This is a genomic window from Limisphaerales bacterium (genome assembly GCA_014382585.1).
Classification (GTDB): domain Bacteria; phylum Verrucomicrobiota; class Verrucomicrobiia; order Limisphaerales; family UBA1100; genus JACNJL01.
In genome coordinates this window covers 57,672-106,536 of sequence record JACNJL010000064.1, presented here as the reverse complement: position 1 = coordinate 106,536, position 48,865 = coordinate 57,672, and the positions used below count along the sequence as shown (strand labels likewise).

44 protein-coding genes and 1 tRNA gene (1 of these 45 running past the window's edge) are annotated in these 48,865 nt (G+C 57.4%); 25 read left to right on the top strand and 20 right to left on the bottom strand.

The genetic code is table 11. The features are described 5' to 3' along the window. Positions 1 to 202 (bottom strand): hypothetical protein (locus tag H8E27_15280; GenBank protein ID MBC8326981.1); only part of this gene is annotated, 202 nt, incomplete at its 3' end. 259 nt (positions 203 to 461) lie between these two features. Here H8E27_15280 and ggt point away from each other — a divergent pair. Together ggt and H8E27_15270 are read left to right on the top strand one after the other, a co-directional pair. Then, on the top strand, positions 462 to 2,117 hold the full coding sequence (gene ggt / locus H8E27_15275) for a gamma-glutamyltransferase (GenBank protein MBC8326980.1): 1,656 nt from the start codon (positions 462 to 464) through the stop codon (positions 2,115 to 2,117). Between the two features lie 87 nt (positions 2,118 to 2,204). Beyond that, the gene (locus tag H8E27_15270; protein MBC8326979.1) at positions 2,205 to 3,443 is read left to right on the top strand and encodes a hypothetical protein; all 1,239 of its coding nucleotides are present in this window, start codon (positions 2,205 to 2,207) and stop codon (positions 3,441 to 3,443) included. A gap of 53 nt (positions 3,444 to 3,496) precedes the next feature. Here the strand turns inward: H8E27_15270 and H8E27_15265 are convergent, their stop codons facing one another. The 5 genes from H8E27_15265 to H8E27_15245 all read right to left on the bottom strand — a co-directional run bounded on the left by H8E27_15265 (position 3,497) and on the right by H8E27_15245 (position 8,919). After that, complete coding sequence (locus H8E27_15265; GenBank protein ID MBC8326978.1) at positions 3,497 to 4,501, bottom strand: ATP-grasp domain-containing protein; 1,005 nt, start codon at positions 4,499 to 4,501, stop codon at positions 3,497 to 3,499. A 53-nt stretch (positions 4,502 to 4,554) separates the two neighbouring features. Continuing rightward, entirely contained in the window at positions 4,555 to 5,616 is a 1,062-nt protein-coding gene (locus H8E27_15260) for a putative zinc-binding metallopeptidase (GenBank protein MBC8326977.1), read from the bottom strand. An 87-nt stretch (positions 5,617 to 5,703) separates the two neighbouring features. Beyond that, positions 5,704 to 6,747: a tetratricopeptide repeat protein gene (locus H8E27_15255; GenBank protein ID MBC8326976.1), complete on the bottom strand. Its 1,044-nt coding sequence runs from the start codon at positions 6,745 to 6,747 to the stop codon at positions 5,704 to 5,706. A gap of 86 nt (positions 6,748 to 6,833) precedes the next feature. Beyond that, complete coding sequence (locus tag H8E27_15250) at positions 6,834 to 8,156, bottom strand: PQQ-like beta-propeller repeat protein (protein MBC8326975.1); 1,323 nt, start codon at positions 8,154 to 8,156, stop codon at positions 6,834 to 6,836. 40 nt (positions 8,157 to 8,196) lie between these two features. Continuing rightward, complete coding sequence (locus H8E27_15245) at positions 8,197 to 8,919, bottom strand: hypothetical protein (GenBank protein ID MBC8326974.1); 723 nt, start codon at positions 8,917 to 8,919, stop codon at positions 8,197 to 8,199. Between the two features lie 102 nt (positions 8,920 to 9,021). On the opposite strand from H8E27_15245, the gene H8E27_15240 reads away from it, so the two are divergent. From H8E27_15240 to H8E27_15220, 5 genes are all read left to right on the top strand, one after another. Beyond that, positions 9,022 to 10,221 (top strand): 3-dehydroquinate synthase, encoded by a 1,200-nt coding sequence (locus H8E27_15240; protein ID MBC8326973.1) that lies wholly within the window; start codon positions 9,022 to 9,024, stop codon positions 10,219 to 10,221. A gap of 35 nt (positions 10,222 to 10,256) precedes the next feature. After that, positions 10,257 to 10,526 carry a hypothetical protein gene (locus tag H8E27_15235; protein ID MBC8326972.1) on the top strand — a complete coding sequence of 90 codons (270 nt, stop codon included), beginning with the start codon at positions 10,257 to 10,259 and terminating at the stop codon, positions 10,524 to 10,526. Continuing rightward, a complete protein-coding gene (locus H8E27_15230; GenBank protein MBC8326971.1) occupies positions 10,526 to 10,759 on the top strand; it encodes a type II toxin-antitoxin system HicA family toxin in 234 nt (77 codons plus the stop codon). The genes H8E27_15235 and H8E27_15230 overlap by 1 nt, the downstream gene beginning before the upstream one ends. Further along, positions 10,756 to 12,129 (top strand): alkaline phosphatase family protein, encoded by a 1,374-nt coding sequence (locus H8E27_15225; protein ID MBC8326970.1) that lies wholly within the window; start codon positions 10,756 to 10,758, stop codon positions 12,127 to 12,129. The genes H8E27_15230 and H8E27_15225 overlap by 4 nt, the downstream gene beginning before the upstream one ends. A gap of 343 nt (positions 12,130 to 12,472) precedes the next feature. After that, the gene (locus H8E27_15220; GenBank protein MBC8326969.1) at positions 12,473 to 13,330 is read left to right on the top strand and encodes a sel1 repeat family protein; all 858 of its coding nucleotides are present in this window, start codon (positions 12,473 to 12,475) and stop codon (positions 13,328 to 13,330) included. A gap of 14 nt (positions 13,331 to 13,344) precedes the next feature. Here H8E27_15220 and H8E27_15215 read toward each other — a convergent pair whose 3' ends face one another. Further along, complete coding sequence (locus H8E27_15215) at positions 13,345 to 14,853, bottom strand: FHA domain-containing protein (GenBank protein MBC8326968.1); 1,509 nt, start codon at positions 14,851 to 14,853, stop codon at positions 13,345 to 13,347. 28 nt (positions 14,854 to 14,881) lie between these two features. Here H8E27_15215 and H8E27_15210 point away from each other — a divergent pair, with 28 nt between their 5' ends. Beyond that, positions 14,882 to 16,345: a protein kinase gene (locus H8E27_15210; protein MBC8326967.1), complete on the top strand. Its 1,464-nt coding sequence runs from the start codon at positions 14,882 to 14,884 to the stop codon at positions 16,343 to 16,345. Positions 16,346 to 16,870: 525 nt separating this feature from the next. On the opposite strand, the gene H8E27_15205 is transcribed toward H8E27_15210, so the two are convergent. From H8E27_15205 to H8E27_15190, 4 genes are all read right to left on the bottom strand, one after another. After that, a tRNA-Val gene (locus tag H8E27_15205) sits at positions 16,871 to 16,945 on the bottom strand. A gap of 41 nt (positions 16,946 to 16,986) precedes the next feature. Further along, positions 16,987 to 18,615 carry an L-aspartate oxidase gene (gene nadB / locus H8E27_15200; GenBank protein MBC8326966.1) on the bottom strand — a complete coding sequence of 543 codons (1,629 nt, stop codon included), beginning with the start codon at positions 18,613 to 18,615 and terminating at the stop codon, positions 16,987 to 16,989. Positions 18,616 to 18,634: 19 nt separating this feature from the next. Next, the gene (locus tag H8E27_15195; GenBank protein MBC8326965.1) at positions 18,635 to 19,441 is read right to left on the bottom strand and encodes a pantoate--beta-alanine ligase; all 807 of its coding nucleotides are present in this window, start codon (positions 19,439 to 19,441) and stop codon (positions 18,635 to 18,637) included. A 78-nt stretch (positions 19,442 to 19,519) separates the two neighbouring features. Beyond that, complete coding sequence (locus H8E27_15190) at positions 19,520 to 19,867, bottom strand: glutaredoxin (protein ID MBC8326964.1); 348 nt, start codon at positions 19,865 to 19,867, stop codon at positions 19,520 to 19,522. Between the two features lie 188 nt (positions 19,868 to 20,055). Here H8E27_15190 and H8E27_15185 point away from each other — a divergent pair, with 188 nt between their 5' ends. Further along, a complete protein-coding gene (locus tag H8E27_15185; GenBank protein ID MBC8326963.1) occupies positions 20,056 to 21,177 on the top strand; it encodes a glycerate kinase in 1,122 nt (373 codons plus the stop codon). Positions 21,178 to 21,235: 58 nt separating this feature from the next. Here H8E27_15185 and H8E27_15180 read toward each other — a convergent pair whose 3' ends face one another. Then, a complete protein-coding gene (locus H8E27_15180) occupies positions 21,236 to 22,765 on the bottom strand; it encodes a PDZ domain-containing protein (GenBank protein MBC8326962.1) in 1,530 nt (509 codons plus the stop codon). A 163-nt stretch (positions 22,766 to 22,928) separates the two neighbouring features. Continuing rightward, positions 22,929 to 25,133 carry a hypothetical protein gene (locus H8E27_15175; GenBank protein ID MBC8326961.1) on the bottom strand — a complete coding sequence of 735 codons (2,205 nt, stop codon included), beginning with the start codon at positions 25,131 to 25,133 and terminating at the stop codon, positions 22,929 to 22,931. A 155-nt stretch (positions 25,134 to 25,288) separates the two neighbouring features. Between H8E27_15175 and H8E27_15170 the strand changes: the two genes are divergently transcribed. Continuing rightward, the gene (locus H8E27_15170) at positions 25,289 to 27,481 is read left to right on the top strand and encodes an LPS-assembly protein LptD (protein ID MBC8326960.1); all 2,193 of its coding nucleotides are present in this window, start codon (positions 25,289 to 25,291) and stop codon (positions 27,479 to 27,481) included. Between the two features lie 9 nt (positions 27,482 to 27,490). On the opposite strand, the gene H8E27_15165 is transcribed toward H8E27_15170, so the two are convergent. Continuing rightward, positions 27,491 to 28,399 (bottom strand): endonuclease/exonuclease/phosphatase family protein, encoded by a 909-nt coding sequence (locus H8E27_15165; GenBank protein ID MBC8326959.1) that lies wholly within the window; start codon positions 28,397 to 28,399, stop codon positions 27,491 to 27,493. Positions 28,400 to 28,477: 78 nt separating this feature from the next. On the opposite strand from H8E27_15165, the gene H8E27_15160 reads away from it, so the two are divergent. From H8E27_15160 to H8E27_15135, 6 genes are all read left to right on the top strand, one after another. Beyond that, positions 28,478 to 29,269, top strand: coding sequence for a GTP cyclohydrolase I FolE2 (locus H8E27_15160; GenBank protein MBC8326958.1), 792 nt, complete (start codon positions 28,478 to 28,480; stop codon positions 29,267 to 29,269). A 116-nt stretch (positions 29,270 to 29,385) separates the two neighbouring features. Beyond that, complete coding sequence (locus tag H8E27_15155) at positions 29,386 to 30,096, top strand: transcriptional regulator (GenBank protein MBC8326957.1); 711 nt, start codon at positions 29,386 to 29,388, stop codon at positions 30,094 to 30,096. Between the two features lie 3 nt (positions 30,097 to 30,099). Further along, positions 30,100 to 30,267 (top strand): 50S ribosomal protein L33, encoded by a 168-nt coding sequence (rpmG, locus tag H8E27_15150; GenBank protein MBC8326956.1) that lies wholly within the window; start codon positions 30,100 to 30,102, stop codon positions 30,265 to 30,267. Between the two features lie 4 nt (positions 30,268 to 30,271). Beyond that, positions 30,272 to 30,517: a 30S ribosomal protein S18 gene (gene rpsR, locus H8E27_15145; GenBank protein ID MBC8326955.1), complete on the top strand. Its 246-nt coding sequence runs from the start codon at positions 30,272 to 30,274 to the stop codon at positions 30,515 to 30,517. Positions 30,518 to 30,579: 62 nt separating this feature from the next. Continuing rightward, positions 30,580 to 31,305 (top strand): ZIP family metal transporter, encoded by a 726-nt coding sequence (locus H8E27_15140; protein ID MBC8326954.1) that lies wholly within the window; start codon positions 30,580 to 30,582, stop codon positions 31,303 to 31,305. Beyond that, positions 31,305 to 31,745: a transcriptional repressor gene (locus H8E27_15135; GenBank protein MBC8326953.1), complete on the top strand. Its 441-nt coding sequence runs from the start codon at positions 31,305 to 31,307 to the stop codon at positions 31,743 to 31,745. Before H8E27_15140 ends, H8E27_15135 begins: the two co-directional genes overlap by 1 nt. Here H8E27_15135 and H8E27_15130 read toward each other — a convergent pair. Next, on the bottom strand, positions 31,733 to 32,629 hold the full coding sequence (locus H8E27_15130) for a 50S ribosomal protein L11 methyltransferase (GenBank protein MBC8326952.1): 897 nt from the start codon (positions 32,627 to 32,629) through the stop codon (positions 31,733 to 31,735). The genes H8E27_15135 and H8E27_15130 overlap by 13 nt on opposite strands. Continuing rightward, entirely contained in the window at positions 32,630 to 33,370 is a 741-nt protein-coding gene (rph, locus tag H8E27_15125; GenBank protein ID MBC8326951.1) for a ribonuclease PH, read from the bottom strand. It abuts the gene before it with no gap. An 87-nt stretch (positions 33,371 to 33,457) separates the two neighbouring features. Between rph and H8E27_15120 the strand changes: the two genes are divergently transcribed. The 4 genes from H8E27_15120 to tsaB are packed head-to-tail and all read left to right on the top strand — an operon-like array spanning position 33,458 to position 36,281. Then, positions 33,458 to 34,354, top strand: a complete 897-nt coding sequence (locus H8E27_15120; protein ID MBC8326950.1) for a CPBP family intramembrane metalloprotease — start codon at positions 33,458 to 33,460, stop codon at positions 34,352 to 34,354. Then, positions 34,351 to 35,265 (top strand): thiamine-monophosphate kinase, encoded by a 915-nt coding sequence (locus H8E27_15115; protein ID MBC8326949.1) that lies wholly within the window; start codon positions 34,351 to 34,353, stop codon positions 35,263 to 35,265. Before H8E27_15120 ends, H8E27_15115 begins: the two co-directional genes overlap by 4 nt. Beyond that, positions 35,243 to 35,674, top strand: coding sequence for a tRNA (adenosine(37)-N6)-threonylcarbamoyltransferase complex ATPase subunit type 1 TsaE (tsaE, locus tag H8E27_15110; protein ID MBC8326948.1), 432 nt, complete (start codon positions 35,243 to 35,245; stop codon positions 35,672 to 35,674). Before H8E27_15115 ends, tsaE begins: the two co-directional genes overlap by 23 nt. Then, complete coding sequence (gene tsaB, locus H8E27_15105) at positions 35,655 to 36,281, top strand: tRNA (adenosine(37)-N6)-threonylcarbamoyltransferase complex dimerization subunit type 1 TsaB (GenBank protein MBC8326947.1); 627 nt, start codon at positions 35,655 to 35,657, stop codon at positions 36,279 to 36,281. Before tsaE ends, tsaB begins: the two co-directional genes overlap by 20 nt. A 58-nt stretch (positions 36,282 to 36,339) precedes the next feature. Here tsaB and H8E27_15100 read toward each other — a convergent pair whose 3' ends face one another. From H8E27_15100 to H8E27_15085, 4 genes are read right to left on the bottom strand one after another with little or no spacing between them, the layout of a single operon-like run. Next, positions 36,340 to 37,272, bottom strand: coding sequence for a WD40 repeat domain-containing protein (locus H8E27_15100; GenBank protein ID MBC8326946.1), 933 nt, complete (start codon positions 37,270 to 37,272; stop codon positions 36,340 to 36,342). Further along, positions 37,269 to 38,585 (bottom strand): DUF1501 domain-containing protein, encoded by a 1,317-nt coding sequence (locus H8E27_15095; GenBank protein ID MBC8326945.1) that lies wholly within the window; start codon positions 38,583 to 38,585, stop codon positions 37,269 to 37,271. Before H8E27_15095 ends, H8E27_15100 begins: the two co-directional genes overlap by 4 nt. Beyond that, a complete protein-coding gene (locus tag H8E27_15090) occupies positions 38,585 to 40,759 on the bottom strand; it encodes a DUF1553 domain-containing protein (protein ID MBC8326944.1) in 2,175 nt (724 codons plus the stop codon). The genes H8E27_15095 and H8E27_15090 overlap by 1 nt, the downstream gene beginning before the upstream one ends. Next, on the bottom strand, positions 40,756 to 41,796 hold the full coding sequence (locus H8E27_15085; protein ID MBC8326943.1) for a hypothetical protein: 1,041 nt from the start codon (positions 41,794 to 41,796) through the stop codon (positions 40,756 to 40,758). Before H8E27_15085 ends, H8E27_15090 begins: the two co-directional genes overlap by 4 nt. Before the next feature lie 136 nt (positions 41,797 to 41,932). Between H8E27_15085 and alr the strand changes: the two genes are divergently transcribed. The 5 genes from alr to H8E27_15060 form a co-directional block, all read left to right on the top strand. Further along, complete coding sequence (alr, locus tag H8E27_15080) at positions 41,933 to 43,039, top strand: alanine racemase (protein ID MBC8326942.1); 1,107 nt, start codon at positions 41,933 to 41,935, stop codon at positions 43,037 to 43,039. A gap of 15 nt (positions 43,040 to 43,054) precedes the next feature. After that, the gene (locus tag H8E27_15075) at positions 43,055 to 43,999 is read left to right on the top strand and encodes a DUF368 domain-containing protein (protein MBC8326941.1); all 945 of its coding nucleotides are present in this window, start codon (positions 43,055 to 43,057) and stop codon (positions 43,997 to 43,999) included. Between the two features lie 107 nt (positions 44,000 to 44,106). After that, entirely contained in the window at positions 44,107 to 45,345 is a 1,239-nt protein-coding gene (locus H8E27_15070) for a Na+ dependent nucleoside transporter domain protein (protein MBC8326940.1), read from the top strand. Positions 45,346 to 45,435: 90 nt separating this feature from the next. After that, positions 45,436 to 48,444, top strand: coding sequence for a c-type cytochrome (locus H8E27_15065; GenBank protein ID MBC8326939.1), 3,009 nt, complete (start codon positions 45,436 to 45,438; stop codon positions 48,442 to 48,444). A 53-nt stretch (positions 48,445 to 48,497) separates the two neighbouring features. Continuing rightward, positions 48,498 to 48,865, top strand: the start of a protein-coding gene (locus H8E27_15060; GenBank protein ID MBC8326938.1) for an LL-diaminopimelate aminotransferase. 871 nt of this gene lie beyond the right edge of the window; 368 of the gene's 1,239 nt are visible here — the first part of the coding sequence; the start codon lies at positions 48,498 to 48,500; its stop codon lies off the right edge, out of view.

Genomic DNA, 48,865 nt, shown 5'->3' with positions numbered 1-48,865 from the left:
CGCCCATCATGCCGCCATTCATTCCGCCCATGCCTCCCATCATTCCGCCCATGCCTCCCATCATTCCGCCACGGCCGCCATTCATTCCGCCCATCATGCCACCGCCCATACCGCCATTCATTCCGCCGCCCATGTTTCCGAAGCGTTGGGCAGAAACAGAAAGAACGGTCACCAGCATTGTGGTGAGTAAAGCGATCTTCATAGTAGAATTGTTGCGGTTCATACCGTCGGTAAAATCTAGTTCGGATTTTCAAAATCCACAAGGCTTTTGCCCCATTAATTGCACTTTAATTATTTCGAGTTTCCCTCCCAGCTCATAAGTTATTCACAGCATCCGGCGTGCCAGCGCTTCTTGATCAGACGGTATTTTCCCCAAATTGTTTCAATTATGACAAAAAACGACAAAAAAACTGGCGTTTCGTCGGCTTGTGTTGTGGAACCGTTTCATTTATATTCGGCAAATGAGGCCGATTCTTGCGTTTTTTTTGTGCAATTTCTACTTTTTTGCTATTCCTGCAGAGCGTGGAGCGGTGGCTACGGTGGATCCATTAGCAACGGATGCGGCGGTGCGGGTGATGAAAAATGGCGGAAATGCCATTGATGCGGCGGTGGCGGCGGGGCTGACTTTGGGGGTGGTAAATGGGTATAACTCGGGCATTGGCGGAGGTTGCTTTATTGTGGCGCGACTGGCGGACGGGCGGGTGATTACGATAAATGGCCGGGAGACGGCTCCGGCGCGGGCGCATCGGGATATGTATTTGCTCGAGGGCAAGGCGGATACGGAGCTGAGTCAGTTGGGCGCGTTGGCGAGTGGGGTGCCCGGGGCGTTGGCGGCGTATGCGCGGCTGGCGAAGGCGCACGGGAAGTTGCCGTTGCGGGTTCATTTGGAAACAGCGGCCGATGTCGCCGAAAAGGGCTTTGCAATTCCGATGGCGTACGCGGGGCGCATTCGGGCGACAGCGAAGGGATTGAAAAAATTTCCCGCGAGCGGGGCGTTGTTATTTAACGCGGACGGGTCGCCTAAGGCGGCAGGAGATTTGCTGAAGCAACCGGACTTGGCGCGGACGTATCGCGCGATTGCAAGCAATGGGACGGAGTGGTTTTACGGCGGGCCTTTTGCGCGGCGGACGGAGGTGTGGATGAAACAAAACGGCGGCATCATGTCGGCCAAGGATTTTGCGAATTACAAAACCACTTCGCCGCCGCCGGTGCGGACGACTTATCGCGGTCACACAATTTTGGGTATGCAACCACCCAGCTCGGGAGGGGTGCACGTGGCGCAAATTCTCAACATCCTCGAGCAATTCGATCTTGGCAAAATGGATTCGGAGTCGGCCGATTTTTATCACGTCATCGCTGAGGCAATGAAGTTGGCGTTTGCCGACCGCGCGCATTGGCTGGGCGATCCGGCCTTCGCCAAGGTGCCACGCGGGTTAGTGGACAAGGCATACGCGAAGCAACTTGCCGCGCGCATCTGCATGAACCGCGCCACTCCGGTGAAAACGCACGGCACGCCGCCGCGATCCACAGATCATTTGTACGGAAAACACACCACGCATTTTTCCTGCGCGGATGGAGACGGCAATTGGGTAGCCGTCACCGCCACGGTGAACACCAGCTTTGGCAGCAAGGTGATTATCCCCGGCACGGGGGTGATCATGAATAATGAGATGGACGATTTCTCCATCGCACCCGGCGTGCCCAACGCGTTTGGATTGCTGGGCGCGGAAGCCAACGCCGTGGCGCCGGGCAAACGGCCGCTCTCGAGTATGAGCCCCACGATTGTTTTGAAGAACGGCAAACCCATCCTCGCCGTGGGCGCCGCGGGCGGACCGACAATCATCACCCAAACGCTGTTGGCCATTATTCACACGATTGATTTCAATCGGCCCTTGAAGGAAGCACTGGCGCAGCCGCATTTTCATCATCAATGGGCCCCCGATCAAATTCGCATTGAACAAAAGGCAGGCGAGAGAGTGTTGGCCGAATTGCGGAGGCGCGGGCACGCACTGAAAGTTTATAACCGGATGGGAGCCACGCAGGCGGTGAGTTTGCGCGATGGCAAGTTCGAGGCGGCGCATGACCCGCGCCTCAGGGGCAAAGCGGTGGCATACTAAGCTGGAAATTTTGCGTAATTAATAACGAGCACTCCATTGCTCTCCATATAAGTTGACCTGTTTCCACCTTTGCCCCATTTTTTGTAAATGAAACACGCCTTATTCATAAGCTGCATCCTAATTGTAGGCCTTGTAGGCTGCGGCAAGAAGGGCTCCGGCTCACTCTCGGAAGAATCCAAATCGCTTACCAAAGTAGAGCTGCCTGAAATCCCGCCGCCTGGGGTAACACGCGGGCCAAAAATCACGTTAGCCGAGGCCAGAACGGTCGCCAAAAAATTGCAAGCGGCCGTGGAGGCGAATGATACTGAAATGGCCTTGCAAGTAATTGATTTCGACAACCTAATTCGCCACGGTTTACCGAACCACCTGAATGGCACGCAACAGGAAAAACAAATTGTCGCGGGCGCTCGGGCCAACTTTGATGAAGCGATTCTGCGTGGCTTGAACGCGAGTGATTACCAGTTCCTTAACGCTTCAGAGACACCAGATGGTGCGCAGTCTATCATGCGGGTCCTCTCGAAAGACGGTGGCCTCAATTATCACCGCCTTGTGCTGGGGCGCAATACGCAGAATAAACCGTGTGTGGTAGATTTGTTTGTGTACCTGTCAGGAGAACCACTCAGCCATACCTTTGGCCGCCTAATTACACAATCAATGCCCAGCACGAACTCGCCGAACGCCAAGGCCAGGCAAGCCGCCAAGCAATTCCAAGATATGTCGATGGCCGTGCGAAGTGGCAACCCAACTCAAGCCCTCGCCATTTATGACAGCATGCAACCAAAATGGCAGCAGCAGAAAACAATAATGCAAACGCGGATTATGGCGGCCAGCCAAGTTGCTGTCAGCAACGCACGAAAAGGGCTGCCGATGGGTGATGGCTACCGCAAAGCCGTGCAGGATTTTCAGCACGCCTTTCCAAATGCAGAAAATTTGGCACTGACCCTGATTGATTTCCATCATTTGAATAAAGATTTCAAACAAGCGCGCGCTGCCGTGGATCAGCTCGATAAACAGATTGGGGGGGATCCATTCCTGAATTTATTGCGAGGCAACATTGCCTTGGCCCAAGGCAAGAAACAAGCCGCCAAGGACTTCTACATTCAACTCATCAAAGACATGCCGAAAAATGTGACCCCGTACACCTCTCTTATTGGGCTAGCTATGGCAGACAAAGATTTCAAAGAGGTCACTCGTTTGCTAATAAGTGCGGAGGAAAACACGGACATACGGTTTGACCCTGACTTCAATGGAGCGAATGACTACAAAGAATACATTGCCTCGCCGGAAAATGAGAAATGGAAGGCCTACAAAAGAGGAGAAAAATAGACTGAGAAGTTGTGCGTCTAATTTAGATGGAAGCCTGTTGTTTTATTAGCAGTTTAAGCCGCCAGAGTGATAATTTTCTCAATGAGTTTAGGATAGTCAATCCCTGCCTTCTTCGCTGACATCGCGAAGTCCTCATCGCGAGCGAGCATCGGGTTGGGGTTGGCCTCGATAAAAATAAATTCCCCTTCCGGCGTCAGCCGCAGGTCCAACCGCGTGTAGCCGTTGAGGTTGAGCGCGCGATAAATATTTTTGCACTCCACCTCTAACCGCCTTTGATCAGCAGCAGGAAGCGGAGGTAGGAAACGACTGCGAATACCCCACCGCTCGCGGTAAGCCTCATCCCACTTCACGCGATAGCTGGCGAAGCGCGCTTGCGGCGGCACGTCGCGGCCCCACACCATCTCGCGCGCGGGCAGGCATTGGAGGCGGTCGTTGCCGATGACGCCCACGTAAATTTCGCGGCCCTCAATGTACTCCTCCACCAACGCCTCTTGCCGAAAACGTTCGTGCACAAAGCACACGCGGTTCACCAACTCGGCCTCATTATTCACCACGCTTTTGAGGCTAATGCCTTGGCTCGCCTCCTCGCGGGCGGGCTTCACGATGAGCGGAAATCGCATCCCTTCCGCCAACCGAATGAGCCGACCCGGCTGCTGCACCATAAAGCGCGGCACGCGCACCTCGTGATAGCTCAGTATTTTTTTGGAGATCGCCTTGTCCTTGCACAGCGTGATGCCGGTGGAGCCGCAACCGGTGACGGGTAGTCCTTGCAATTCCAAAAACGAAGTGATTCGGTTTTCGTTCCCCAATGAATTGGCGAATTGCTCCACCATATTAAAAATCACATCCGGCTGGTAACGCTCGATCATATCGCGCACCAGCCCGGTGTCGTCATGCACGCCGAGCATCGCGAAGGGATACCCCAGCGCCCGCAATGCACTGAGCACGTGCCGCTCGGTTTTCCAGTCTTCCGATTTCAGATCTTCGGTGTAATCGTCATCAATGCCCGTCGGTTCGCCCACGTCGAACAGCACCAGCACCTTCGGCTTTTTGGCCATTACCTTGCCCATTGATCCCCTCCTCCCCGTTTGTGAAATAGCGCCGTTGAAAATCAGCGCGTCTGTTTGAACCGTCCGGTAAACCGGTGGTTCATTACGAGCGATGTTATATACGAAACCAACTGCGAAGGCAATTCTGAATCATGCGGATTAGCTGCTAACTCCAGCTCCTCCGCGCGATCGGCAAGGTCACTGAGCAGTTCGTTCACGCGATATTTCGGTTCACGCGTCCATTGACTTACCGCCCCCACGATGTTCCGCCGCCCCTGCCGCATCAACCGCGCCGCGGTGATGTGCCCGTTTCTTTCCACCGGCATCGCCACAAACAACTGCCGCAAATCCGCATCATAAAAATCCGGAAACGTCTCCGCATACGCCTTTTGTTTGCGTCGATAATAGGTCCGCAACTTCAGCCGCAAACTACTTTCCGTCGCCGCGCGGTACGCCTCCAAATGCACCGGATCCTTCCCGGCCAACGACTCCATCAGTTCTTCCACATACTCCAGCTTGCGCAACGCCGGCCAGTCCGCGTACTTTCGCCGCCAACGATTCCCCGGCGCGAGCCACACTGCGAACGTCTCCGCCCAATCCTCGTCCGGATGCATCTGCGCGTAGCCGCCATCCAAGTGCACCACGTACGACCGGCTATACCCCCGTGGCCGATATGTCTCCGGATACTCCTGCGAAGCCAACCCGAAATGCTGCTGCCATTTCTTCTTACGTTGCAACTTGTACGCGTACGAATACGCGTGACCCGCCTCGTGCCGGAGCAACTTCATGCATTCATTGCGCGTGCCACCTTCCACCTCCAGCACCATCTTACGCTCCAGCTTTCGCAGCCGGTCATCAAATAAATAAAACGGAATAAAAATCGCCGCGCAGCCCTCAGGACAAAACCATTCATCACCGATATGACACGGCGGCATCAGCGCCAATCCCTTCGCCTCCAGCTCGCGGTACAGTTGCTCGATGCAATCGGCCACCACTCCGTCTATGTGCAGCCCGAGACCGCTGATGCGACGCTCCAACAATGCCTCATCATCAAGGCTGCGCCAGTTGGGTTGTGCGGTCATCACCATGGTGGAAGGCGATGGTTTTAGAGCCAGCACAGCCACTGGCCAAGTGTAAAATGATTGCCCCCTCAATTGCGACACGAGGTCTCACCTCGCTGCGAACCGCCAAATCACTCGTTGGTTATTCCGTCACTCCTTAAGCGCGTCCAGTTTACCATTCACGAGCTTCGTTTTTGGATGGTTTGGACCCAGTTTCTTGAAGAAAATTGCATAGGCTTTCTCCCAATACTCCTTGGCCTTGGCCAAATCCTTCTCGGTTCTGTAGACCGAAGCCATGTTGTGGTAGCTGATGGCCACAGAGGGATGCTCCGGACCCAGTTGTTTGAGCCGGATCGCCAGGGCTTTCTGGTGATGCTCCATTGCCTTGTCGTCCTCCCCTTTCTTATGGTGCACAAATCCGATGTTGTTGTAGCTGGAGGCCACCCGAGGATGCTCCGGACCCAGTTGTTTGAGATTAATCGCCAGAGCTTTCTGGTAATGCGCCAGTGCCTTGTCGTCCTCGCCCTTGATATCGTGCACCACCCCGATGTTGTTGTAGCTGGTGGCCACATCAGGATGCTCCGGCCCCAGTTGATCGAGATAAATCGCCAGGGCTTTCTGGTAATGCGCCAGTGCCTTGTTGTCCTCGCCCATCTCGCGGTGCACCTCCCCGATGTTGTTGTAGCTGCCGGCCACAAGAGGATGCTCCGGCCCCATTTGTTTGAGAAAAATCGCCAGTGCTTTCTGGTAATGCGCCAGCGCCTTGTCGTCCTCGCCTTTCTTGCGGTGCACCATCCCGATGTTGTTGTAGCTGGTGGCCACATCAGGATGCTCCGACCCCAGTTGTTTGAGATCAATCGCCAGTGCTTTCTGGTAATGCTCCAGCGCCTTGTCGGATTGGCCGGCATTATTCAGGGCGAATCCTAGCTCATTGTGCAGGTAGGTTAATTGCACCCAGTTAGGCGCGGGCTTGGCTTCTTCAGCGGCGAGTTCATAGGTGTACAACCGCACCGCCCCTCGATAATCGCCTGCCTCACGGGCCTTTTTGGCCGTCTCCATCCCGGGCGTCAACGTGGCCTTAGTCGGTGCCACTTTCGGTTTGGCTGGCTGCTCCGGTGCTGTCTTCCCGCAGCCCATCAGCAAGGCAATGGACAACGGGGCAAGGAAGCAGATGAGTTTGGTCGGGTTGAACATCACACCCAAATCTTAACAAGCCGGTGAGTTGGCTGTCTATTTTAAAGCCAGCGGGAGTTTATAATGGACCCGCCCAGAAACCCGATTTATTCGGCCAGTGAATAGCATCGGATCACGCGGTCATTACGCAGGTAGATGCTCTTGTTTGCGAAGGCGGGGTGACTCCAGACCAGCTGACGGCCACGTGCGGTGTTGGTGGGGGCGATGAGGTTGGCACGGCTGATCTCCTCGTAGCCCTTCGGGCTGAGCTTGGCGATAATGAGGTCACCCTTTTCGTTGTGAATGAAAAACCGATCCTGATGCTTGACGATAAAGGCATTGGCCCAGCGGCCCTCGCCCTTGGTGACAGGGGCAAAGGTTTCCCAAACGCGCACGCCGGTGGCGACCTTAATGCAGCGGAATTGGCCGTAGCTGCACACGCCGTAGATATGGCCGTCCTCGATGAAGGGCGTGCACATGATGGCGTGGAGCTGCTGGGTAACGCGCTCGCTGCGGCCAGTAGCCCGCCATTCCACTTTCGCGCGTGGGGCGTCCTTGGCAAGGCGCATCATCAGCGGGCCGTTGTAAAATGAAGTGATGAACAGTAGATCGCCGTGCAGGCGCGGGGTGGGGATGGAAAGGCCGGAACGCACACTGAAAGGTTCGGTCCAGTGGAGCTTGCCGGTCTCGGGATCAATGGAATTAAGCGCGCGCGGATGCCAGATGATGAGCTGCCGCTGGCCGCCGGCTTTGAAAATCATCGGCGGGCAATAGCCCAGATCCGGTCCGGGCAGCACGCGCCACAATACTTTGCCGGTCATTTTGTTAAACGCAATGGTGGTGCCTTCTTCGCCGCCGCCAAGGCAAATGAGTTTATCGCCATCCACCAATGGATGCGCGGCGAACCCCCACACGGGCGTCTTTGTGCCAAAGTCTTTTTTGAAATCGACCTGCCAGAGCACCTTGCCGTTCTCCGTGCTGAGGCAAAAAAGATTTCCCATCGCGCCCAGCGTGTAAACGCGGTTGCCATCAACGGTGGGCGTACAGCGCGGCCCGGCCGGATAGCTAATCGCGTAGGGACAATCGTACTCGTGTTTCCACAAGAGCTTGCCGTCGGCTTCGTTCAAGCACAGCACGCGTTCAGTGCCCGCTAATTGGCCGCGGGCAAAAGGATTAGCCGGATTCTTCGTCCCTTTTGATAACTGCCGATCCAGCACATACACGCGCCCCTTGGCCACTGCCGGCCCGGCGTAGCCGCCCCCGATGTCCGCCTTCCAACGTAGCTTGGGCACGCCATCGAATTTTTGAATAATCCGCTCCTCGCGCCAAACTCCATCGCGCTGCGGGCCAAGCCATTGCGGCCAGTCGTCGGCAATTACGCTGAATACAGTTATGGAAAGGAGAGAAAGAAAACATCCACGAATTTGCATGGCTGCAGAATGCCGCGCGCAAGCCTACCGCGCAATGGAATTAAGGCGTACCACCAGGAGCGGGGGGCGTCGTCGTTGTCCCGGGCGCAGGCGCGGGGGGCGTGACGAGGTTGCCGGCGATTTTGAATTCGAGGAACTCGGCTTTGTCGGCGGTGTTATCGAGCACCAACGCTTTGAACGCCCAGCGGACGCCGGGTTCCAAGGTGGCGATTTGGTCGGACACGGTGCCGACGTTTTGGCCGGCCGCATCGAGCACATTGAACGCCACAGACACGTCGGTGAGCGCGTTGGGGCTGATGTTCTCCACTTCGCCGGTGACGGCTTTGGTGCCCTGATCGGTATCGGTGGCAAGAGCGAAAGAATGCAGCGTCAAATCCCCGTGCGTAATCGCCGTCGCGGCGGTGGGTGCGTTAGTAGAGACAACGGGCGGCGCATTGGTGGCGCCGATGGCGGCCTCGGCGGCTTTACGCCGGGCCTCATCGAGATCCATTACTTTGCCTTCCCACTCGAGGGCGAGGTTTGAGGATTGCTCATTCAAGAGCGCCACTTCGCGACCCACGGAAAGGTACCGCGGCGACCCCTTGGGCAGCAGCAATTGTTGCGACCGAATGACATTCAGTTTTTCGTTCAGTGCATGCATTGTGGCGTTGAGATCGGTGAGTGCTTTTTCCTGCAACTCCACCTCCGTCAACACCCGCGGCGAGCCACAGGCGACTAACAAACCCACCACGCCCAAAACCCCCAATGAATCCCAAAGCCTCATCCGCGCAGCGTATCGGATGCGCGGAAAAAATTCAAGCCGCGATCCGGTCACTTCCGATGCACGGCCTTGTCATGACGGCCCGTTTCCGGTAGCATTTCGCGCATGACCCCCCGGATTGAACGCGACGTGACGGTGAGTTGGCGGCATCAGGTTTTGTTTACGCAAAATATCTTTGATGCGGAAAACGTGGTGCTGCGCGATACGCTGTCGGACGAGCCGGGGGCCGGGCCGCGTAAGGTGTTGCTGGTGCTCGACGAAGCGCTGGCTAAGGCGCGGCCGACCTTGGTAAAGGAGATCCAAAGTTATTTCAAAGCGCACGCCGATGTGCTGAACCTGGTCAGCGCGCCTTTCGTGATGGAGGGCGGCGAGCGCACGAAGAATTCATATTTCCACGTCAGCGAAGTGCAATCGCAGATAGATCGTTTCCACATTGACCGCCATTCGTATTTGATCTGCGTGGGCGGTGGGGCGTTGCTGGATATGGTGGGCTTGGCGGCGGCCACGGCGCATCGTGGCATCCGGCACGTGCGGATTCCCACCACCACCCTCAGCCAAAACGATTCCGGCGTGGGCGTGAAGAACGGCATCAATGCCTTTGGCAAAAAGAATTTCATCGGCACCTTCGCCCCGCCCTTCGCGGTGATTAATGATTTCCAAATGCTCGCCACCCTCACCGCGCGCGACAAACGCAACGGCTACGTGGAGGCCGTGAAGGTCGCCTGCATTCGCGATGCAACGTTTTTTGATTTGATCGAAACCGACGCCGACGCGCTGGCCGGCTTTGAGCCCGCCGCGATGCAACGCCTCATCCATCGCTGCGCCGAGCTACATATGAACCACATCGCGACCAGCGGTGACCCATTCGAAATGGGCTCGGCGCGTCCGCTGGATTTCGGCCATTGGGCGGCACACAAACTGGAACAAATTTCCGAATACCGCCTGCGCCACGGCGAGGCGGTGGCGATCGGTATCGCGCTTGATTGCATTTACGCACGCGACTGCGGCCATCTCAATGCCACCGCGTGCGATCGGATTCTGCGTTTGTTGGAGCGATTAGGGTTTTCTTTGTGGAGCCAGGATTTGACGCACGAAACCGAGGACGGTCAACTGGTGGTGCTTAAAGGCCTTGAAGAATTCCGAGAACATCTCGGCGGCCAACTCACCGTCACGCTGCTGCGCGCCATCGGCGAAGGCTTCGAGGTGCACGAAATGAACACCCCAAAAGTCCTCGCCGCCATCCACGAACTCCGCGCCCGCCACGAAGCGGATGGTGACCAAAAAATAATTCCCGCGAATGGCTGAATTGCAATTCAATCAAAATTACGAAACACTCCGCTATGCGAATTGATTATCAGGCGCAAATCTGGCGGGAAGGCGGCCACTGCATTGCCCACGCCCAGCCGCTCGATGTGGCCAGTGCAGGCGACACTCCGGAAGCCGCGCGCGAAGCCTTGGACGAAGCGGTGCAGTTATTCCTCGCCACCGCCGCCGATCACGGCACGCTTAATGTTGTGCTGGAGGAAGCCGGATATACTTTTGCCGAAGGCCAATGGTCCATGCCGGATTGGGTGTCCAGCGAAACCGCCACCGCGTTGGTGGAAGCCTAATGCCGCGGCTCCTGCCAGTTCATTGGCGCACGCTGGATAAAATTTTTGTGGCGGCGGGATTTCGTTTTGTGCGGCAGGAGGGAAGCCATCGATCTTATGTAAAAAAAGGCGTGGCGCGGCCGGTGGTGATTCCTGCGTATCGCGAGGTGCCGGTGTTTATCATTCGCAACAACCTCAAAACGGCGAGCCTTTCCCGTGACGAATATTTCAAACTTTTAGCGAAATCAAAATGAACCGCATCGCCGTCATCAACGTGGTGGGTTTGTGCGACCGGCATATTGGGGCTTGGACGCCGAATATCCTTGCGTACCGCAACGCGGGCGCGCGGGCATTTATTGAGCCAGCATTTCCGGCGGTGACTTGCACGGCGCAGAGTGATTATCTGACCGGCGAAACTTCCACCACGCACGGCATCGTGGGCAATGGCTGGTACGATCGCGATTTGGCGGAGGTGCAGTTCTGGAAGCAATCCAACCACCTCGTGCAGGCGCCCAAGGTGTGGGACGCATTGCGGGCGAAACACGATGGTTTCACCTGCGCGAAAGTTTTTTGGTGGTACAATATGTACTCCGGCGCGGACTGGAGCCTTACGCCGCGGCCGATGTACCCGGCGGATGGCCGGAAGGTGTTCGATATTTACACGGAGCCCTTCGACATCCGCGAAGACATCAAACGCGATTTGGGCGAGTTTCCCTTTCCCGGGTTCTGGGGCCCGGCGGCGGGGGTGGATACGCCGCAGGGCACGGCCGATTGCGTGAGTCGTTGGATTGCAGAATCGGCAAAATGGATCGAACGCAAGCATTCGCCCACGCTGTCATTAGTTTACCTCCCGCATTTGGATTACAACCTCCAACGCCTCGGCCCCGAGGACAAAGCGATTAAGCCTGACTTGCAAGCCATCGATGCGATCGTGGGCGGGCTGTTGGGATTTTATGCTAAACGCGGCGTACAAGTGATGCTGCTTTCCGAATACGGCATCACGCAAGTGGACAAAGCCATCCACCTCAACCGACTGTTCCGCAAGCAAGGTTGGTTGACAATCAAAGAAGAATTGGGGCGCGAATTACTCGATGCCGGCGCAAGCCAAGTCTTCGCCGTTGCCGATCATCAAGTGGCGCATATTTATATCAAGGACACCGCGCTCACCGACGAGGTGAAAAAAATTTTGGAAAACACGCCCGGCGTGCAGGCGGTGCTCAACGATGAATCCCATCGCCGCGCAGGCGACCTCATCGCGGTAGCCGAGGAGAATGCGTGGTTCACTTATTACTACTGGATGGATGACCAGCGAGCGCCGGACTTCGCGCGCACAGTGGATATCCACCGAAAACCAGGCTATGATCCGGTAGAACTTTTCATCGACCCGCAGTTGGCCTTTCCCAAACTGCGCATCGCGCGGCGGTTGCTACAAAAGAAGCTGGGGTTTCGGATGTTAATGGACGTCATCCCGCTGGACGCCTCACTGGTCAAAGGCTCGCACGGGTGCAAACCGGCAAGCCGCGCCGACTGGCCAGTAGCGATTGTGCCCGGAGACGATTGGCTGGAAAGCGATGCACTGAAAAGCACTGAAGTGTTCGAGCTCATCCAACGTGCGGTGAGATGAACAAGTTGGCCTCCGAATTGCTGAGTAAATGCAGCAGATAGAGCAAACGGTCGCCTAATAAAACCGTATTTTAACTTGAAAAAAGCACAAAATTGAGGTAAGTAAACTCATAGACATCGCCGCCATGAAGCCAAGAATATATACCAATTTTGTAACTCGTGCGCTGTTGAGCGTGGGGGTATTGAGCGGATTACACCTGATGCTCGCCCAACCCGGCGCACCGGCAACCGGAGGAATTCCGGGCGCCACAACTTCGCCCATTCCTGGCGCGGCAGGGGCGGGAGGCGGCGCACCCATTCCAGGTGTAGGCGGCGCAGCTGGCGCCGGTGGTACGCTTCCGGGCATGGCAGTCACGCCCCAACCCGGCGCGGGCGGCGTGGGGTTACCCACAGGCTTACCCGGCGGGTCAGGCACGGTGACAATTCCCACTTCGCCAACCATTAATCCCGCCACTGGCATCCCCACTGCGGGAGCAGGTGGCGCAGGAATTCCGGGCGGCACAATCCCCGGTACTGGCCTACCCGGTACTGGCCTACCCGGTGCGGGCATCCCCGGCGGCGGCCCTCTTCCTGGCTCTGGAATACCCGGCGGCGGTGCCCCCACAGGCCCTGCCGGCCCTACCAGCGGTGGGGGCGGTGTGTCGACCAACCAAGTTCCACAAACAGTGATCAATGCTGCGATCATGGCCGAAGCCATGCGTGTGTTCTTGGAGGAGGCAAAATTAATCCAAGCCGAGGCGAACGGCAATTTCACTGATGCTGTCAAGCTCGATAAATGGGATAAGAAAGATCGTCAAATGCGGCAGCAACATAATTTAGCTGTGCTGTACACGCTGGGCGTAGGGGTGCCGCTTGATTTTCGATCGGCCTTCAAATGGTTTAAAATCGCGGCTGACGAAGGCCTGCCTGAAGCCCAACTTAACGTAGCTATTGCTCTGCAGAGTGGTATGGGAATCCAAAAAGATTTTGTGGGCGCCTACAAATATTACACCTTGGCCGCCGCCCGCGGTTTGCCTTCAGCCGCTAAAGCGAGGGACAACCTCGCTCAATATCTCACACAGTTTCAAATACGCGCCGGCCAGCGAATGGCGCATGGCTTCAAGCTGCGATACGATGCAAAGCAACAATACGTGAAGGATCGCAAACAAGCGGAACGGGAACTTTATGAAGCGCTGGGTCGTAAGCCGCCGGAATCCAATTAACCACTCACGTGCAGTCAAGAGCCCGGGCGACTCCCCAAAGCCAGCGCGGTCAGTTGGCCAATTGCCATCAATGCCTGGAGATCCGCCACGCTGAATTCCGCCTCAGATTCCGTATTTTCTACGCACAAAACGCCCAGCTCCTGCCCGGCACAAACGAGTGGCACATATAAACCGGCATGAGTTGAAAGCCGCCGAATTGATTCTTTTTTACTCACCTGCACCCAAGCGTAACCGGTGCGCCCTTCCAGCACGCGATGCGCAAGCGTGTCGCTCATCACCGGATTCAGCGAAGGCACATGGGCCCGCACCCGTATCCGGCCAGTGTCGTGATGGATAGCAAACACCGCGGCACGTTTCACGCCGGGCAGCCAGTCGGGCAATCGTTTCACCAGCCATTCGGACAACCCATCCGCGTCCCCAAACGCATCCAATTGCGCAGGCAATTCCGGTAAAAAATCCATCAGCGGGGAAGTTTCTTCCCCTTCAGAAAACGGCTCACCCTGCGCGCAGGTATGCGTAGTGCGGATGCGGCCCATCGGGCTCTTTCGGCTTTTCATCACTGCATCCACCTCCTCAGCAGTGCGCTCGCCGGGCGAATAATAACGATAGTCTTCCTCTTTAAATACAGGATAAGAATCCAGTTCAGGAAACCCACTCTCAGGGCGCACGGGCTCGCATTCAGTGCGGGGCACTTCTTCCGAAATCTCGGCGGGGGCTTCACTTTGGGTCAGGTCTGTTTGAGCCACGTGCCACACGCGCATCAGAGTGGAACCGATCTGCACTTTGTCGTTGGTGTTTACCACACACGCGCCGTCGATCGCCACGCCGTTTACCAAAGTGCCGTGGGTGCTGCCGAGATCTTCCACCCAGCAAATGCTGCGCGTTTGCCAAATGCGCGCGTGGGTGCGGCTCACCAGCAAATCTGCGCTGAGATCGAGACTAATATCCGCCTCGGGATGTTTACGGCCAATGAAAATTTCATCGCGGTCAAACACGTCCAACCAGATTTTGCCATCAAAGGTTAACTCAAGATGCAGCCCCACCTTGGCGTTGGCGGGCAACGGTTCGGGCTCATTTGGCGCAGAAGGTTGGGGACGCGGCTTGAGCCCGCGTTTGCGTTTTGGATTGCGAGTGCCGCTTGGGGCATTTTGCTTCCGGCGATCGGGCAGCGTTCCTTTGAGCGTAAGCTGTGTTTCACCGAGCAACACCAATTCGCCCGGGCGCAGCACTTGGGCGTGCTCCAGCTTTTTGCCATTCACAAATGTTCCGCCGCGGCTGCCCATGTCTTCAATGCGCACCTCCCCCGCCTCACGCCAAACGCGCGCATGAACGCGGCTCACGAGATCATCCGGCGTAAGATCCACCCCCACTGCGGTACGCTCGTTGCGGCGACCAATCACAAGATCATCGCCCTCCAACTTCACCTCGCGCGTTTTGCCGAGTTGCGTAATTTCAAATCGCAGCACCCCCACAGCTTGGCGAACTGCTGCCCTCCGAGTCAATCCCACGCTCGGCAAATTCATTTGCCTTTGATACCATCCCGCCGTTTGTATGAGCACCCGATCTGCCAGAATCCTCGTCCAACGCCAAAACGGCGAGCAGGTTGCCGAATATTCCCTCGGCCCCGGCACGCATGTGGTCGGGCGCGAACCCTCCGCCGGCGTGCGCGTGGAAAGCCAATTCCTATCGCGCATCCACGCCACCCTGCACCTCACCGAAACGACACAGGAAATCGAAGACCACGGCAGCACTTCCGGCACATACATCAACGGCGTGGCCGTGCGCGGGCGCATGCCCTTGACCGAAAATCAGGCGGTGCAAATGGGTGACCTCTATTTCACCGTTCAACGCCAAGTCACCACTGATCGCCCGCCAGAGCTGTACCACGCCAATGACCTCGCTGGCGGTGGACGCTATACCCTCGTACGCGAACTCGGCCGTGGCGCTCGCGGCGTGGTATGGCTCGCGCACGATCAGCATCTTGACGAACAAGTCGCTCTCAAACGCCTCCCCCCCGAGCTCGCCGCAGACCCCGTGGCCCTCGGTGATCTCAAGCGCGAAGTGCAAAAAGCCCATCGCCTGTCGCACCCCAACATCATCCGCATCCACGACCTTGTGCAACTCCCCGACGAGCAGCCCTTCATCGCAATGGAATTTGTGGATGGCGCCGACCTTGCCGACATGCGCACCCAACAGCCCGGCGGATTTTATCGGTGGGAAAACCTCGCGCCACTCGCCCTGCAAATGTGCGGTGCCCTCACTTACGCCCATCAGCAGCACATCGTCCATCGCGATATCAAGCCCGCCAACATGATGATCACCCGCGAGGGCCATCTTAAACTCGCCGACTTCGGCATCGCCGCCAACTCCGCCGATGCCGCCACCCGCGATGACATGGAAGGCGACGCCAGCGGCACCGCCGCCTACATGAGCCCCCAACAAATGCAGGGCCAAACCGCCACGCCCGCCGATGACCTCTACGCCCTCGGTGCCACGCTGTACGATTTACTTTCCACACAACCCCCCTTCCACGATGGCGACATCGTCCACCTCGTCCAGGAAGCCCCCGCCCCCACATTGCATCAGCGCTTCGAGCAACTCGGCCTCGACAACTCCCTGCCCGATCACGTCCACAACGCCATCATGGCCTGCCTTGCCAAAGACCCCACGCAACGCCCCGCCGATGCCGCCGCCCTCGGCCAGCTCATCCATCCCAACACTGCCCCCCCGCCCGTGCCGCCCGAGTTCCAGCCCGAATCCGAATCCGTCCTCGCCGAGCCCATCGAAAAAACTCAGCGTTATCTGGAAGAAAACCTCCCCCAACCGGTCACCAGTTGGTGGAGCGCCCAGTCCACCGGAAAACAACAAACCCTCGTCATCGCCTCCATCGTCCTCGGCCTATTAATCGCCGAAATGGCATATTCCAAACTCGCCAATAAAAGCTTCTTCAAAACCCTCCGCCAACATCACCCTTTCCTCCCATGGCACGTGGAACCCCCCAAACCTGGAAAATAACCCGACTCCATCAACGGTTAATATGAACCGCCAAGGCACCAAGACGCCAAGATTGGGTTTGATTTAGTTTAATTCGCTAGAGCGTGCTCTCCGAGCGCGCCGCGGCAGTTTTGAAGAAACCGCCCTCGGGACGCGTGCAACGCGTCCCTACCAAAACAAAAAAGCCGCCCGGAAAGTGAACCGAAGTTCCCTCGCCGGGCGGCTGCCAATCCTTTTTCAAGGGGATCCTTGCGGACTCTCTCAAAGGTCGTTGCCCTTGGCAGGGCGCAATCAACCATCGCTTCGCACATCCCCGAAAGGCTGCACTCAAACCTTCCACCTCCCCGAAGGGCGGTTTCCGGCGGCGACTTCATTCCATCAATTCCCCGAAGGGCCTCAACAACGTTCCATCACCTCGTCGGCTGACCGACCGAGCTTCATCCGAAGATTCGCTCAACGGGTTGAAACTATCACAAAAGGCCCCCACTCCAAGTCAGAGTTATTTTGAAGTTTGCACAGGTTATTAACCCGTTAAAAAAGAGAAAATGGTGCGCACTGCAGGATTTGAACCTACGACCCCATCGGTGTGAACGATGTGCTCTACCACTGAGCTAAGCGCGCAAGGGCGGGAACGGTATCTTTTCCAAAAATATTTTCAAGCCTCAATCGGTGATGGCTGCCGCGGAGGCATTCATTGGGCGCCGACGCACGGTGTCGCATTGGGCCCACGTTTCGTCTTGGCCGGGGCGGTCGAGATTGTAGTGCAAGCCGCGGCTCTCGGGGCGCTCGAGGGCGCAAGCGATGATGAGCTCCGCCACTTGCGCGATGTTGCGCAGCTCGAGCAAATCGGCGGTTACTTTGAAATCCCAATAATATTGCCGGATTTCTTCGCGCAGATTTTCGATGCGTTTGCGGGCGCGGTTGAGACGTTTTTGTGTGCGCACGATGCTCACATAATCCCACATGCACCGCCGAATCTCATCCCAGTTATGCGACACTACCACAAGCTCATCCGGATCCGCCGCATCGCCCGAATGCCACGCAGGAATTGCGGCCTCGGTGGGGGGGTGCGGTGAAGTGGTCACCACCGTTGCCGCGCGATGCGCGCAAACCAATCCTTCGAGCAACGAATTACTGGCAAGCCGATTCGCGCCATGCAAACCGGTGCAGGCCACTTCGCCCACGGCGAGCAGTCCGGGCAATTCGGTTTGGCCATCGACTCCGGCGACCACGCCGCCGCATTGATAGTGCGCGGCGGGCACCACGGGGATGCCGTCTTTGGTGATGTCCACGCCGAAGGCTTGGCACGTACGATAGATGTTTGGGAAACGGTCGATGATGAACGGGGCGGGTTTATGCGTAATATCCAGCAGCATATGCTCGGCACCAGTCCGTTTCATTTCGCTGTCAATCGCACGCGCCACGATGTCGCGCGGGGCGAGGCTGGCCATCGGATGCGCGGCGTTCATAAATTCCCGCCCATCCAAATCCTTCAACACCGCGCCCTCGCCGCGTAGGGCTTCGCTCACGAGAAATGATTTTGCTTTCGGATGAAACAGGCAAGTCGGATGGAATTGCGTGAACTCCATATTGGCAACCGGCACACCTGCGCGATACGCCATCGCCACACCGTCGCCCGTGGCGATGTCGGGGTTGGTGGTGTAGAGATAAACTTTGCCGCAACCGCCCGTGGCCAAAAGCGTGTGCGGCGCGCTAAAGGTGTCCACTTCGCCGGAATTGCGATTGAGCACATACGCGCCGAGGCAGCGATCTTTGCCACCCACTTCCAGTTTTCCGGTCGTGATCAAATCAATCGCAAAATGATCTTCAAACACTGAAACATTTGGCGAACGCTCGATGGCCGAAAGCAGCGCGCGCATCACCTCGCGGCCGGTGGCATCTTTCGCGTGCAACACGCGCCGCTTGGAGTGGCCGCCTTCTTTGCCCAACGAATAAAACCGCTCGCCATCGGCGGAAATGCTTTCGCCGCGCGTGAATTCCATCCCAAGCGCGACCAATTCCTCGATGCGTTCCGGCCCGTCCTCCACCACCGCGCGCACAATTTCCTCCCGGCAAAGCCCCGCGCCCGCGCGCAGCGTGTCGGCGATGTGCAAATCAAACGTGTCTGTGGATTTAGTGACCGCCGCGATGCCGCCTTGCGCGTATTGCGTGTTGGCTTCGGTGAGATTTTTTTTGGTGATGATCGCCACCCGCCCGTGCGGCGCCACCTTCAGAGCAAAGGTCAACCCCGCGATGCCGCTGCCGATTACGATGTAGTCAAAATTTTTCATAGTGCTGCCAACAGCACGTTTACAAGCGCGCGTTATCAATCAAACGCGTTTTGCCAATGAACACGGCCAGTGCGAGGCGGACGCCTTTTTTGGGCTTCGCGGGATGCATTGTTGCTTCATCAAAAAACTCCACGTAATCCACTTGCGTAGCGGGGTGTTGTTCGATGAACAGTATTAATCGCCGTTTCAATCCGCGCAAGTTTCCTTTGCGAATGGCGGCGCGTGCCAAACCAATCGCTTGCCACAACACTGCGGCTTGTTGACGCTCGATTTTACTTAAGTGCACGTTGCGCGAACTGCACGCCAATCCATCGGCTTCACGCACAGTGGGAACCATGATGATGCGCGCGGGTAAATTCAGGTCGCGCGTCACGCGGCGGATGAGTGCGGCTTGCTGCCAATCTTTTTCGCCAAAGATGGCAGCGGTCGGTTGCACCAAATTGCAGAGCTTAACCACCACCGTGCCCACGCCGCGAAAGTGCCCCGGCCGTGTTTCGCCTTCCATCCCAAGCGACACGGCGGTTTCGTCAATCATCGTGCTGGCGTTTCTTTCGTAAAGCGACTTGGGCACGAACACCACGTCCACGCCTTCGGCGCGGCAGATTTTTTTATCCACTGCCATCGGCCGCGGGTAGGCGTGCAAATCCTTGGAGTCGTTAAACTGCGTGGGGTTCACGTAAATGCTGACGACCACGATTCCCTTTTTGCCAGCGGCCTTGCGCGCGCGGCGGATGAGGCTTGCGTGTCCCGCGTGCAGTGCGCCCATCGTGGGCACAAGGGCAATGCGCGCGCCATCGCGCTGCCACCGTTGGGCTTGGCGTTGCATCGCAGCGGGGTTGCTAATGGTTTTCACGCGATAAAAAAACGGGCCGGCGAACCGGCCCGTTGCAAAGTATTGCCGGTGCTAATTCTTGAATTGCATCGACTGGGGTGCTCCCGCCCCGGGCATCTCATGGGCACACGGCTGATCGGTGGGCGCATCGGCTTCGGTGGTGGTGGTGCCGACGACGTTGTTGGCCAGCAGCCATGCTTCCACTTCGTCGCCGCTGACATCAGCCAGCATATTGCCATTCACCTCCACGCACGGTTGCAGCATTTGGCCGCTGCGCTCGATCATTTCGGCGCGATGCTCGGGATTGTTGACCACGTCTTTTTCGTCCCAAGTGAGGTCGTATTTGCGCAGCACCGACCGTACGCCTTCGCTCCAGCCGCAACTGGGCTTGAGATAACAAGTGATGTTTGGTTTGTCCATAGGTGCGAGGAGGATGGGGTGGGAAGGCTCAAGTTTCAAGGCTCAAAATGAAGGCCCAATGACCAACTTCCAATAACCAAGGAAATCCCAAATTCCAATGACCAATGTCCGCCGGTCGATTTTGGGGTTTGCGTCTTGGGCATTCCTTGGAGCTTGGGCATTGGGCCTTTCTCGTTTACTCTCCCTCCTTGACTCTCTCCATTCTCATCGCACCTGATAAATTTAAAGGCACGCTTACCGCCACGCAGGCCGCGAAGGCAATCGCAATCGGATGGAAGTCAGCGCGGCCGGAAGACACACTCACGCAACTGCCCATCAGCGATGGAGGCGATGGGTTTGGGGAATTGATGGCGGAGGCGACTGGAGCGGGTTCGCTTTCGATCGAAACAGAAGATGCGGATCACGCGCCGACGGTCGCGCCGTGTTGGGTGGTTCGTGAATCGGGCACGGCAATTGTTGAATCAGCCAATATCATTGGTTTAACGATGTTGGCGGCTGAGAAACGGCGGCCAATTAATCTGAATTCGTGCGGGCTTGGGATTGTGTTGCGCAACGAACAGTTTACCGGTTGTCGGCAGCACATTATCGGAATTGGGGGGAGCGCCACGAACGACGGCGGATTTGGGATGGCGCGGGAATTGGGATGGGGGTTTGAAGATGATCAAGGCAGGCCCATTCTCGGTTGGATTGATTTGGTGAACCTCAAAAAAATTCATCCGCCCAAATCTAAATTCACCGGAGAATCAATCGTGGCCGTGGATGTGCAAAATCCATTGCTCGGGCCGACTGGGTGTACACAAATTTTCGGACCGCAAAAAGGTTTGCGAAAGGAAGACATTCCCAAAGCCGAGGCGGCGTTGGGGCGGTTGGCGGCGGTTTGGGAATCGCAGACGGGGGAGGATGCGGCGGGCTTGCCGGGCGCGGGAGCGGCGGGCGGGTTAGGGTTTGGGTTGCATTGTTTTGCGGGCGCGACGATTCGGTCGGGGTTTGAAATTTTTGCGGAGGCGGTTGGGTTGGAGACTTTGCTGCGCGCGGCGGATGTAGTGATCACCGGCGAGGGCGCGATGGATCGGCAATCGGTGATGGGCAAAGGCGTGGGCGAACTGGCAAAGCGCGCGCGGGCCAATGGTTGCCGATGCCTCGGCTTGGCGGGGCAAGTGGAAGATCGCCCTGCCCTTGCGGATTATTTAGATGAGTGCCGCGCATTGACCGATTTCACCACAACCGCCGAGGCCGAAACGGATGCGGCACGGCGGTTGGAGAAATTGTCGCGGGAGGTAGCGGATGGGTTCTGTAGCCCGGCTCGGTGAGCCGGGGCCCGGGCTACATTGGCCTACGCGCCTTTGATCTTGGCGGTTCAATAACAAATTACTTGAACTGCACGGAATTGATAATCGAAGGGACCAGCTTCAATTCGCCGAGCACCGGTGAATCTACCCGCACGCCATTGGGAGACCATTCGAGAAGGTTAGCATAAAATTTCCCCGTTTTGCCCAAATTGAGAACCGAGGCGTTCAATGCCGAAGCGGGCGCAGCTTTAGCGAAGGAGATGTTGGCGATTTTTTGGAGGGGGATCGCGAGGTCAGCAAAGTCGGTTTTAAGGGTGAGTTTGCCGTTGGCGACGCCGATGATTTGGCCGGTGAGAGCGTCTCCTTTGTGAAACTGAATGTTATCCTTTACGCCAGCTTGGGCAGCAGGCGGTCCGCCGGCCTTGGGGAGACGGCCGTTCCATTCGCTGAGGCGCAGGTTGTGGATGGCCATTCGGGAATCGGTTTGGGGGTTGAACTGAAGCACTTTGCCTTTGCCGGCGAACCCGGCTTTGTCCACCCATTTGCGCACGAGACGATCGTTGACGAGCAGCGCGATGGTGGCGGTGCGGCGGTCCACGCGGATGGAAACGTGGGCCTTTCGCGCGGAGCCCCAAGCGGGATTGCCGCTGCCGAGGCTGGTGGTGCTGAGGTCGCCTTCGCCGGCGCTGGAGTGACGGTAGAGATAGCTCGGGCCGCCGTTGAGGCGCAGGAGGTAGGCATTTTGAAAGCTCACGCTGTGGAGGCGGTCGGTGCAGAGCATCACGTCCATCGCGATGTCGCGGTCCCATTCGAGGTCGAAATCCACACTGGCCATCGACGGCCAGTTGAGTTCTTTACCGATGACGTAGCCGGTGCCTTTGCTAATCAAAGAGCCGTTATCAAATTCCCAATGCAAGGAGCCGAGGGTGACTTCTACTTTCACAATTTCATTTTCACCGCGCAATAAATTCACCTTCAATTTGTCGCCCACTTTTTGGCCTTTGACGAATGCGATCATCCGTTCTTTTTTGATGTACGCCTTGCCGTTGATGTGGGTGATGATGTCGCCGATTTTCAAACCGGCCTTGGACGCGGGGCTGTCGGCAAACACGTCTTGGATAGTGATGCCTTCGACGCCGTCGTCGCCATCATCGCCGAGCAGCACGCCGATGATGGCCGCTCCCCAGCCGTTGAGGGATTTGGGGCCGTCGAACACCACGGCGCCGGTACCGGGCACGAGCCATTGCACCTCCGCGCGCGGGATGGAAAGTTTACCGGCGTACCACGTATCAAATTCGAGGGATTCCTCGGTTAGTTTGATAATGTCGCCGGCCAATTCATCGCCATTAAAAAGATGCACCAACGCGCCGTGACGACGGGCGGCAGCGGGAGTGGGTGCGGGGTTGAGGTCCACCTGCCGCAGCGCGTCGGCCTTAATGCGGAGCTTGCCGGTGATGTCCGCGTGGCTGAAGCTGAAGCCCCCCGCCAGCGTGTAGCCGTGCATCGTGATATCGATGCGGTCGCCATTTTTGAGGGTAAACTTCCCCACCCGCGGCGCATCCGCCGCGCCCGCGCTTCCGATCACCAAAATGAAAACCAGCCATCGCATCGGAACAGTGTAGACCGGCGAGCGGATTTGGAAAGGAGATTTAATTCACCCCTTACGGGGATTGTAGCCCGGGTCACCGACCAGAGCTACATTGGCGCAAAAACGCCAAGGGAAACCAATGACAGAAAATCTTGGCGTCCTTGTGTCTTGGCGGTTCAAAAAATTATTTCACAAATGGCTTCCCCACTTCGTTCACGGTCAAGTAATACGTGCCTTTGAAGATTTTGCCCTTTGCGGTGTCGAGGTTATAGCGGATGGCCATTGAGTGGACGGGTTGGACTTTGGCGATTTGCAGGAAAACGCTTTTGCCGTCGGGGAGGAGTTTGGCGGATTGGATGGTTACGGCATCGCGGCCTTGTTTGGCGGGGTCGTTCACGGACCAATCTTTGGAGCCGTAGGCGGCCGTCCATTTGTAGTTCCATTGCTCGGCGGCCCAGCTGTCAATGTCCTCAGCAATTTTCTGGTCGAGCGCGGTGCTGAAAGTGAGGCGGATGCCGTTGGCGTGAATTTTCATTCCGATGGGTTGGCGCAATGCTTCGCCGGTGAAACGCACGCGCTGGAGGCAGCCGTCGCGGATGGCGGAGGTTTGCCAGCCGAGCAAGCCGGTGACGTACAGGTGGCCATCCTTCGGATTGAAGCGCCCGCGACACGCGCCGGAAAGGAAGCGTCCGGGTAACGGCACCGCGCCGCCATTGGCGCCATCGCGGAGGATGTGCATCATCGTGCAGCGTCCGTAGGAGAAGTGCAGCAGCTCACCGCCGAGCGGGCCCCATTGGTTTTTCGGCACCCACACTTGGCCGCCGGCGGAGTTGTCCAGTACGCGGGGAATCCACATCAGCGGCGGGTCGTAGGTTTTCGGTGCCACCTTGCGTTTGTGCATGGGCATGAAGCCGTAGAAGCCGCCGGGCTTGATGACGTCCAGCCGCGTCTCGGGCACCCACGTGCCTTGTTGATCGGCAGCGGTGATGACGCCATTGGGCCCCACGCCGAGGCCGTTCGGATTGCGAAAGCCCGTGGCAACCACTTCCATTTTGCCGCCATCGGCTGACACTTTTAAAAGCACCCCCCCGTGCGGCGTGCCTTCGGCGCAGCGGATGAAATAAAAATTGCCCGCCGGATCGGTCTCCAGACACGTGGCATACGAATGCCCGCCACCGCCAATCATGAGGTCATTATTAAACGCCTCATAAAAATCCGCCTCTCCGTCGTTGTTCTGGTCATGCAGCCGCGTGATTTGGTCGCGCCCCAGCACGTAGATTTTATCCTTCACCACCCGCAACCCCAACGGCTGATAAAGCCCCGTGGCAAACCGATGCCACTTCACCGCCTTGAGCTCCGCATCAATCCCCGTCACCTTCCAAACATCCCCGTGCGCCGTGGCCACGTAACAATCGCCGTTGCTGGTGAAGCCTTGCCCCGCTGTGAAGAACAGCGCATTGAAACGGTTCTGGTAAGGCACCGTAATCGTATCAATGGCAAACGCCGTCTTGCGCTGGTCGACAATGCCTTGGGTGACAATGGGCTCCCCCCATCGGCTCGGGCCGGGTTTGGTGAGCTTCATCAAATCACCCGCATCCTTCTCGAACGCCTTTTGCAATTTTCCGGAATCCGCTTTCGGCCCCATCCAAAAGTCTACCTTCACCTGAACATTTTCCGCGCTCGGCGGCACATGCAATCTCAACTCGGCATCTTTCTTTCCCAATGGAACAGTCTTCAGTTCAGCCGCGCCTGTGACACCGTACAAAACCGAATTGCCCGCGCCTGGCAAGGAACAGATTTTCAACACCAACGGCTGCTTATGTGGGCCGATCAGCAGAATCCGCGAAAAGTGCGTGGCGCCCTGCATGGTGCGTGCCCATGGCGAATCGTGGATCTCGGTTCCACTTGCATTGTACCGGAGCACCACTCGATTGCCGTTCACATGCAGCCCCTTGTAACGCAGCGAGTCTCTCGGCAGCGGGCCACTGCGCGGTTGGCGCGGGTCGGTGAAAGAGCCCTTCGCATCGGCCACGCCGGGGGTGGGTGGATTGGCGAAGAGGATTTGGCCGTCGGGCTTGAGGGCGCGAATCAAGCCATAACGGGCGGGATCGGTCTTGAGGAAGCCGCCGGTCCAGCCGGCGCGCCAGGTGCAGAGGTCGGTGTCGAACACCATCGTGCCCTCGCCCTTTTCGCCCACGCGAATGGCGATGCCCTTGTGCGTGCTGCCCTTCGGCGTGGCGATGTGGCCGCTGACGAATGGGCCGAATTTCACTTTCGCATAGCGCGCGTCCACCCAGTCACCTTCTTTCTGCTGTGGAATATCCTTCGGCGCGGCGGCAAAAAGAATTGCGGGAGTGAAAAAAGCGAGGAGACGAAAAATGTGTTTCATTGAATGGTGCGACGTGTTCAGCCAAAAAACTATTCGCGGGAGATACCGATGTCAACTGTGCCACCTAAAACTAGTTTGCTAAATGAACGGGCCCAGACGCTGGGGATAAGTCGGGGTTGGCTTGAGGGCGGGGTTTTGCTCCACTGCGCGTGCTGATGAGGAGGCAACTGATTTACCTGATGTTCGCGGGGGTTCTATTCTTCGGGAATGGATTGATGGCTCAAGACGGCTTGATTCCGACCAAAACCAAAATCGTGCTCGTGGGGCCGAATGCGGATATTGCATATGATGCGACGTCCGGGGTCACCACCGGCACGGGACGGATCCGGGTCATTTACCACCAAGACCAACCGGATGCCGCTGAGGTTACTACCGACACCGGCTCCTTCAACCATCTCACCGAACAAATGACCGCCACAGGCAATGTGGTGTTACGGCGCGACGGAAACATTTGGAAAGCGGAACAGATGGAATACGATTTTAAAACGCGCAATATTAAGTCAGCCCAATTCCGCACGGGCAATCTTGAGTTTTTTATGCACGGAGAAAACCTGACCGGCAATACCACCAACAAAGTTTACACCGCCAAGAACGCCACCTTCACCACCGACGATGTGGCGAAGCCTACAATGGTGATCAAGGCGAAGGAAGTGGAAATCATACCCGGCGAGCACATCATCTTCCGGAACGCCTCGCTGCACTTCGGCAAACTGCCGGTGATGTATTTGCCGTATTACAAACGCAGCCTCAAACGCCACCAATGGAATATGCACTTCGAACCGGGCATCAAGAGCGAATGGGGCAGTTACCTGCTCAGTTCATTGCGACTGCCCACGAGCGATACCTTCGGCGGCGAATTTCATTTCGACTACCGCTCGCAACGCGGCTTCGCCATGGGGCCGGATTTCAATTACGACCTCGGCCGCGGCGGCGAAGGCCGACTCTCGCTCTACCGGGCGTGGGATGATGATCCGCTAACCGATTCACTCAACCGAACCATCGATCGCGAACGCGACCTCGCCCAATGGCAGCATCGGCTGAGCACCACCAACGGCTTCACCGCCACGGCCAACTTTAATTTGGAATCGGACGAATATATGCGGCGCGATTTCTTCGAGGAATCGTATCGCAACAACGTGCAGCCCAATTCATTTCTCGAGCTGGACAAAAAATGGTCGAACTACGAACTCAATCTATTGATGCAGCCACGGGTGAATGATTTTTACGAAACCGTGCAACGCCTGCCCGATTTGCGCCTGAGCGGCACGCGTCATCGCCTGGGTGACACCCCGCTTTATTACGACACCGAAAGTTCGCTGGCCTATCTCAACCGCCGCTACGCCAACAGCAGCACCGACGACTACGGCATGATGCGGCTGGACACGCTCCACCAGATTTACATGCCCAAAACCTACAACGGCTGGCTTAACGTCACCCCTCGCATCGGCGGGCGCCTCACGCACTACGGTGCCACCGAAGGCCGCGGCAAATCCACCGCCAGCAGCGAGCGTTATGTGTTCAACACCGGCGTGGAGCTTTCCACCAAATTCTCCAAGCAGATGCCCGATGTGCAGAACAAACTTCTGGATGTCAACGGCCTGCGCCACATCGTTAAGCCTTCCATCAATTACGTATTCATCCCGCGCCCCAACCGCACGCCGGGCGAATTGGATAAGCTGGACAGCGAAATCACCTCACCCAATCTGCTCCCCTTTGAAATGCCCGACTACAACGCCATCGACAACATCGACAGCCAAAACGCCGTGCGCCTTGGCCTGCGTAATATTTGGCAAACCCGCCGCGGCGCACGCATTGGCGAAGAACAAACACGCGCGATCGATGAACTCATCGACTGGAATCTCTACACCGATTGGCGGCTCGATCCCAACTCCAGCCAAAACACCTTCGCCGATGCCTTCTCCGATTTGCGCTTCCGCCCCCGCAACTGGATCGAACTGCAATCCAACCAACGCTACGACCTCGACAACTCAGTGTGGCGCTTGATGAACAACAGCGTAAACTTTACCCCCGATGACAACTGGCGCCTCAACCTCGGTCACTATTATTACCTCGCACATCCCAGCACCTCCAGCGCCGACCGCACCAGCGCGCTCTACACCGGCGCGGCCTATCGCTTCAACGAAGATTGGTCTTTCGCCACGCGGCAATATTACGACGCCGTCAAAGGCCAACTCTCGCAACACAGCTACACCTTCCACCACGACATGCGCAGCTGGACATTTTTTGTGGACCTGCGTTTTGTGACTGACACCGGCCGCCGCAACGATGAAGTCCAGCTTTCACTCAACTATTCGCTCAAAGCCTCTCCGCGTATGTCTTCGGAATAGCTCACCCGCTCATTTTTCCTCCGCAAAAAACTCCGCCACCACCGGCCGATGATCGGAAGCCAAACCCCAATCTGCCATCGCGTGCACATACGTGCCCGCGCGGTGCAACTCGCGCTCCAAGCCCGCGCTCGCAATTAAATAGTCAAATCGACTGTAACTGTCCTCCTTCCAAAAAAACGAAGTCCACCCCACGCGGCGCGGGATAAATTTACTGTTCGTTGGATGCGGCGCACGATCGCCATTTCGCTCGAAGGGGCGGAGGTCCACCAACTTCGGTGCTTTGCTGCCAAGCAACGTGCGAATCGGCAGGCGGTTGGGATAATCATTTAGATCACCCACCACCAACAAATTTGCGTTTGGATTTGCACTTAGGCGCGCCTCGATGATGCGCCGCAATTCGCGGGCTTCACTCAGCCGCATTTCGGCCTCGCTCGCCCTCGGCACGGGCCGTTTGGATTTCAGATGTGCGTTGAGCAGCGTAAATTTGTAATTCGCATTCACCCGAATCGTCACCTCGCCAAACCCACGCGACACCTCAAACCGCTGGCGATCAAGCAAATACGGCACCTTCGAATGCGTCTTGCGATTCTCGATGGGAAACCGGCTGAGCACCACCAAATGAATCGCCGGATCCGGCCCCTGCACCCATTCCAGATGCGGAAAATTCAATCCCTTCGCCTTCAAGCTCGCCATCAATTCATCCAGCGCCGCGCGTCTCCCGATTTCCTGCAACGCCAAAACATCGGGTTGGATTTTCAAAATCGCCTCAACCACCTTCACCCGCGATGCCGCCGGCTTCGCCTTGCGCGTACCGAAAGGGCGCAGGAAATAATTCTCCACGTTAAAGCTCGCTACAGTGAATGTGTCCGCCGCCACCAATGTACCCGCGGTGATTAACAAAGCTAAAATAGATTTCATTCGCCGAGCATAGCCAACTCGCCGCAATGGGAAAGTCATTTGCCATCCGCGCTATCCGTGCTACGCTCCCCGCCCGCAATGAAAACGGACAATCAAAAACCACTGACCGACATCCAGCAGCAGCCCGACCACCGCGAACTGCGTATCGATAAAGTCGGTGTGCGCGACCTCCGCTTCCCCATTCGCATCCGCGATAAAGCCAAGGCCCATCAGGACACCATCGCCACCATCGGTATGTTTGTGGATTTGCCGCATCATTTCAAAGGCACGCATATGAGCCGCTTCATCGAAGTGCTCAACGCCCACGGCAACGTCGTCCACGTGGAAAACATTCCCGACATTCTCCGCGCCATGCAACAGCGCCTCGATTCACAAACGGCGCATCTCGAAATGGATTTCCCATTCTTCCTTGAAAAAGCCGCACCCGTCACCGGCCAAACCGGCCTCATGGATTATCAGGCCCGCTTCGATGCCACCGCCAATGGCGATGAAATTGATTTCGTGCTCGAGGTCCGCACCCACGTCACAACCCTTTGCCCCTGCTCCAAAGCCATCAGCGCCGATGGTGCCCACAATCAACGCGGCCAAGTCACCGTCCAGTTGCGCTCGGATGAAACCGTGTGGATCGAAGACGTCATCGCGCTCGTGGAGCAATCTGCCAGTTGCGAACTCTATTCGCTCCTCAAACGGCCCGACGAAAAACACGTCACCGAGCAAGCCTACGCCAACCCCGTGTTCGTGGAAGACCTCGTCCGCAACGTGGCCACCCACCTCAATGCGCTTGCCCACGTCACTTGGTACAAGGTCGAAGCCGAGAATTTCGAAAGCATCCACAACCACAACGCCTACGCCTGCATCGAAAAAGGCTGATTTTAGGGCGTTTTAGCTAATCATAAAAAAGCGCACTTTTTTGTGGAAATTTGAGCGTCGTTTGCTATCTTCCCCAACCCTTTTGCGGGAAACACCGTAAAAACCGACAGAGAACGATGAGCGCCCCCAAAAAATCAGCCAAGAAAACGGCTAAAAAAGCTGTAAAAAAGGCCGCCCCGAAGAAAGCCGCTGCTAAACCGGCCAAAAAAGCCACACCCAAAAAGGCCGCAAAAAGAAAGGGCCAAAAGGCTCCGCTCGCCAATGCAGCCGCCATTCTTGGCTTCAAACCCGCGCCCAAACAATCCAACTCCGCTTACCGCCCGATGGACGGCGTGAAAATCAAAGCCGAGTGGAAAAAATATTACGATGTCCTCATGGATCTCCGCGACCATCTGCTCCACCAAATGGGCGACATCAAAAAAGAATCCGCCGAGGAAATGTCCGGATACTCCATGCATATGGCCGACTCCGGCACCGATAATTTTGACCGCGACTCCGCGCTCAGCCTCCTCTCATACGATCAAGACGCCGTCTATGAAATCGAGGAAGCCCTCAAACGCATCGAACGCAAAACCTACGGCACCTGCGAAATCTCCGGCAAAGTCATTCCCAAGGGCCGCCTCAACGCCATCCCGTGGGCCCGTTACACTGTCGACTCCCAGGCGCAACTGGAAAAACATGGCGCCGTGCGCCAACGCAAACTCGGCAGCCTCGGCACCATCGACGGCGCCGGCACCAACACCATTACCACACCCGACGAAGTAGGCAGCAAACCAAGGCCCGCGAAAAAAGCAAAGTCGGCCAAAACCGCAAAATCAAAAAAGTAAACTATGCCACGCGAAATCATCACCCTCGAATGCACCGAAGCCAAAGCTGAAGGCAAACCCGTCTCCCGCTATATGTCCTCCCGCAACAAAAAACTCCAAACCGAGCGCGTGGAGAAAAAGAAATACAACCCCCACCTGCGGCGTCACACTGTGCACCGCGAAATCAAATAAATTTATGCCACGCAAAAACAACAAATCCGACAAACGCAACAGCAGCAGCGAACGCCGCACCCCTCGCCCCAAACCCGAGGTGGATCTTAACCTCGTGGATCTCGACCCCAAAAACGTCGAGCTCCTGCGCAAGTACGTCACCGATCAAGGCCGCATCCTGCCCCGAAAATACACCGGCCTCCCCGCGCCCTATCAGCGTCGCCTCACCCGCTCTATCAAGCGCGCCCGGCAAATGCTGTTGATGAAATAATTTCACCGGCCCCTTGGCCCCGCGCCGACGGGCCTTTTTCCTGCCCCCTTATTGCAAATGATTTGCAGTTAATAATCGTGGTTTATCTGATTCTCATCGTGTCGGTGCTTGCCGGAATGGTCGCCGTGCTCAAACTCAAGCTCGGCGAACCCCGTCGCGTCAAGCTCGTCACCGCGTTCACCGGCGCGTATTTGATGGCCCTCACTTGCTTGCATTTATTGCCGGAAGTGTTCTCAGGAAAAACCGGCGATGCCGCACTCTCTTTGGGTGCATTCATCCTGCTTGGGTTTTTCCTGCAAGTGGTGCTCGATAATTTTTCGGGAGGCATCGAACACGGCCACTCGCATCATCATCATCATGGCACGGCTCCGATCGCCGTGATGATCGGCCTGTGCCTCCACGCCTTTCTGGAAGCGATGCCACTCGGCCACACCCACGGCTCGCAATTGCTCGTCGCAATTGCCATCCACAAATTCCCCGTCAGCATCGTGCTCTTCAGTATGTTGCTCCACAACGGCAAGGCCAAAAAACGTGCCTACGTTTGCCTCCTCATTTTCTGCGTAATGGCCCCCATCGGCGCGACCATTGGTTCCTTTCCCGCTTTAGCGCCGTACACACCGCAACTGCTCGCAGTGGTGATCGGCATTTTTATGCACGTCGCCACCACAATCCTTTTCGAGAGCAGCGAGGATCATCAGTACAACCTCCAAAAGGGCGCCGCAATCGCGCTCGGCGCAGGCATCGCCGCGCTTGGTGTTTTGTTGCCGCTCCATTCCCACGCCCACTAATGGCCGGCCATACTCATCCACGGCAAAACCTCGCCGACCTCACTGCGCGCCTCCGCCAGCGGGATCGCCGCATCACCGGGCCGCGTCAGGTGATTTTGGATGTGTTACGTCGCGAAGAGCATCCCTTAACCGCACGAGAAATCCACGCCCAACTCGATTGCGATCTCGCCACCGTTTATCGCTCCCTGCGTTTGCTGGAAGAAATGGCGATGGTAAAACGATTCGATTTTGGCGACGGCACTGCGCGCTTCGAACTCCTCGGCCAAAACGACGACGGCCATCATCATCATCTCGTCTGCCGTGAGTGCAGCACAGTTGTCGAAATCGGCGAATGTTTTCGCGGCAACCTTGAGCAACGCATCGCCCAACAACACGGCTTTAGCAGTGTATCGCACCGGTTAGAATTCTTCGGAGTTTGCCCGGATTGTCAGGCGGCGTGAACGAACACACCCGACCGCCACTCACCTTGGCGCGTGGTTTTTTTGAGCACCATCCCCTGCCCTTCCACGGCGGCTTGCACTTCGGCGAATTGCGTTTCTAAAACCCCTGCCAATACCAGCACGCCATCGGGTTTCACGCGCGCGATGAGCCGAGGGGCGTTGGCAGCCAGCAAATCGTAATACAAATTTGCGCACACCACATCGTATTTTACCCGCGCGCGGGAAGAAAGTTTTGTGACATCGCCCACCTTTGGTTCGAGGTGCCGTGTCACGCGATTGCGCTTTGCGTTGGCGCGCGCGACACGGACGGCTTCGGAATCAAAGTCAATGGCGCGCACCGGCCGATAGCCGAGTTTCACCCCGGCGATGGCGAGGATGCCGCTGCCGGTGCCCACATCGAGTAAACTTTGCGCGCCACTTCGTCGTTGGGCGACGAGTTGGCGCAGGCAATATTTCGTAGTCGCGTGCTGGCCCGTACCAAAGCTGAGGCCGGGATCGAGCACTACCACCGCTTGCCCTTTTACAGCTTTGTCTTTGCGCCAGCTCGGCCGCACCAAAAGTTTTTCACCAATGCGGATGGGTTGGAAATGGCGTTTCCACGAATCCACCCAATCCTCGCGGCGGAGGGGTTTGACTTCCAATTTCCAATCGCCAGTCGCCAAGCCGCATTCTTCAATCCGCGCCATTCCTTCGGCGATGGTTTGGCGTTGGACGGCGGTGATGGACTTTTTCTCATCCAAATAAACCGACACTACCGGCACGCGCATTTCGGGATGGGTAAACACCGAGGGCGCAAAGCCGAACACCGCGTGCATCATTTCCCCCACCGCAGCTTCGGCTTCGGGCGTGGTGGCGAGGGCAACTTGCCTGAAGGCGGTTTTCATCTAAGCTGCATCGATGGCGGCTTTTTGGAGTCGCACGAGTTCGTCCACGCCTTTTTTTCCGTGGGCGAGCATCGCAGTTAATTGATCGCCGGAAAAGGTGGCTTCCTCACCGCTGCCTTGCACCTCGATGTATTCGCCGGAGCCGGTCATCACGAGGTTCATGTCCACATCAGCGGCAGCGTCTTCCACGTAGCAGAGATCGAGCAGCGGCTCGCCTTCCACCACGCCGACGCTTACCGCGGCGACGGGATGCGGGATGGGGTATTCCAATATAACACCTTCGTTCACGAGTTTGTTGATCGCTAAACTGAGCGCCACAAAGCTGCCAGTGATGGCGGCGGTGCGCGTGCCGCCATCGGCTTGAAGGACGTCGCAATCAATCCAAATGGTGCGCGGGCCAAGTTTTTTCAAATCGAGTGCCGCCCGCAGTGAACGGCCGATGAGGCGTTGGATTTCGGTGGATCGCCCATCGAGCTTGCCTTTGTTGATGTCGCGGCGTTTGCGATCCAGCGTGGAGTATGGCAGCATCGAATACTCGGCCGTGATCCAGCCGCCTTCCACGCCTTGTGCCTGCATCCAGCGCGGGACGCTTTCCTCAATGCTCACACCGCAAATCACGCGGGTGTCGCCCCACTCGATCAGCGTAGAGCCCGTGGCGTGCGGGGCAATGTGATTTTGAAATTGAATGGACCGCAGCGCATCGTGCGCGCGGCCGTCGTGGCGGGTGTAAGTTTCACTCATAGGGCGCGGAATATAGTGAGGCGGCGGCGCGGAGGCAATGCGAACCTTTTACTCGTCAGTATGCCGTGGGTTTTCTAGGGTGCGCGCGTGACGCCCCGCGTGCCATGGACCCCCGCCGACGTGCTGCAATTATTGCTGACATGGATTCTCGTGGTATTGATCGGCCAACTGGCCTTCAGCGCGCTGATGCCTCACGGGCCAATCGGTCCGGAGCACATCGAAATCGATGGCCACAAAACCACGCTCACATTTTTTGAAGGCGGCACATACGAAGCCGCGGGCGGCAATGGCAAATTCCGGTATGAACAAGCCCACAACCAACTCATCCTCGAGCCTGACACAGGCGACGCCATCACCGTGGAATTCCACGGCACACTGCGCGACCGAATCGGATTGTTGTTGGTAAACCTCATTTGCCTCCAATGCGGCATCGTGGTGCTGGTGTTTCTTTTACTGCGCAAAACCAAAAGCCGCTGGCGCACGGCCTTCGGGCCGATTGGGCGACCGGCATTTCGACTGTGGCTCGAGCCGGCCTTGTTCGGGGTGGGATTTATGTTGCCCGCATTCGGGCTGCATTACATTTCGCAAACCGTGCTGGTGCAACTGGGTCAGGAACCAGTCGTGCAACAAGCCGTGCAAATGGTGATGGCCACCGAGCATCCCCTCGAAGTCGGCCTGCAAATCGTCAGCGTGGTCATTATGGCGCCCATCGCGGAAGAGCTGCTCTTTCGCGGCATTTTGTTCAACACCATCAAACACGCCGGTTACCCGCTCGCGGGAATGTTCGCCAGCGCCGCACTGTTCGCGCTCGTGCACGGTTCCGTGGCGCTGATGCTTCCGCTCTTTGTGATGGGCTTCGCCCTCGCGTGGGTTTATGAAAAATCGGGATCCATCATCGCGCCCATCGTGATGCACGCCACGTTCAACGCCATCAACTTTACCTTTTTGAAAATGGCCCCCACCCTCGTGGAAAACGCCCGATGAACGAAACCGACCTCATCACCAAACTCACCGCCGGATTGCCCGCCGATGGATCTGTGCACACCGGCCCCGGTGATGATTGCGCGGTGCTGAAGTTTGGCGACCAAACGCTGCTGTTCAAAACCGATGCCATCGTCGAAGGCATCCATTTCGAACGCGACACCCCCCCGGAACAAATCGGCCGCAAAGCCCTCGCCCGCGCGCTCTCAGATATTGCCGCCATGGCCGGCACCCCCACCCACGCACTCGTAACTCTCGGTCGTTGTGAGGATCACGACCCCGAACATTTGATGCAAATTTACAATGGCCTCAAATCACTTGCCCTTCAGCACGGCGTTAACATCGTCGGCGGCGAGATCACCACACTGCCTAAACTCACATTATCCATTTCCCTCATCGGCACTGTTGAACATCCCGTACTCCGCACTGGCAGCCAAATTGGCGATGCAATTTTCGTAAGCGGCGAACTGGGCGGATCACTGGCCGACCATCACCTCACCTTCCAACCGCGACTGCCCGAAGCCCATTGGCTGGTTTCCAATGTTGATGTTCATGCGATGATTGACCTGAGTGATGGGCTCGCCACTGATTTGCGGCATTTGCTAAATGAACACATCGGCGCCGAACTGCGCTCAACCGCCATTCCAATTAGCCGAGCTGCTAAATTAAGCGCAAAAGAAAACCCTTCCAGCAAAACCGCCCTGCTTGCCACCCTCACCGATGGCGAAGATTACGAATTGCTCTTCACAGTCCCCGCAAAAAACGCCGTCGCCGTGCTCGATGGCTGGAAGGCGCAATTTCCGGACACTCCACTCCATTGCATCGGAAAAATCACCAACACACCCGGCATCAGCTTGCGCGATGAAAAAGGCGCGCGCACTCTTTCCCTACATGGCTACGACCATCTCAACTAGCCCCGAGGAAACCCAAGCCCTCGGCGAAGCGTGGGCTGCGGAGGCCAAAGCCGGCTGGGTCATTGGCCTCGAAGGCGATCTCGGCGTGGGCAAAACCCAACTCGTCAAAGGCATCGCCCGCGGCCTCGGCATCACCGGGCCCGTCACTTCGCCAACCTTCACCCTCGTTTGCGAATACGAAAGCAACGAAGGCAAACTCCCACTCCATCACCTCGATTTTTATCGGCTGGAAAACCACGAGCAAATTCTTGCCGCCGGATTGGAGCCTTACTTCGCGCCCGAAGGCATCACCGTCATCGAGTGGGCCAATCGCTGGACCGGCCCGCGCCCCGCGGAATACCGCCACGTCACCATCACCCAAACCGGCGAAACCGAGCGCCAGATCGAGTATGAAGATTCTTGCGCTTGAATTCAGCAGCAACCGCCGCAGCGTCGCCATCGCCGATGGCAAAGTCGTGCTCGCGCACGTGAATACCGATGACGTAAAAAAACCACCACTGGCGTTCATCGACGAAGCATTAAAACAAGCCGAGCTCAGCCCCGCCGCCATCGAGACCCTCGCCCTCAGCATCGGCCCCGGCAGCTACACCGGCATCCGCTCCGCCATCGCCACCGCCCAAGGCTGGCAACTCGCCCGAGCCGTCAACCTACTCCCCATCTCCAGCACTGAAGTTCTCGCCGCCACCGCCCGCGCCAATGGCCAACGCGGCGAAACTCATTTCATCATCGATGCCCAACGCCACGAGTACTACCACACCACTTGGAATCTTTCCGGAGAATCCCAAACCGAAATCACCCCGCTCCAAATCATCGGCGTCGTTGACGCCTGCGAATTGGAAGCCCACGGCTCCGAAGCCGCCGGGTTCCCTTCCTGCCAATCTCTGTTCCCCGACGCCGCCATCCTCGCCCAACTCGCCGTCGACCGCTCCGGTTTCCAATCCGGCGAGACCATCGAACCGATCTACCTCCGCCCCATCGAATTCACCAAAGCCCCACCGCCCAGGCAGCTTGATTGATCACAGATATTCACGAGCACAGGATTAAAACCACCCTGGATATCCTGCCCATCTGTGATCAATCCATCCTAAAAATCCGGTCGCCTTTCATCCTCCAAACCCTGACTTCCCCCCCCCAATCGCCAGTCGCCAGTTTACCTCCCGCCCCCACCGCCAGCGCGTAAACCCAATCGTCGTGCGCCTTCCATTCATGCAACACTTTGTCACTGTCTGCATCAATGATGCGCCCGACGCCCTCCTTCCCCACTGAAAAAATCCGGCGACCCTCCGCCGAAAACGCCACCGCAAAAACCGGCCCACTGTGCCCCCGCACGATGCGGACCATCCGGCCGATGGACGGCTGCCAAACACGCACGGTATTGTCGTCACTGGCCGTCACGCAAAACGCCGGCCGCGCCCCGGGCCGAAATGCCACTGCGTGCACCGGCCTAGGATGATTCCCAAAAGAATGCTCCAGTTTACTCGTAACCGCATCCCACAATTTCACCGTGCGATCGGCACTCACACTCACAAGCGATTTACCATCGGGCGCAAAGGCCAGTCCACGGGTCGCTTTCGTGTGCCCCTCAAACCGCATCACCACGCGGCCCTCGCGGCGCAGATCGAATATCACCACCGAATGATCCGCACTGCCCGCCGCCAGTTTCCCGGAAGATCCGAACGCAACACACGTCGCCACGTCTTCAAACACATCCCACTTGCCGCGCATTTGACCGGATGGCCAGGCAAGCAAATGCACACCGCCAATCTCGCCCGGTGTGCCGCCCGCCACCGCGAGCGTTTTACCATCGGCACTGAATGCAAACGCCATCACTTTGTCAAACGCGCAGGGAATTTTCCGCGGCTTTGCATCCGCCTGCAGCGCACGCACCTCAATGACGCGCGGACGGCTGATGAGCAAATGATTACCATCGGGCGAAAACCGCAAAGCGGTTACCGGCGCGGCTTCCAGCGCGAACGCCACAAGAAATAATGAAACAAAGAATTTCACGCGAGGCCGGGAATCATTTTGCCTTTATCAAGAATCTTGAGCGGTCGACCGCCGGGCGCGATGTATTCCTTGTGCGGATCCACACCCAAAAGTTTCAACATACTGTGGGCCACATCCTCTGGCCGCACCGGTGTGTCGGACGGCACTTCGCCGTGGGCGTCGGTGGCGCCGATGACTTGCCCGCCTTTCACACCGCCGCCGGCAAAGCTGACAAACCCCGCGCGCGGCCAGTGATCGCGTCCGGCGCGGTTGTTGATTTTCGGGGTGCGACCGAATTCGCCCATCAACACCACCAATGTGCTGTCCAGCAAACCCCGCTCGCGCAAGTCGGTGAGCAGCGCAGCGTACGCGCGATCCAACGCAGGCAGTTTACCGCTGCCACGAAACCGCGCATCAGGCAAGTTACGCGCGATGTCCACATGCGTGTCCCAGCCGCGGTCGACGACCGTCACAAATCGCGTGCCCGCCTCCACCAATCGCCGCGCCAGCAAACAACCTTGCCCGATGCTTTTCCGCCCGTAACGATTGCGCGTCGCGCCGGATTCCTTTTTCAAATCAAACGCCGACTTAGCCTTTGGCGAGCCGAGCAGTTTGTACGCCTGTTCATAAAACGCATCACGCGCCAAAGTCGCCGGGCCTTCCTCCACCTCACGTGAAAAATCATCCAGCGCCGTAAGCACATTCCGCCGCCGCGCTTCCACGTCGATACTCACGCCCTCCGGCGCGTTGAGATCGCGCACGCGAAAGTCCGGTTTCGACGGATCACCGCCCACCGCAAACGGCCCATACGCGCCCGGCAAATAACCTGCCTGCGAATACTCAACCGCCTGCGGCACAATGACATACGGCGGCAGCGCGCGGCCAAAACCCGATTCCTTCGCCAGCACACTGCCGAGGCTCGGATAAGCGACTACCGGTGTTGGCCGATGCCCCGTCATCAAATAATGCCGCCCCGTGTTGTGATTGCCCAACTCGTGCGTCAACGACCGCACCAACGCGATGTCGCCCATCGCCTTCGCCGTCAGCGGCAGATGCTCACTGAGGTGCACGCCGGGGATGGCCGTCGGAATCGCACCAAACGGTCCGCGCACTTCCTTCGGTGCAACCGGCTTTGGATCAAACGTATCAATATGCGACGGCCCGCCATCAAGCCAAATGAGAATGCACGACGTTTCCTTCTTAGGTTTCGCCGCCAAAGCCTGCCACCGCAACAAATCCGCCACGCTCATTCCGATTGTGGACAATATGCCAAGCTGCAAAAAATCCCGGCGAATAATGCCATCGCAGCGCGTAATTGAATGGCTCGTTTTCATCAATGGTTAAACCCAAACTCGCGGGTATTCAGCAGCGCCCACAACAGGTCATGCCAACCTTCTTTTGCCCCGTTGACTTCAGCGATGTGTTTGAGGCATTTCGTGCGCTCTTTGGCATTTGGAAAACGGGAAAGCGTTCGCAAAAACAGCTCATCCAACATTGCGTTTGGAGTGCGGTGGGTTTTCAAAAGTGTGGCAACCGCCGGTGCCAGCTTTTTGTTGAGCGCAGAATTGTTGATTAAATGTAACGCAGAGGAAAGGCCACCGCCGAATTGGGTGGGGTCAGCGCAGTTGTCGGTGCGCGGGCAACGGCCGAAGACATCGAGCGTGTACGAAGACACTTGGGCATCGAGCAACTGCATCGCGCGCGTGCCCTTGGGTTGTCCCGCGTAAACATCCGGTTGACCGGTGGCTTGCGCAATGGCGTCGACCTTGACCGGCGCGGGAAGCGGCTTGAGATACGCGTGCGAAAAAAGTTGCGTGTCGGCGCGATTAGCGGCGATGGCGCGGGAGGAAAGTTGATAAGTGCGCGAGGTGGCGATGTCACGGATGAGGCGGCGAAGATCGAATTTGTTTTTCACAAAACTGGCGGCCAACGCATCAAGCAACGCAGGATTGCTCGGCGGATTGGAAACGCGCAAGTCATCCACCGGCTCCACGATGCCGCGCCCCATCATTTCGCGCCAAACGCGATTGACCATCGCACGGGCAAAGAATGGATTATCCGGACGCGTCAACCAATCGGCCAACGCGGGACGATAATCGAGGCCATCGGCTTTAGCCGTTTTTAATGCACCGAGCGGGCTGGGCGACATCATTTTTTCCGTGCGCGGATGCCGCACTTCGCCGCGTTCCACGAGCACCAACTCGCCGCCCTTCACGCGAGTGCGGGCGAAGAACGCGGCGAATTGATGATAGTCCGCCTGCGACCAGCGATCGAAAGGATGATTGTGGCAACGCGCACAAGCGACGCGAATGCCGAGCAGCGTTTGGCTGACGAACTCGCCCATATCGCGCGGGTCGGTTTTCTGCCGCTGAAAATTGGCGGCAGCGTTCTGGATGATATTCCCGCGAGCGGTGAGCAGTACGCGGGCAACTTGGTCCATCGGCGTGTTGCGTTTGATTTGAGCACGAAGCCAATCGCGATAGGCGCGCGCGGGTTCGGTGCCCAGTTTTTTTGAATTGAGGAGCAACAGATCGGCAAACTTCATCGTCCAAAAATCCACAAACGCCTCGCTGCCGATGAGGCGGTTTATGAGTATTTCGCGGTTTGGATTTTCAATGAAAGCGCGTACTTCGGCGGAAGCGGGCAGCCGCCCGGACAAATCAAGCGTGGCACGCCGCAAAAAAACCACATCGCTCGCTTCCCGAGAAACAGGAATGCGCATGCGCTGTAATTCGGCAAACACTTTTTCATCAATGAAATTATGCGGTTTGGGGAAGCCATTTTCCGATCCCGCCGCGAACGGCACCGCCACGCGAGCAGCGGTCACTTGCCCCGCCGCGCGAATCATAATAGCACCAAGGCCCGGGCGTTCGATAGTGACGCGGCCGGTTTTGCCCACCGTGGCCACGGCGTCGTTTTGGGTGGTGTAAAGCGCCAACGCAGTGACGTCTCGCGTTTGGCCATCGCTGAATTGGGCGGTGACTTTTAACTGCGCGGAATGGCGCAACTCAGCGGGTGTGACAACCAGCTTCATCACGCGCAAATCGGTTTTACCAAATGGCGCACCGGCAGCGATCCAATCGCGCACCGTCTTCCAGTCCGCCGATTGGGCACGGAGTTTTTGGCCGCCTTTGTGATCGAGATCGCGCGAAGGTTTGCGGAGGAAAAGACTGCGCTCGGGTGCGGAAAAATCAATGCGGCGACCGCCCCGCTCGCGGGTAATGGCGGCGTGATCGGCGGCTGGGTCATCGCCCAAAAGGCTTAGTTTGAAGCCGCCCTGTCCTGTCGCTGCGCCGTGGCATTTGCCGGCGTTGCAACCGGCTTGCGTGAGGCGCGGCAAAATGTCCGTGGGAAAATGCCACGGGCGATCGGCGGCGTTGGCGACGACAGCCAGAAAACACGCTCCGACAATGAGCAATCGCAGACTCACAAACTCGTCCCTCCAGCCCGTCACCTTGGAGGGATGAGCTTGCGAGCCCGAAGCGAGGACCATTGGCCGTTCTCTCATTTTTTCGAGTGGCGACCGATGAAGGCGCGGCCCGCCTTTTGCGCGTAGGGCGTGCCATAGCTTACGGAGATGACGCGAGTGAGGCCGTCGCACGCCTGTTGCAGTAAATCAGCATCGTCACCGGCGCGGGTTTTCATTTGCGCTAGCACGCGGTCCACGTCGGCATCGGTGTTTGTTTTTTGGATGAATTGGCGAAGCATTCCGATCATTCGCGCATCAGTGGGCACGGCACCGGGCAAGGGCTTCTTTGGTCCCCCGGCATTGGGGCGTGGCAATGGACGTGGGGGGAGCTGATTGTTTGGACGCGTATTAGAAGGTGGATTCGCAGAATTTTGCTCCCGCAATTTCCGCACCTCGGCAATGAGTTTTTGGATGGCTATTTTGCGGGCGGCGTCGGTGCTGGTGTCGAGCTTTTCCAAATCTAACGGGACATACATCGGTCGCCGGTTGATTGGGTTATTGTATACCAAAAGTTTTCTTGCATCCGGCGGATTTTTGTCGCCAGCCAGTTTCGCCATTGCAGCGATAATGCCCGGCGCGTCAGCAATGCCCGGCTGCACGAGGGCGAAGTTGGCCGTCACTTTGCCGCCTTTGGCAAGCACCAGGGTCATCAGGCATTCTTTGTTGAGGCCATAATTTCCTGGACCCTCGATACCATCCAACGAATAGCCCACGCGCGTGCGCGTTCTCAATGACTTCACCACACGCGGTAAATCGCGATCGCCGCGGATGGGATCATCGATGAGAAAAATAAATTCCGTCTCGAACTTGGCTCTTTGTTCCCCGCCATAAATATCAATCACGCGCATTAGCTGCGCCATTGAACGCTCCAACCCGTGTAGAAACACGAGCACCACCGGCCGTTCGCCAGCAGCTTTGATGGGGTCGCGTTTCTCTCCAGGACCTTGGGCGGTTAGCGATTGCACCTCAAACGAGGTGATCTTTTCACCCGGCTGCAGTCCTGAAAAAACTTTTTCTTTATCCGCCGCAAAGAGGCTCGCGGTGGCCAAGATGGTGATAGCTAGTGCGGTCTTCATTGGATGCAAAAAGTACCATAACATGGTGGGTTGGCCAATGGTTTTGTGCTGTGAACGACCTTCGCTTGAAATTCAACGGTCGAAACGGCAAAGGTGGCACGTGAGTTTTGGGCATCGATGTTGGGCGGAGATAGATTTGAACGCGTTGCGCGGGAATCTCGCGTGGCTACGGCATCGCGTGGGCGCGGGTGGGAGCATCTTGACCGTGGTCAAGGCCGACGCCTACGGGCACGGGCTGCGCCAGATTGCCGCGTTATTGATGCAAGCGGGCACGGATATTTTTGGCGTGGCGAATCTCAATGAGGCCCGCGACATCCGTGCGGTGGGCCGCGGGTGGCCGGTTGTAATGCTCGGCGCGTGTTTACCGGATGAAGTGGAGCGCGCGGTGAAGGATAATGTCATGCCCACGCTGTCTACCGCCGACGAGGCCCGCCGATTTTCGCGTACGGCAAAAAAACTCAAGCGCACCGTTGACGCCCACATAAAAATTGATACCGGTATGGGGCGGCTTGGCGTGTCGCCCAAGCACGCCGCCGAATTGATCGAAACCATCGCCCGCTTGGATAACCTCAACGCCGTCGGTCTTTATTCGCATTTTGCCTCGGCGGAAAGTGATGCCGCATTTTCACGCCATCAACGCGGCCAGTTTAATCGGTTGGTGAAACAACTCGCCGCCGCCGGACACAACTTTGACTACGTTCACATGAACAACAGCGCCGGGCTGCTGCACGAGCCGGATTCTATTTACAATCTCACGCGGCCGGGCCTGCTCGTTTATGGCGTGCTGCCCCATGGTCGGCGCCGCGTAACGGCAACCATGAAACGCAACCTCCGCCCCGCGCTTGCGTGGAAATGCCGTGTGAGCCTTGTCAAAGAAATCGCCAAAGGCACACCGCTCAGCTACGGCCGCAGCTTCGTCGCGCCGCAAAAAATGCGCGTGGCCACGCTCACGATGGGTTATGGTGATGGCTATCTTTGCAGCGTGGCGGGCAACGCGAACGTTTTAGTGGGCGGCAAACTCTGCCCCGTGCTCGGCCGCGTGACAATGGATCAAATGCTGGTTGATGTTTCAAAAATAAAAACCGCCAAGCCCGGCGATGAAGCGGTGCTCATCGGTCGCCAAGGCAAACAGGAAATCACCGCGCACCAACTCGCCGACTGGGCGGGAACAATCCCGTTGGAAGTGCTCACCGGCATCGCCTATCGCGTGCCGCGCGTGTACCGCGGCGGACAGGCGGCTTGAACCGAATAATTTGAAATGGAATCCAAGAAAAACCCAATGACTCTCACGCGCTTCGTCGGGCTCGTTTTCAAAGGCGCTGCAATGGGCACTGCCAACGTCATCCCCGGCGTCTCCGGCGGCACCATCGCGCTCATCACCGGCATCTACGCCGACCTCATCGGCACACTGAAATCGATCGGCTGGAAGGCTGTGAAACTTTTGGGCGCGGGTGAGTTTCGCAAATGGTTTGATCACCTTAATGGCCCGTTCGCCTGCGCCGTGGGCCTTGGCGTGGCGGCCAGTGTGTTTACTTTCGCGAACGTACTGGAACAATTGCTAGCCAATCACGAAACGCAAACGATGGCGTTTTTCTTCGGACTCATTCTGGCCTCCATTGTTCTTGTCGGCCGACAAGTCCCTAAATGGAATCCGCCCGCGATCCTCGCACTGCTCGCGGGCATCGCCGGCGCGGCGGCGATTTTGCTGGTGAAACCCCTCGTGCAAAATCCCGCGCCGTCTTATTTATTTCTGTGCGGTGTGGTGGCGATGTGCAGCATGATTTTGCCGGGCATCTCCGGTTCATTTATTCTCATCTTAATGGGCAACTACGGACTCATTCTCAAGGCCACCAGCAACGTACGCGATTTCGACAGCTCGCTGCCCGTACTACTACCGTTCGCCGCCGGTTGCGCGGTGGGATTGCTTGGCTTTGCGCGTGTGCTGTCGTACATCCTCGACAAATTCAAAGCCGCAACCCTCGCCGTGCTCACCGGATTTGTGATCGGCTCACTCGGAGTCATTTGGCCCTGGAAATTTACATTGGAAAAAATAGTCAGCGGAAAGACCGTGGTGACCGGCTACACTTGGCAATTGCCCGCTGCGGACAAACCCTTTCTCCTCGCCCTCTTATTAATGCTCGCCGGCGCAGGCTTAGTGCTCTTGCTCGACAAGATTGCCGGGGACAAAGAAACCAAGAAATGAACACGGGTTTCCACGATGTTCAGGATAAAAAACCATCCTGAATTTCCCGCCCATCCTGTGAATTCTCCATCCTTGCCCCGCCCATGCCTTGCGGTGTACCAACGCCTATGCTGATGAGCTTAATCGGCCTCGTGGCTTTCATCGCGCTTGCGTGGGCGATCTCGATGAAACGCGACAAATTCCCGTGGCGCACGGTGATCGCCGGAATGGGACTGCAAATCACCATCGCCGCTGTTCTGATTCCCAAAACTGTTTTTGGCGATTGGGTCTATAAAGTCGCCGACCAAACCGCCCAGAACATTCTCGCCTTTGCCCGCGAAGGCACGCACCTCGTATTCGGTGCGCTCTCCGAAAACCAGTTGATGCAGGAAACTTTCAACGAGCCGAGCGCCCTCGTGCTGGGCGTCACCATTTGCGGCACCATCATTCTCGTCGCCGTCATTTCCAGCCTCCTTTATCACCTCCGCATTTTGCAAAAAATCGTGCAGGGCATGGCGTGGGTGATGCAGCGCATTATGCGCACCAGCGGCAGCGAAAGCCTCTGTAGCGCCGCCAATGTTTTTATGGGCCAAACCGAAGCGCCACTCGTCATTAAGCCTTATCTGCCCGGCATGACCCGCAGTGAAATCATGACCATGATGATCGGCGGCATGGCCACCATCGCCGGCGGCGTGTTTGCCATCTACGCCGGAATGGGCGTGGAGGCCGGCCATCTGCTCACCGCATCCTTTATGGCCGCGCCCACCGCGCTGTATGTTTCCAAAATCCTTTTGCCCGAAACTGAAAAAAGCGAAACCGCCGATGGCGCCAAGAGTGATGTGAAGCCCGAAACCACAAACGCCCTCGACGCCATGTGCCAGGGCGCCAGCGACGGGATGAAGCTCACGCTCAACGTGCTCGCGATGCTCATTGGATTCACCGCCGCCATCGCGCTCTTTAATTATCTCCTCACCCAACCCCAGCAATGGGCCGGCGTCGCCAACCCCGTCACCATCGACATGCTGCTCGGCTGGCTCAACGCCCCCTTCGCATTCCTGATGGGCGTGCCGTGGGCCGACTGCGTCGAAGTCGGCCAAGCCTTCGGCAAACGAATCGTGTTCACCGAATTCATCGGCTACCTTGATCTCACCGCACTCAAAGACACCCTCGCCCCCCGCAGCTTTGCCATCGGCACCTTTGCCATTTGCGGCTTTGCAAACTTCGCCAGCATCGCCATCCAAATCGGCGGCATCGGCTCCCTCGCCCCCGAACGCCGCAAAGACCTCGCCAGTCTCGGCCTGCGCGCCATGGCCGGCGGCATCCTCGTCAGTTATATCAATGCCTGCATTGCCGGCTTGTTTATTTAAACCTCTGTGCCTCTGGGGTAAAAAACAATCCATCACAGAGGCACAGAGATTGGAACTTGCTCCTCGCCGCCCACAGGTCACACTCGGCAGATGCGCGGATTGATTGTTGTTTACCTGCTCACGATTTCCATTTTTTTAGTTGCGGCGGATAAGCCGAAGGAAAAGTTCGGCGATTCGCTGAAGCCGTTTGTCGAGAATTTTAAGGGCCGCGGGGCGTTGACGGATGGGTCGATGCCTTCTACTCCCGCCGAGGGCATCAAGAAACTGAAGATGGCCGAGGGGCTGGCGATGCAGGTAGTGGCGCATGAACCGGCGGTGGCGCAGCCGCTCAATATGTATTTCGACGAACGCGGGCGGATGTGGGTGACGCAGTATTTGCAATACCCCTTTCCGGCGGGCATCAAAATTTTGGAATACGATAAGTACCTGCGCGCGGTGTACGACAAAGTACCGCCGCCGCCGCCCAATCATTTTCGTGGCAAAGACAAAATCACCATTCACGAGGACACCAACGGCGATGGTGTTTTCGACAAACACAAAACCTTCCTCGACGGCTTGAATATGGCGCGCAGCGTCATCACCGGTCGCGGCGGCGCGTGGGTGTTGATGCCGCCGTATCTGCTTTATTATCCGGACAAAAATGGCGACGACATTCCTGATGGCGACCCCACGGTGCACCTCACCGGCTTTGGTTTGGAGGACACTCACTCCGGCGCGAACAGCCTACGGTGGGGACCGGACGGCTGGATTTACGGCGCGCACGGCAGCACTTGCACCGCAGAGATTCAGGGCATCAAATTTCTCGGCCAAGCGATTTGGCGCTATCATCCGCCGACCAAACGTTTTGAAGTTTTTGCTGAGGGTGGCGGCAATACGTATTGCCTCGATTTTGATCGCAATGGCCGAACGCTCTCCGGCACCAACTACGGCAACACCCGCGGCGTCCACTACGTGCAAGGGGGTTGCTACATCAAAGGCTGGGCCAAACACGGGCCGCTGATCAACCCGCATGCGTTTGGGTTTTACAAACACATGGCGCACGAGGGCTACACGAAGCGGTTTCCGCAATCGATGATTGTTTACGAAGGCGGCGCCCTGCCCGGGTACGAGGGCAACATCATCTCCGGCATGTCGTTGGTGAATCGCGTGCAGGCTAGCCGGTTGTATCCGGATAACTCTACCTTCCGCACCGTCGATACCCCGCCGATGGTTACCACTGAGGATCGTTGGTTTCGCATTGTCGACACCAAGGCGGGGCCGGATGGGGCCGTGTACTTCGCCGATTGGTACGATAGCCGTTTAAGCCATCTCGATCCGCGCGACACCTGGCATAAAAGCAGCGGTCGCATTTATCGGATGCACGCCAAAGACGCCAAGCCCAGCAAACCTTTTGACTACAGCAAACTCTCTACCACCGAACTACTCAACCTACTTGGGCATCCGAACAAATGGCACCGGCAAACCGCGCAGCGATTGATCGCCGACCGTCGCAATGCCTCGATTGTCCCCGATCTCACTCGGGAGTTCATGAACTTCAAAGGCCAAGGCGCCCTCGAAATTTTCTGGGCCATCAACCATAGCGGCGGCTTCACCCCCAAGTTCGCCGAAAAAACACTCACCCACGCGAATCCCTTCGTTCGATTTTGGACCATCCGTCTGTTGGGCGACAGCCACACGATGACGCCCACGCTCCGCGCCAAACTCATCGCGCTGGCTAAAACCGAAACCCACGCCGAAGTCCGCAGTTGCCTCGCGGCCTCCTGCAAACGCTGGGTCGCCAAGGATAGTTTCCCAATCCTCGCCGCGCTTATTCACCGCAATGAAGATGTGAATGACAAACACATCCCGCTGCTCATTTGGTGGGCCCTCGAAAACAAAGCCGTCAGCGGCAGCGGGGATCTGACCCGGTTGCTCACCGACAAATCCATTTGGGCAGCACCGATGACGCAAACGCACTTGATCAAGCGCCTCGGCCAACGCTTCACTGCCGAGCCCACATCGGCCAATCTAAAAACTGCTGCCCGCCTGCTCGCCCTCGCCCCCACCGCCGCCGATCGCACCAAATTCGCCGTCGGAATGGAGGAAGGACTACGCGGCAATTCGGTGCAAAACCCGCCCAAGGCGTTGTTGGCCGAGACCAGTAAATTGTGGAACGCCAGCAAACACACGCCCACGCTCATCAGCCTCGCCACACGATTGGGGCTTCCCGAGGCGATGGGCGAAGCCATTGCGCTGGTGAAAAACCCGAAGACCTCCGCCAGCGAACGGCGCGCGTTGACAAAGCTTCTTTCCGAGCGCCGCAGTGACAGCGCGCTGGATCTGCTGCTCTCCCAATTCAAGACAGAAAAAACCAGCAGCCGCCGCATCGAGTTGATGACCGCGTTGCAGCGTTTTGAACATGATTCCGTGGGCACGGTGTTGCTCGCGCGTTATGCAGAAATGCCCCAACGTGAACGCGAGTCCGCCCAGAATATTCTAAGTAGCCGCGCGAATTGGTCGTTGGAATTTATCACTGCTATCGACGCGGGCAAAATCAAACGCGAAGACGTCCGCCCCGCCACGGTGTTGGCGATGCAAAGCCACAAACAAAAAACCATCGCCGCGCTCGTCAAAAAACATTGGGGCCAATTGCGCCAAAGCACCGAAGCCAAGCAGCAGCGGATGCAGTCCGTCGCCGCGCTCATTGCCGAAAATCAAGGCGACGCCGAGGCGGGCAAACTGGTTTTTGCAATCGCCTGTGCCGCGTGCCATCGCTTGCGCGGCCAAGGAGGCAACATCGGCCCCAGCCTCGATGCCTATCAGCTGAACAATCCCGGTTTCCTCATCCCCGCCGTGGTTGATCCCAGCCTCGGCATTCGTGAGGAGTACGCCGGATTCAACGTGGTCACCAAAGACAATCAGCGCCTCACCGGATTCATTGCCCAAACCGCGCCCAAATTCATCGTCCTGCGCGACCTCGCTCAAAACTCCATCACCCTCCCCCGCAAGGAAATCAAAGACCTCCAGGCAATGCCGGTCTCCCTGATGCCCGAAGGTTTGCTCGACACCCTCACGCCCCAGCAGGTGCGCGACTTGTTTGCATTTTTGATGGCGAAATAATTCTCAGTGCCTCTTGATTTGGCAGACCGGTTCCGCTAACGTCCCGCCCTCCAATGGCATACATCAACGAGCATTATTTAAAGCTACAGGCGGGCTATCTCTTTCCCGAGATCGGCCGCCGCGTGAAGGAATTTACTGAGGCCAACCCTGTGGCTGCCGCGCGGCTCATTCGCTGCGGCATTGGCGATGTGACCGAGGCGCTGCCGCCCGCTTGCACCGAGGCGCTGCACGCGGCGGTGGATGAGATGGCCGATCGCGCAACGTTCAAAGGCTACGGTCCGGAACACGGTTATGATTTTTTGCGCGAATCGATTTCGGATAACGACTTTCAAGCGCGCGGCGTCAAGGTGGCCGCCGATGAAATTTTTGTGTCCGACGGTGCCAAGTGCGACACCGCGAACATCCTCGACATTCTCGGCCA

Bases quoted from the DNA above. Each gene is read 5' to 3' on its own strand.
- ggt (MBC8326980.1), top strand. From the start codon at position 462: ATGAGGCCGATTCTTGCGTTTTTTTTGTGCAATTTCTACTTTTTTGCT.
- H8E27_15270 (MBC8326979.1), top strand. From the start codon at position 2,205: ATGAAACACGCCTTATTCATAAGCTGCATCCTAATTGTAGGCCTTGTA.
- H8E27_15265 (MBC8326978.1), bottom strand. From the start codon at position 4,501: ATGGCCAAAAAGCCGAAGGTGCTGGTGCTGTTCGACGTGGGCGAACCG.
- H8E27_15255 (MBC8326976.1), bottom strand. From the start codon at position 6,747: ATGTTCAACCCGACCAAACTCATCTGCTTCCTTGCCCCGTTGTCCATT.
- H8E27_15250 (MBC8326975.1), bottom strand. From the start codon at position 8,156: ATGCAAATTCGTGGATGTTTTCTTTCTCTCCTTTCCATAACTGTATTC.
- H8E27_15245 (MBC8326974.1), bottom strand. From the start codon at position 8,919: ATGAGGCTTTGGGATTCATTGGGGGTTTTGGGCGTGGTGGGTTTGTTA.
- H8E27_15240 (MBC8326973.1), top strand. From the start codon at position 9,022: ATGACCCCCCGGATTGAACGCGACGTGACGGTGAGTTGGCGGCATCAG.
- H8E27_15235 (MBC8326972.1), top strand. From the start codon at position 10,257: ATGCGAATTGATTATCAGGCGCAAATCTGGCGGGAAGGCGGCCACTGC.
- H8E27_15230 (MBC8326971.1), top strand. From the start codon at position 10,526: ATGCCGCGGCTCCTGCCAGTTCATTGGCGCACGCTGGATAAAATTTTT.
- H8E27_15225 (MBC8326970.1), top strand. From the start codon at position 10,756: ATGAACCGCATCGCCGTCATCAACGTGGTGGGTTTGTGCGACCGGCAT.
- H8E27_15220 (MBC8326969.1), top strand. From the start codon at position 12,473: ATGGCAGTCACGCCCCAACCCGGCGCGGGCGGCGTGGGGTTACCCACA.
- H8E27_15215 (MBC8326968.1), bottom strand. From the start codon at position 14,853: ATGAATTTGCCGAGCGTGGGATTGACTCGGAGGGCAGCAGTTCGCCAA.
- H8E27_15210 (MBC8326967.1), top strand. From the start codon at position 14,882: ATGAGCACCCGATCTGCCAGAATCCTCGTCCAACGCCAAAACGGCGAG.
- nadB (MBC8326966.1), bottom strand. From the start codon at position 18,615: ATGAAAAATTTTGACTACATCGTAATCGGCAGCGGCATCGCGGGGTTG.
- H8E27_15195 (MBC8326965.1), bottom strand. From the start codon at position 19,441: ATGCAACGCCAAGCCCAACGGTGGCAGCGCGATGGCGCGCGCATTGCC.
- H8E27_15190 (MBC8326964.1), bottom strand. From the start codon at position 19,867: ATGGACAAACCAAACATCACTTGTTATCTCAAGCCCAGTTGCGGCTGG.
- H8E27_15180 (MBC8326962.1), bottom strand. From the start codon at position 22,765: ATGCGATGGCTGGTTTTCATTTTGGTGATCGGAAGCGCGGGCGCGGCG.
- H8E27_15175 (MBC8326961.1), bottom strand. From the start codon at position 25,133: ATGAAACACATTTTTCGTCTCCTCGCTTTTTTCACTCCCGCAATTCTT.
- H8E27_15170 (MBC8326960.1), top strand. From the start codon at position 25,289: ATGAGGAGGCAACTGATTTACCTGATGTTCGCGGGGGTTCTATTCTTC.
- H8E27_15165 (MBC8326959.1), bottom strand. From the start codon at position 28,399: ATGAAATCTATTTTAGCTTTGTTAATCACCGCGGGTACATTGGTGGCG.
- H8E27_15160 (MBC8326958.1), top strand. From the start codon at position 28,478: ATGAAAACGGACAATCAAAAACCACTGACCGACATCCAGCAGCAGCCC.
- H8E27_15155 (MBC8326957.1), top strand. From the start codon at position 29,386: ATGAGCGCCCCCAAAAAATCAGCCAAGAAAACGGCTAAAAAAGCTGTA.
- rpmG (MBC8326956.1), top strand. From the start codon at position 30,100: ATGCCACGCGAAATCATCACCCTCGAATGCACCGAAGCCAAAGCTGAA.
- rpsR (MBC8326955.1), top strand. From the start codon at position 30,272: ATGCCACGCAAAAACAACAAATCCGACAAACGCAACAGCAGCAGCGAA.
- H8E27_15135 (MBC8326953.1), top strand. From the start codon at position 31,305: ATGGCCGGCCATACTCATCCACGGCAAAACCTCGCCGACCTCACTGCG.
- H8E27_15130 (MBC8326952.1), bottom strand. From the start codon at position 32,629: ATGAAAACCGCCTTCAGGCAAGTTGCCCTCGCCACCACGCCCGAAGCC.
- rph (MBC8326951.1), bottom strand. From the start codon at position 33,370: ATGAGTGAAACTTACACCCGCCACGACGGCCGCGCGCACGATGCGCTG.
- H8E27_15115 (MBC8326949.1), top strand. From the start codon at position 34,351: ATGAACGAAACCGACCTCATCACCAAACTCACCGCCGGATTGCCCGCC.
- tsaE (MBC8326948.1), top strand. From the start codon at position 35,243: ATGGCTACGACCATCTCAACTAGCCCCGAGGAAACCCAAGCCCTCGGC.
- tsaB (MBC8326947.1), top strand. From the start codon at position 35,655: ATGAAGATTCTTGCGCTTGAATTCAGCAGCAACCGCCGCAGCGTCGCC.
- H8E27_15095 (MBC8326945.1), bottom strand. From the start codon at position 38,585: ATGAAAACGAGCCATTCAATTACGCGCTGCGATGGCATTATTCGCCGG.
- H8E27_15090 (MBC8326944.1), bottom strand. From the start codon at position 40,759: ATGAGAGAACGGCCAATGGTCCTCGCTTCGGGCTCGCAAGCTCATCCC.
- H8E27_15085 (MBC8326943.1), bottom strand. From the start codon at position 41,796: ATGAAGACCGCACTAGCTATCACCATCTTGGCCACCGCGAGCCTCTTT.
- H8E27_15075 (MBC8326941.1), top strand. From the start codon at position 43,055: ATGGAATCCAAGAAAAACCCAATGACTCTCACGCGCTTCGTCGGGCTC.
- H8E27_15070 (MBC8326940.1), top strand. From the start codon at position 44,107: ATGCTGATGAGCTTAATCGGCCTCGTGGCTTTCATCGCGCTTGCGTGG.
- H8E27_15065 (MBC8326939.1), top strand. From the start codon at position 45,436: ATGCGCGGATTGATTGTTGTTTACCTGCTCACGATTTCCATTTTTTTA.